Origin of the sequence: Rhodopseudomonas telluris (assembly GCF_042432815.1) — a bacterium.
In the GTDB taxonomy this organism is placed as follows: Bacteria; Pseudomonadota; Alphaproteobacteria; order Rhizobiales; family Xanthobacteraceae; genus Rhodopseudomonas; species Rhodopseudomonas telluris.
The window spans coordinates 509,675-565,580 of sequence record NZ_JBHLWM010000001.1 but is presented as its reverse complement, the minus strand read 5'-3'; the positions used below and the strand labels follow the sequence as shown (position 1 = coordinate 565,580).

Below are 55,906 nucleotides of genomic sequence, written 5' to 3'. Positions count from 1 at the left end.
CTGCTCGGCAACAGCGGCGCCAGGCTGCTGGTGTTCGAGTCCGAGCTCGCAGATCAGATTCCGTCGGCCGCGGAAGCCCCCGAGCTGGCGCATCGCTTCGTGGCGCACGGCACTGCGGCCGGTGCGCGGCCGTTCGAGGACTTGCTCGCGACCTCGCCCGCTGAGGCGCCGCTGGCCGCGATCCACGAAGACGACACCGCGGTGATCCTCTACACCTCGGGCACCACCGGAAAGCCCAAGGGCGCGGAGCTGACGCATCTCAGCATCCTGCACTCGGCCTACGCGTTCGCCCGCGCGCACGAGCTGACGGAGCACGACCGCGGCCTGGTCGCGGTGCCGCTGTCGCATGTCACCGGGCTGGTCGGCGTGTCCTACGCGACGCTGGCGGCCGGCGGCTGCGTGGTGCTGATGCGGCAGGCCTATAAGACGCCCGACTTCCTGGCGCTGGCGAGCCGCGAGAAGATCACCTATTCGATCCTGGTGCCGGCGATCTACACGCTGGTGGCGATGTCGCCGGAATTCGACAAGCATGATCTGTCGGCGTGGCGGATCGGCTGTTTCGGCGGCGCGCCGATGCCGGTGCCGACCATCGAGATGCTGAGCCAGCGGCTGCCCAATCTGCAACTCCGCAATGCCTATGGGGCGACCGAGACCACCTCGCCGACGACCATCATGCCGCAGGCTTTTTGGCGCGGTCACATGGACAGCGTCGGGCAGGTCATCCCCTATGCGCATGTCCGGGTGGTCGATACCGACGATCACGAGGTCGCGCCCGGCGAGCCCGGCGAATTGCTGATCGCCGGGCCGATGGTGGTGCCGCGCTATTGGCAGCGCCCGGACGCCAACGCCAAGGAATTCGTGAACGGCTACTGGCGCAGCGGTGATATCGGCTCGATTGATGCGGACGGCTTCGTGCGCGTGTTCGACCGCAAGAAGGACATGATCAACCGCGGCGGCTTCAAGATCTTCTCGGCCGAAGTCGAGAACGTGATCTGCGGCATCGACGGCGTGCTGGAAACCGCGATCATCGGCACGCCCGACCCGGTGCTCGGCGAACGCGTCAACGCCATCGTGGTGACGACGGATGGCGCGCAGCTCAGCGAACGCGACGTCGCGGCCTACTGCGCGGCGCGGATGTCGGACTACAAGGTCCCGGAGAGCATCATCATCCGCAGCGAGCCCCTGCCCCGCAACGCCAACGGCAAGATCCAGAAGACGGTGCTTCGCGAAACGATCGCGGAGCGGGCGGCGAGCTACGCGCGGGGATGAGGCCCAAGCCCCAGCCGCTAAGCGACCTCTCGCGCCTGCGGAGGAGCGCGCTGTGCTCTTCTCTCCTCCCCCTTGCGGGGAGGGGGCGGGGGTGGGGGTCCACGGGCACTGAGTAAGCGTCGCCCTCACATACGCACTGTGCCCGGGGCGCCCTCAGCCCAACCCTCTCCCGCGAGCGGGAGAGGGAGCGCGCTGCGGCTGGGGGCGGCTTTATGTTCTGTTAGTTACTCTGAATCTTCCCGACTAATCCTCACCTGCACGTCCCGCGGCTTCGCCATATACGGCGCGGAGGTGACGAGCACGTGGGCCCCGGCCTGCGCGTAAGCGGCCGCGTTGGCGGCGTTGACGCCGCCGGCGGCGGCGATGACGGGGCGTAGTGGAGTGGCGGCGAGTTGTGCGGTCAGTGCGGCGACGTCGGCGGGGGCGAATTTTTCCAGTTGCAGGACGTCGAAGCCGGCTTCGGCGGCCGCGAGCGCCGCCTCGACCGAGGCGACTTCGGTGATCAGTTTCTTCTCCGGCGCAGCAGCGCGCAGCCGTGCGACGGTGGCGGCGAGTGGTTCGTCGAGAAAGGCGCGGTGCTCGGCGAACACCAGGATGGTCTCCGACAGGCCGAGCCGGTGCATCACCGCGCCGCCGGCCTTCACGGACGCAACGGCAAAGCGCTTGGTGCCCGGCGTATTCTTGCGGGTGCAGGCGATCGAGATGCTGGGGGAGATCGCGCGCGCAGCCTCGACGATCTCACGCGTCGCGGTGGCAACGCCGGACCAGATCTCGATCAGCGTCTGCGCCACCTTCCAGCCGCGCAGCAGGCCCGAGGACGCGCCGCGCGCGATCAGGATCGGCGCGCCGGCGGCCAACCGCTGCCCCGACGCCGCAATCAGTTCGACCTCGCAGTCACAGAGGCGCAGCAGCGCGGCGGCATCTTCGGCCAGCGCCAGCACCATCGGATCGCGCGCGGTGAACTGCATCACTCCCGCCCGCCCGCCGATGCCGAGTGCGTCCGTGGTCAGGTCGCCATAGGGCACATCGTCGTCAAGCAGGCGCTCCAATTCGGCGGTGGTCACGGCGGGCATGCGGGCTCCTTGGGCAATGGCAATGGCGCGGCAGAAAGTCCGCGTTGGCGGCCGTTATGTCCAGGCCTATACAACGCTGTCGGGTTCACGACAGCCCGGACGATCGCAGGGGGCACGTGACAAGGCCTTCGCTGATCAGGCATTTTGCCGGCACCGACGAGTTGCGCCGCGTCGGCACGCGGCTTGCTGAGCAAGCATCGCCGATCCGCCGCAGAAGGAACAGGCCATGACCCAGACCGAACCAGAGGCGCCCCGCATCGCTGCCGTGATCTATCGCGGCGACGACGATGTCGACGGCCTGCTGGCCGAGTTCGCAGCGGACCGGCTGCGCGCTGGTGACAAACTTGGCGGGCTGGTCCAGCGCAACATCAAGGACGCCAGCGGGCGCCGGATCGACATGCAGGTGATCGACCTGATGACCGGCGCGGCGATCGGCATCTCGCAGACGCTGGGCGGCGGCGCCGGCTCATGCAAGCTCGACGCGGCCGGGCTGGCGGACTCCGCGCAGGCGGTGACGCGGGCGATCGCCGGCGAGGTCGCGCTGGTCGTGATCAACAAATTTTCCAAGCAGGAAGCGACCGGCCAGGGCCTGCGCGCCGAATTCGCCGAGACCATCGTGGCCGGTCTGCCGCTGCTCACCGCCGTGCCGGAGAAATGCGTCGACGCCTGGCGCGATTTCATCGGCGAGGCAGGCATCGAGCTGCCTTGCAACCGCGCCGCGCTCGACGCCTGGTGGCGCGACGCGGCGTCGTCCGCCGAGGCGCAATCGGATCAGGCAGCGGGCTGAGGAGACGCGACCATGGCGCACGTGATGTTCTACGAGAAGCCCGGCTGCGTCGGCAATGCGCGGCAGAAGGCGCTGCTGATCGCGTCCGGCCACGAACTGGATGTGCGCAACCTGCTGGCCGAGCCATGGACCGCGGCGGCGCTGCGGCCGTTCTTCGGCGACAAGCCGGTGCCCGAATGGTTCAACGCTTCGGCGCCGAAGATCAAGGCCGGCGCGTTCGATCTCGCCGCGCTGAGTGAAGACGCCGCGCTCGCGCTGATGATCGCCGAGCCGATCCTGATCCGCCGCCCGCTGATCCAGTCCGGCGACCGCCGTGAGGCCGGCTTCGATCAGGCCGCGATCGACGCCTGGCTCGGCCTGCGCCAAGGCGGCGCGCCGGTGTTCGACGGCTGTGCGATGGAGTGATCGCACCAACTTCTAGCGGCGAACTCCCGCGCTCTTGGCCGCCGCCGCACGGGGCCGCAACACTGCGATCTTGCCGGCCGGCTTGCAGAAGATGGCATGCAGCGCCAGGATGAGGCTACGGACCTCGTCGCTCGCCAGCGAATAGAACACCTGCTGGCCCTCGCGGCGCGTCTCGACCAGCCGCTCGCTCCGCAGCCGCGCTAATTGTTGCGACACCGTCGGCTGGCGCTCGTCGAGCAGCTCCGCAAGTTCGGACACCGACTTCTCACCCTCGGCCAGCTGGCACAGCATCAGCAGCCGCGACGCGTTCGATAACGTCTTCAGGAATTCGCTGGCGACCTGCACATTCTCCCGGAGTTCACTGGTATCGACGCGCGGGGTCGCGCCGCCGGACGGCTTCCGAACTCTCTTAGTCACAGGCATGGAAGAGCCCCTTGCAGACTTGTGCCGGCCGCTCCCGTTCGGGAGAGCCGAGCCTGCGATCAATTTGAATCAACAGTGCTGGCAGGACCATCGAAGATGCAATCTAGTGTTGCAACACATTTTCAACTGGGCAAGCCTGTTGTTGCGGCATCACCAGCGATATGACGCGCCAGCCCGCGTTACGCCTCATCATTTGATCGTCCAGCCCGAGACCTTATGCAAAATCCGGAAAGCCGATTCTATCGTTCGCATGGCCTACGCCTGCACTATCTCGACTGGGGCAACGACACCGCGCCACCACTACTCCTGGTTCACGGCGGTCTCGATCACGCGCGGAGCTGGGACCATTTGGCGCGGGCACTGCGCGCGGATTTCCACGTCATCGCACCGGATCTGCGCGGCCACGGCGATTCCGACTGGGCGCGCGGCGGCAGCTACAGCCTGCCCGAATACGTCTACGACCTCACCAGAATACCAGTGCTGCAAGGACGCGGCCCGATCACGGTGATCGGGCATTCGATGGGCGGCATGGTGAGCCTCATCTATACGGGCACCTTTCCCGAACAGGTCGGCAAGCTGATCGTGTTGGACGGTATTACAGTATTGCCAACAGCCACCAAGCCGCCTGTGCACGAGCGGACACTGAAATGGATCGGCCAGCTCGAGGCGCTGGAAGAGCGCGCGCCGCGACGCTATCGCGACCTCGCCGACGCGGCGGCCCAGATGCAGATCCGCAACCTGCGGCTGTCTCCGGAGCTGGCGCTGCACCTCGCCAGCCACGGCACCAGGCTCAACGCCGACGGCAGCTACGGCTGGAAGTTCGACCCGTATCAGCGGGTGATGGCGCCGCACCGGCTGTGGGCCGACGACCACGTCGAACTGTGGCGCCGGATCATCTGCCCGACCCTGCTGCTGTTCGCCGGCGACAGCTTCCTGCGCGACGCCGCCGCGGCGGGAATCACCGACTACTTCCCGCAGGCCCGCGCCGAAACGATCGCCGACGCCGGCCACTGGCTGCAGCACGACCGCCCGGACGAGGTGTTGCGGCTGATCAGGGAGTTTCTGCTGGGGTGAGCGTCGCCGTCTCTGCCAACCTCGGCGCCCTGATCCGGAGCGGAGTCGTCAGGATTCGCGGCCCATCCTTCGAGACGCCCGGCTGCGCTCTCCGAGCTTCGCCGGGCTCCTCAGGATGAGGTCGTGGGGGTGGCGGTAGTAGCAGAGGTAGCAGATACGAAGGAAACCACGGCCTCAGCTCCTCATGGTGAGGAGGCGCGCAGCGCCGTCTCGAACCATGAGGCGGCATGGCCGCTCGACATATTCACAACGACTCACGCCGCCGCCAGCGTCAGCGTGAAGACGGCGCCGCCGCCGGGCCTGTTACTTGCGGCCAGCGTGCCGCCGTGTTCGCGGGCGATGCCGTAGCTGATCCACAGGCCCAAACCCGTCCCCTCGCCGACCGGTTTGGTGGTGAAGAACGGCTCGAAGATCTTGTCGATCAGCCCGTCGGCGAAGCCCGCGCCGTTGTCGGCGACGGTGATCACCACGTCGCCGCCGTGCCGCTTCGCCGCAATCTCGATCCGCGGTTCGGTCTGGCCGCGCACGGCGTCGAGCGCGTTGTCGACGAGGTTGACGATGATCTGATGAAACTGGCCCTCGTTGCCGATCACCGCGACGTCCGGCGCGATGTCGAAATCGAGCGCGACATGGCCCGGCTTGGCGCGCGCCGCCCAGCGTGCGGCGGTGCGCACCACGCGGTCGACGTCGACCCGCAGCGTTTCGCCGCTCTTCGGGAAGCTGAGGCGCCGCAGATTCTTGACCACGTCGGAGACCCGCATCGCGCCCTCCAGCGTACCCTCGATCAACGACGCGTAGTCCGCCAGCAGCGCGTCGATCTTCAGCTCGCGGCGCAGCCGATCGACCTCGGCCGGATCGGCGCCGTGATGGATCGCGGTCAGATACGCTGACATCCGCTCACGATAGCGCTCCAGCGTGTGGATGTTGCCGTAGATGAAGCTGATCGGATTGTTGAGTTCGTGGGCGACGCCGGCGACCAGACGGCCGAGGCTCGCCATCTTCTCCTGCTCGACGAGCTGGCGCTGGGCGCGCTGCAACTCGCTGTGCGCGGTGTGCAGCGCCTCGTAGGCGCGGCGCAGTTCGCCGATCGGCCGGCCGGTGAGCACCGTGCCGACGCGGGCGCCGGCGGGATCGCTGCGGGTAGCGCCGTTGATGGCGTAAAGATCGGACAGGCCGGTCGCGGTGACGAAGCGAATTTCCAGCGCGACGGTCTCCGCCGCCGACGGCGCACGCAGCAACGCGTCGATATGCGCACGATCGGCGGGATCGACCAGTTCGCCGAGCGAGCGCGCCAGCAGCGCATCGGCCGGGCTGCCGAGCAGCCGCACCGCGGCGGGATTGACCTGGAGTACGACGCCGTTGCGGTCGCACACGATCAGGATGTCGGAGACGGATTCGATGACGCTGGAGATGAAGGCCTGCGCCTCTTCCAGCGCGGTGTTCTTCTCCTCGAGATCGGTCTCGTAGCGCAAGAGGTCGGCATAGACCTCGTCCATCTTGCGGATCACTTCGATCCACGCCGCCTCCTGATCGCCCTCGAACGGCGACGGCAGATGTGGGCCGACGCGGTCGATCAGGCCAGTCTTCGCAGCGGCGGTCGATCGTTCAGGCGCTGCCATCTCCCCACCACCCGTCATGGCCGGGCTTGTCCCGGCCATCCACGCCTTTGAACGTGGACGGCCTTGAAGGCGTGGATGCCCGCGACGAGCGCGGGCATGACGGCGGATAATGGATCAGACCTCATCGGCGAGGCCCTTGCGCAGATCGTAGCGGCCGAGCTTGTTGCGCAGGCCGACGCGCGACAGGCCGAGTTCGCCGGCGACGCGGCTGATATTGCCGCCGTGGCGATCCAGCGCCTCGACGATCATGTGCCGCTCCAGCGCCTCGATATTGGTCTTCAGCGTGTGGCCGAGTTGATGCGATGGTTTGAGCTGGATCGGCTCGCCGCCCTGGCGGATGCGCGCCGACAGATCGGCCTCCTGCAGCCAGCCGTCATTTGTCAGCACCACCATGCGCTGGATCTCGTTCTGCAACTCGCGGACGTTGCCGGGCCAGTCGTAGCACCGCATTCGCTCGAGCGCGCCCGGCGCGAAGCCCTGCACGGCGCGGCCGTAGGATCTGGTGACGTCGGCCAGCACCTTCGCGGCGATCAGCGGCACGTCCATCGGCCGCTCGCGCAGCGCCGGCATGTGCAGCGGGAAAGCAGCCAGCCGATAGAACAGATCGCGGCGGAAACGCCCGGCGCGCACCTCGGCTTCGAGATCGCGGTTGGTGGCGGCGACGACGCGGACGTCGACCTTGCGCACCCGCTGCGCGCCGAGCGGGCGGATCTCGCTCTCCTGCAGCACGCGCAGCAGCTTGACCTGGAACGCCGGCGAGGTCTCGCCGATCTCGTCGAGGAAGATCGTGCCGCCGTCGGCGACCTCGAACAGCCCGATGCGATCCTGATAGGCGCCGGTGAACGCGCCCTTCTTACAGCCGAACAATTCGCTTTCCAGAAGCTCGTCGGGCAGCGCGCCGCAATTCTCCACCACGAACGCCTTGCCGCTGCGCGCCGAGCCGTAATGGATCGCGCGGGCCAGCAGTTCCTTGCCGGTGCCGCTCTCGCCGGTGATCAGCACCGAGATGTCGAACTCGGCGGCGCGCTTGCCGAGCTCGATAACGTCGGCCAGCGGACTGTCGGACGCGTGGACGATGCGGTCGAAATCATACAGCTTGCGGGCGACGCCGCGCTTCTCGGTGACGACGCGCTGCACCCGCTCCGGCGTCAGCTTGACGTCGACGCCGACGGTCTCGGTTTCCTTCTGCAGCCGGAACAGCTCGACCGCGCCGCGCACGGTGTCGAGCAGCTTGTCCGGATGCCAGGGCTTGGCGATGTACTGATAGATCCCGGCCTCGTTGATGCCGGCGATGATGTCTTCGCTATCCGAATAGCCCGAGATGATCATCCGCACAGGATCGGGCCAGGTCTCGCGGACGTGCTTGAGGAAATCGACGCCGGTCTCGTATTGCATGCGCTGGTCACACAGGATGGCGTGGACGATCTCGCTTTCCAGTACGCGCCGCGCCTCGCCGGCATCGCGCGCGCAGATCACTTCGAACTCGTCGCTGAGCACGCGCTTCAGCGATTCCAGCGAGCGGATCTCGTCGTCGACCACCAGCACCGTCGCCTGTCCGCTCATCTCCGCCGTCCCATCACGCTCAACAAATCCGCGGCAATTGCTCGCCGGCCAGCCAGTCGACGATGCGGCCGCCGCCGAACGACGTCCTCATCTGCACGAAGTGATGATCGTCGTCGGTCACCTCGCCGATCAGCGCCGCGTCGCGGCCGAGCGGATGCGCCCGCATCGCGGCCAGCACCGTCTCGGCGGCGTCGGGCGCGACGATCGCCACCAGCTTGCCTTCATTGGCGACGTAGAGCGGATCGAGGCCGAGCAGTTCGCACGCCGCCGCCACCTCCGGCCGGACCGGCACGGAATCCTCGTCGAGCCGGAAACCGACCGACGATTGCTGCGCCAGTTCGTTCAGCGTCGCGGCGAGGCCGCCGCGGGTCGGATCGCGCATCACCCGCAAGCTTTGCGGCGCGGCCGCGACCATCGCGGCGACTAGGCCGTGCAACGCGGCGCTGTCGGACACGATCGAGGTTTCGAAGGCGAGGTTCTGCCGCTGCGACATCACCGCGACGCCGTGGTCGCCGATGAAGCCCGACAGCAGCACCTTGTCGCCGGGCCGCGCCAGTTCCGACGACAGCACCAGATCGCGCGGCGCGATGCCGACTCCGGTCGTCGTAATGAACACGCCGTCGGCCTTGCCGCGCTCGACCACCTTGGTATCACCGGTGACGATCGGCACGCCGGCGGCGCGCGACGCCGCCGCCATGCTGTCGGCGATGCGCTTGAGGTCGGCGAAGGCGAAGCCCTCCTCGATGATGAAGCCCGCCGAGAGATACAGCGGCTGCGCACCGGCCATCGCGACGTCGTTGATGGTGCCGTGCACCGCGAGCGAGCCGATGTCGCCGCCGGGGAAGAACAGCGGCGACACCACGTAGCCGTCGGTGGTCATCACCATCCGGCCGCCATCAACTAAGAACGCCGCCTGATCGTTGCCGGCGCGCAGCAGATCGTTGTCGAACGCGGCGTGAAAAATCTCGCCGATCAGATGCGCCATCGCACGACCGCCGGCGCCGTGCGAGAGATCGACGCGGCCGTTTTTCAGATCGAGTTTGCGCCGCCGGGTCCGGTCGCTCATGCCGCCGTCCTCCGCGCATGGTCGCGGAAGCGACCGTAGGTCCAATGCGCCGCGCAGGCGCCTTCCGACGACACCATGCAGGAGCCCATCGGCGTCTCCGGCGTGCACAGCGTGCCGAACAGCTTGCAGTCGGTCGGCCGCTTGATGCCGCGCAGGATGCTGCCGCACTCGCATGCCGGATTGTCGGCGGCGGAAATCTCCGCCATCGCGAAGCGGCGCTCGGCGTCGAACGCCGCGTAGCTTTCGCGCAACTTCAGGCCGCTCGCCGGCACCCGGCCGAAGCCGCGCCATTCGAACGCGTCGCGCAGCTCGAAGATCGCATCGACCTCGGCCTGCGCGATCACATTGCCGGCCGGTGTCACCGCGCGGATGTACTGGTTCTCGACCTCGGCGCGACCGTCATTGACCTGCCGCACCAGCATCAGGATCGATTGCATCACGTCGAGCGGCTCGAAGCCGGCGACCACCACCGGCTTGGCGAACTCCCGCGCGAACGGCGCGAACGCATCCGAACCGATCACCGCGCTGACATGCGCCGGGCCGACGAAACCATCGAGCCGCGGGCCGGGCTGACCGTCGAGATCGGGATGTTCGAGAATGCCGCGGATCGCCGGCGGCGTCAGCACGTGGTTGCAGAACACGCTGAAATTGGCGAGCCGCTTCGCCGCCGCCAGCTTGATCGCCAGCGCGGTCGGCGGCGTGGTGGTCTCGAAGCCGATCGCGAAAAACACGACTTCGCGATCCGGTTCGGCCTGCGCGATCGTGATCGCATCCAGCGTCGAATACACCATGCGAATGTCGGCACCGGCCGCCTTGGCGCGCAGCAGCGAGGCGCCGTGCGAGCCCGGCACGCGCATCAAGTCGCCGTAAGTACATAGCGTCACCTCGGGCCGCTGCGCCAGCGCGATCGCCATGTCGATGCGGCCGACCGGCAGCACGCAGACCGGGCAGCCCGGGCCGTGCACCATGCGGACGTTGACCGGGAGCAGGTCCTCGAGGCCGTAGCGCGAGATCGCGTGGGTATGGCCGCCGCAGAATTCCATGAAGTGATAGGTCCGCGCCGGATCGGCCGCGTGCGCGATCGCCGCGGCGATCTGCCGGGCGAGCTGGCCGTCGCGATATTCATCGACATATTTCATCGCGCGACCTCCGCGGGCTGGCCCATCTCGGCGAGCAGCGCCAGCGTCTGCCTCGCCTCCTCCGGATCGATCCGCGTCAGCGCGAAGCCGACATGGACGACGACGTAGTCGCCGACCGCGACGCCTTCCACCAGCGCCACCGAGATCACCTTGCTGACGCCGTCCAGCGACACCCGCGCCATCTGCTCGGGTAGCAGTTCGATCACTTCGGCCGGAATGGCGAGGCACATCAGCGCGGCTCCTGTTCGGCGATGAGTTGTCCGGCGATACAGGCCTGACCGAGGCTGAGACCGCCGTCGTTCGGTGGCAGCTGCCGCGCCAGCAGTGGCGTCAGCCCGCGTGCGCGCAGGCGCGTCGCCAGATCCTCGCTCAGCACGCGATTGAGGAAACAGCCGCCGCCGAGCGCGATGCTGGTGAGCCCGGTCTGCTCCGCCGCCCGCGCGGCCCAGTCGGCGAGCGCAGCGGCCAGCGTGCCGTGAAACAGTTCGGCGCCAGCGCGTGGATCGGAGAGATCGGCAAGATGGGCGAGCAGCGGCGAGAGATCGAGCGTGCCGGCGTCGATCTCCCAGCCGCCGCTCCGCACGCGCGGGCTGTGCACCAGCGCCTCGAGCTGCACGGCCGCCTGGCCTTCGTAACTTTGCTCCGCGCAGACCCCGAGCAGCCCGGCGGCGGCATCGAACAGCCGGCCGGCACTGGTGGTCGTGGCGCAGCCGTGATTGGCCAGCATCGCCGCCAGCGCCGCCGCACGCGGCTGATCGGCGAAGCGCGCAGCAATCTCCTTATCGCGTCCCAGTGCATGCAGCGCCGCCGCCGCCATCCGCCACGGCTCGCGTGCTGCCGCATCGCCGCCGGGGAGCGCCAGCGGCGCCAGATGCCCGAGCCGCGTGAACCGTGCGCCATCGACGCGCAGTAACTCACCGCCCCAGGCGCCGCCGTCGCTGCCCTGGCCGTGGCCGTCGAGCACGAGGCCGAGCAGCGGCGTGTCGATGCCATGTTCGGCAGCAATCGCGGCGACATGGGCGTGATGATGCTGCACGGCGATCAACGGCAGGCCCAGATTCTCGGCAAAACGCGTCGAGGCGAAGTCGGCGTGCAGATCGTGCGCCACCGCAACCGGCGCGGTGCCGACCAGGCGCATCAGGTGATCGACGGTCTGTTCGAAGTAGCGCACCGTGTCGGCGGTCGACAGATCGCCGATGTGCTGCGACACGAACGCCTCGCGGCCGCGCGTCAGCGTGATCGTATTCTTCAGATATCCGCCGACGGCGAGCACCGACGGCATTTCGCGCGGCAGCACGATCGGGCGCGGCGTGTAGCCGCGCGCCCGGCGGACAAAGGACAGCGCGCCGTCGATGATCGTGGTGACGCTGTCGTCGGCGCGGACCACGATGGCGCGGTCGTGGCTGACGATCAGGTCGGCGATGCCGGCGAGCCGGCGCTCCGCATCGTCGATCACGATCGGATCGCCGCCGAAATTGGCGCTGGTCGCGACCAGCACGAGGTCGACCGGCGATTGGTGCCAGTCGCGTCCCGCGGGCGCACCGGCCGCCGCATGAAAGATCAGATGATGCAGTGGCGTGTAGGGCAGCATCACGCCGAGCGCGGCGAGGTTCGGCGCGATCGACGGCGCCAGCGCGCCGCGATGCCGCAGCAGCACGATCGGCCGCTCGACCGAAGTCAGCAACGCGCGCTCGGCTTCGCCAGCGATGGCGATGCGATCCAGCGACGCCTCGGAGGCGACCATCACGGCGAACGGTTTGGCATCGCGGCCCTTGCGGCGGCGCAACTCGGCGACGGCGCGCTCGCTGGTCGCGTCGCACAGCAGGTGATAGCCGCCAAGGCTCTTCAGCGCGACGATGCCGCCGGCGCGCAGCCGCGCGACGATCTCCGCGACCGAATGGCTGAGCCGCGGCCCGCAGCGCGGACAGGCGATCGGCTCGGCATGGAAGCGGCGGCTCGACGGATCGCGATAGTCGCGGTCGCAATCCGCGCACAGCGCGAAGCCGGCCATCGAAGTGTTCGCACGATCATACGGCAGCCGATGCGTCAGCGTGTAGCGCGGGCCGCAATGGGTGCAGTTGACGAACGGGTAGAGGTGGAAACGGCTGGCCGGATCGAACAGATCATCGAGGCAGGCCTCGCAGGTCGCCGCATCGCCGCCGATCCGGGTGCTGATCGCACCGCCGCGGCTGGCGGCGATGTCAAAGCGGATCTCGCCGCGTGGGCGCAGCGCTTCGGTCTCGATCGAGTCCACCCGCGCCAGCGGCGGCGCCTCGTGACGCAGCGCGCCGACGAAATCGTCGAGCGCTGCGCCCTCCACTTCGATCAGCACGCCCTCGGCGTCATTGGCGACGAAGCCGCCGAGCGAATAGCGCTGCGCCAGCGCGTAGACGAACGGCCGGAAGCCGACGCCCTGTACCGCGCCGCGCACCCGCACGCGCAGCGCGCCCGGCGCGGGACCGGGGCTGGCAGCGAGCGGAACGCGGGCGAGCGCCATCCGGTTACTCCGCGGCCTGCGTCGCGGCGCGCGCGGCCGCGGCCCGCTTGGCGATCCAGGCGTAGAACGCCGGCATGCCCTCGCCGGTCTTCGCCGACACGGTGAGCACCTCGATCTTCGGATTGACGCGGCGGGCGTATTCGATGGTGGCGGCGAGATCGAAATCGAGATGCGGCAGCAGGTCGATCTTGTTCAGCAGCAACAGATCGGCCGCCGCGAACATATGCGGATATTTCAGCGGCTTGTCCTCGCCCTCGGTGATCGACAGCACCACTACCTTGTGGGCCTCGCCGAGATCGAAGCCGGCGGGACAGACCAGATTGCCGACATTCTCGATGAACAAAAACCCGCCGGTCTGCGCCGGCAAGCGGTCGAGCGCGTGGCCGACCATGTGGGCGTCGAGATGGCAGCCCTTGCCGGTGTTGACCTGGATCGCCGGCGCGCCGGTGGCGCGGATCCGCTCGGCGTCGTTGGCGGTTTGCTGATCGCCTTCGATCACGGCGATCGGATGCTGATCCTTCAGGTCCGTGATCGTCTTCACCAGCAGCGAGGTCTTGCCCGAGCCGGGGCTAGAGACGAGGTTGAGTACGAAACTGCCCGCGGCGGCGAAGCGCGCGCGGTTGTCGGCTGCGTGGCTGTCATTGGTGGCGAGAATGTCGCGCTCGATCTGCACGACGCGGGCCTGGCTCAGGCCGGGCACATGCACGCCGGCGAGCCCGCCGCCGAAATCGATGCTGCCCGTGGCCGGCGCGTGGGAATGATCGTGGGCGTGATCGTGGGAATGATCATGGTCGCCGTGATGATGGTGATGATGGCCGTCATGCGCGTGGGCATGCGCATGATCATGATCGTGCGGATGATCATGATCGTGGTGATGGTGGTGACCATGCGCATGGCCCTGGCCGGGATCCACGCTGCCGTCGCCGCATCCGCAAACCGTGCACATCAGTCGACCTCCAGCTCCTTGATCCGCAGGCAATCGCCCGCGGTGATCTGCAATTGATAGCCGCCGCATTCCGGGCAGGGATCGCCGCGCTGCGCCAGCGGCACCGTCTTGCCGCAATCCATGCACCACGCTTCGCCCGGCACGCCGATCACTTCGAACCGCGCGTCGGCGGCAATGCCGCCGTGCGACACGGCGGCAAAGCAGAACCGCATCGCCTCCGGCTCGACATGGCTCAGCGCGCCGATCTCGACCCACACCGCACGCACCCGGCTGAATGTCTGCGCCTTGGCTTCGCGCTCGATGATCTCGATCAAGCTTTCGCACAGCGCCATCTCATGCATCGGCGGCCTCGCGGAGTTGCACGTCGAAGCCGACGCAGGGATCGAACGCCGCGACCAGCCGAGCGACGCGGTGACGATCAGCTTCGCGGGCGCCGAGCGGCGCGCCGATCAGCGCCCGGGCGAGCGGCCCCTGCGGATGGAAATTCCATTCGGTGGGAGCGAGGATCTCGTAGCGGGCGATGCAGCCGGTGGAATCGAGCGCGATCAGGTGATGCAGCCGGCCGCGGGCGCATTCGACGGCTCCGAGGCCGACGCCGTCGCCGAGGCGCGTGGCTTGCAGGACGTCAGCGACGTCGGTCTCGCCGCGGCGGAGTGTGGCGAGCCGCTGCGGCGTTGCACGGGCTTCGATCAGCCGAGCGAGCAAACGGCCGGCAAGGCCGGTGCCGGCGGATCGGATCAACGGATGATCAGCGAGCCGCGCCAGCGATCCGGTTTCCGGCACGCGGCCGGACAGATCGGGACGCGCGGCGAAGGACGCACCATGCCGCAGCAGCGCGTGACCGATGGAGGCGTCATCGGCCGCGGTCAGGGGATCGATGGCGACTGCGCCGAAGTCCGAATCGGCCGGTGTACTACACGCTAGCGCCCGACCTTGCGAACAGGCCCCCTCACCCCGGCCCTCTCCCCGCGCCCGGGGAGAGGGAGCGCAGGCGCGGTGCAGCGTTGCCAGGGGGGAAGCGGAAGTGAGCCAGCTGCTGTAGCTGGGGGCATCGTCGAGGCTGTGTTCGGGGAGGCCGAGGACGTCGAGGCCGCGCGCGAGCATGTCGATGGCGTTGGCTTCGAGCAGACCTCGATCATCGCAGCGGCGAGCGGCATTGATCAGTTCGCGGAGCTGCGGCGCGAAGGTGGGGAATACCTCGCCGGCAAGTGAAGTGATCGTGCCGCGGAGCAGTTCGATCAGCCGCTCGGTGAACACGGCGCTGGCGTGCGCGGCCAGCACATCCGGCGGCAGAGTCTCGCCACGGGCTGCGGCGAGCGCCAGCGTGGCCGCGGCACCTTGCGCGGACGCGCACAGCGCGAACAGCCGCGGAACCAATGCGATGACGTCGTCGCCGGAGCGCCCCTGCGCCAGCCGGCCGATGCCGAGGGGACGGCGCGCGCTGATATCGACCCGGCCGACGCGGCCGTGCGCCAGCACGACGCCGACGGCGATCCGATCGTCGCGCGACACCGCGTTCATGGTCGCCGCTCCGCCAGCGCGCCGCGCAGGAAGCGGCGGCGGTCCAGCGACGGCGGCGCGGCCGTGTCTGGCGAAGTCGATCCGGTGGAGTCCGCAGTCTGCTGACCCGCCGCTGAACTCACTGTGTTCTCCGGCGGCGCGAGGACTACGGCGAGCGCCGCCAGCGCGGTGGCCTCCGCCTGCTGCTGATCGACGAAATCGTACATCGGCGACACCAGCGAGCAGCTCTCGATCGTACCAACACCGTCGAGCATCGCGACGGTGAAATCCAGCACGCCGACCGGCAGCGCGCGCGGCACCCCTGTGCCGGGCGGCAACGCCGCCTCGCCGGGCGGCGGGACGCGCACCAGGTTCATGAACCACGGCGTCACCACGATGCCGAGCACGACGCCATCCACCTCGCGGAAGCCGAGCGCGGCGACGCTGAGCGCGGAATTGTAGATCGGCAGGTCGCGCATCGCGGCGTCGGCCCGGCGATAGATCGCGGCGACCGCCTCGCCGAGCGCGCGGGCCTCGTCGTCGCGATCGCGGCCGGCGTCAGTGTGCATCATCCACCTTCATGAACTGGTGAGGTGCGGCGTCGCAAGTCGGGCAGCGCCAGTCCTCCGGCAGCGCGACGAACGGCGTGCCCGGCTCGGCGCGGCCGAGCGCGTCGCCCTCGGCCGGGTCGTACACGGTCCAGCACACGCCGCATTCCATCCGCGCCAGCGGATCGGCGTCGAGGCGACCGAAGTTCTCGAAGCCGCTCATGCGAAATACGCCTCGATGATCTCGCCGAGCCGTTCGGCCGAATCCTGAAAATCCTCGTCGGCGGCGCGCACCGCGGTGGGCGCGTCCCCGACCTCGATGGTGTCGAGGATCGGCGTGTCCATGGCGTTGAGATATTGCACCGACCAGACGTGACGCGCGCCGGTCGCCAGCACCCGGCAGCTGCCGTAGCCGCGCGAATACAGCTGGATCGGGCCGTTGCCGAGCGTCGCGGTGAGATGCGCCATGTCGGCGGGGTTCATCGGCAGCAGCGTGAAGTTGATGACGTGCGACGCGGCGCCGGCGCGGTGCGCGGCCATCCGCTCGCGGATCTCGGCCAGCACCGGCATCACGTTCATCGCGCCCTCGGGCGGCTCGCCGATAGTGATATCGGCCGCGGGAAAATCCTGCGCCGCGCGCGCGGCGATTTCCGGGATCGCGCCGATCTCCAGATAGTCCAGCGCCGGCGCGCCGCCCTCGCCTTCGATCCGCACCCGCCACAGCCCGGCGAACACCGATTCCTGGATCTGCGCGACGCGGCGGTCCGGCAGCGCGACGATGCCGGAGACTTCGCCCTCGCCGAGAATATCGGCGAGCAGGCCGCGCTCGTCGGCATCGAGCTGATCGAGCCGCACCCGCGTCGGCGGCTGCTCGGCGCGCTGCACGGCGAGCGCGGCGCGCAAGCCGGGCAGCAGCTCGGCCAGCCGCGGACAGCGCTGCGTCAGCTCGTCGCCGCTGCGGGTCGCGAGCGCCGCGATGGTGCCGGCGCCGGTGAGGCCGCGCCGACCCGCCTCGTCATGGCCAAACGGCAGCACGTGCATTTCGATGTCGTCGCTCCCGACGACGCTGGTGTAGCCCACTCTCATGCCGGCTGCTCCTGCTCGAGGACACGCGCGTCGGCGGCCAGCAGCACGTTGATGCGGGCGAGATAGACCGACCAGTCCTGGATCTTGGAAATGGCGCCGAGGCTGCGGCCCGGCCGCGCCAGTGCGATCGCCGGACAGACCTTGACGCCGAACCGAGGCATCAGCGCCGGCTCGACATCGGCGGCGATTTCGGCGCCGACCAGCCGGCCCGAAAATGCGGCGATGAGTTGCGGCAGCACCACGGCGATGTCGTCGCCATCGGGAAAGCGCACCGGATCGCCGCGAAACAGCAACACGCTGATCTGGTCAGGCGCGGCGGCGATGAAGTCGTCGACATTGGCCTCGTCGACGATCGGCAGCACGATAGGGCGCGCAGCGGCGCGCGTGAGCGGAGCGCTCATGTTTCCTCCCAGGCCCGGCGTTTGTTTGTTGTCGCAAGTGACTCGTAGTGAGCAAGCCACGTGCCAGTCGATTTTCACCTGGAAACAGCCGCAAACTTACCGTCAACCGGTCGGTTTGCGATCATTCGGGCGGCGACATTGGCCGGAATGGAAACATGTTTGCCAGGAGCCGGATAGTAGACTTCCAGATACCGTACTTTGATACCTGCAGGGTGGCGTGACGCCTGTTGCGCGACCCGGGATCAGTGCCGGGACGATCGCAGATGTTCGGGCAGCTCCGGCTCGCGATTGATCAGATCGGCGAACAGATGCTCGAACGGCCGCCCTTCCATCGCGGCGGCGAGGCCATCGAGCGCGTCGTCGATCTGCCGCGCCTCCTCGGGATCGAGCCGACGCACGGCGCTGTCGATGAACACCAGCACCCGGTCGCCGATCGCGACCTCGCCGATCAGCGCGGTCGAGACCCGCCGCTGCTCGGTACGGCGCTCGCACAGCGCGGTCGCGCCGTCGCTGCTGATCACGGTCATGGGCAGGCCGACGCACATCGGGCGACCCTCCCGTTACAAAGGCAGCGCCAGCGCGACGCCGGCTGCCGCGATCGCCGCGCCGCCCGCGAGCTTGAACGTCGGCGCATGGGTCAGCGTGGCGCCGAGCGCGAGGCCGGCGCCGTGCAGCAGCGCAGTGGCGGCGACGAAACCGAGGCCGTAGGCGAGCGGCGACGCCAGCGCCGGCATTTCGGCGCCATGGGCGGCGCCGTGAAACAGGCCGAACAGCGCGACCACCGCGGCGGCAGCGGCGGTCGGCACCCGCACCGCCAGCGCGATCAGCCCGCCGAGCGCGATCACCGACAGCGCGATCATCGGCTCGACCGCCGGCAGCGCGAGACCGGCGATGCCGAGGCCGGCGCCGAACGTCATCAGCGCGACGAAACTCGCCGGCACGACGAAGCGCGCGCGGCCGCCGAGCGACGCCGCCCACAGGCCGACCGCAACCATCGCCAGCAGATGATCAGCGCCGAGCAATGGATGCGCGAAGCCGGCCGCGGCGCCGTCGGCGCTGAGCAGATGCACGCCGGTGTGTGCCTGAGCGAGACCGGGCAGACCCGCGAGGCCGACAGCCAGGCTCGCGAGGGCACCAGTGCGGATCAATCGGGTCATGGATGTCCTCCTCGTGTGTTCGGTCAGGTCGCGGCAGCGACCACCGGGTCGGCGTGCCGTTCGTAATTGTCGTGATCGAGATCGTGGCCGAGCAGGCGCTCCGCCGGATCGAGCGCGGCCTCGCGCGGCGCCAGCACGACGCCCCACTCGGCGAGAATGCCGCGCGCCAACGCCAGCGCATCGGCGATCCGTGCGTTCACCGGCGGCGTCAGCGCGCCGCCCCAATCCTCGAGATCCTGAGGCTGGCAACCGATCAGCGCCAGCCGTTGCGGCGCCGCGCCGAGCAGGTCGGCAGCGCTGAGCACTTCCTGAAAGCCGGTCTGGTGCAGGCTCATCTTCTTGGCGCCGGTGAATTTCGGCACCTCGTCGCCGTCGACCCGCTTCAGCGTGCCGGGCGGCAGGCCGTAGTCGATGGCGTCGAACACCAGCAGATGATCGTGCTCCTGCAGCAGATTGACGAGATAAAGCCCCTGAGTGCCGCCATCCATCACGGTGACGTTGTCGTGCGCCTGATATGCGCGATGAAATGCTTCCACTGCGCGGACGCCGAAGCCTTCGTCGGCCCACAGGATATTGCCGATGCCGAGCACGAGGATCTTCGGCGCTTCGAAGTTCGGTGCAGTCGCGGACATGAGCAGAAGCTCCAGATGCGTCATTGCGAGGAGGCGAAGCCGACGAAGCAATCCAGAAGCTCCGTGCACGGCGCTGCTGGATTGCTTCGCTGCGCTCGCAATGACGGGGAGAGGCCAACTTCCATCATCCTCAATCCGGCAGATCGTCGCGGAACAGGCGTTCGCCGGAGACGATCGAGGAGATCATGCTCTGGCGGCTGAGGATGTCCTCGCGCACCGCGGCGTAGATGTGGACGATGACGAACACCACGATCGCCCACATCCCGAGATGGTGCAGCGTGTGCAGCGTCTGGCTGGTGAACAGCGAGAACATGAAGCCGAACAGCTTGTACTGCCAAGAGTCGATGCCGTGGCCCTCGGAATACAGCGCCATGCCGCTGAGCATCATCAGCACCATGAACACCATGAAGGAGAACATCGCCACATGCGCCAGCGGGTTGTGGCCGATGTACTTCTTCGGATCCTTGACCAGGAAGGCGTACCATTTGAATTCGTACAGCATGCCCCACCACCAGGTCTTGTTGGTGAGCGGCAGCCAAAAGATCTGGCGGGAATATTTGTTGCCGACGAACGCCCAGTACACCCGCAACAGGAAGAACACGACCAGGGTCTGCCCTGCCGCGAAATGCACGAAGCGGATGTAGCCCATGCTGAAGTTCGCGGACGCCTCGCCCTGCACCGAGGGCAGCGGCGAGCCGATGAAATAGCCGGTGACGCACAGCACCACGATCAGCGCCGCATTCACCCAGTGCCACAGCCGCACCGGCGCCTGATAGACGTAGACGGTCTGCAGCGACCGCGCCCGTTCGCCGGCCGAGTCGAGCGCGCCCTGAACCCGTGCGATCTCCGTGGTCATGATCGTCTCCCTGTGACGGCGCTCAGCGCACGGTGACCTTGGTCATTTCCTGGCCGTCCTCGCTCATCACATGGGTCGAGCAGGCGAGGCACGGGTCGAACGAATGCAGCGTGCGCAGGATCTCCAGCGGCTGGTTCGGATCGGCCATCGGCGTGTCGAGCAGCGACGCCTCGAAGGCGCCGATGCCGCCCTTGGGATCACGCGGGCTGCCGTTCCAGGTGGTCGGCACCACCGCCTGATAGTTGTCGATCTTGCCGTCCTTGATCTTGACCCAATGGCCGAGCGCGCCGCGCGGCGCTTCGGTGAAGCCGACGCCCTTGACGTCCTTCGGCCAGCTCTCCGGCTTCCATTTGTCGACATTGGCGGTGGCGCTGTCGCCGGCCTTCAGCGTCGCGATCAGCTTGTCCTGGAAGTAGCGCAGCTGACGCGCCGCCCACTGCGCCTCGAGCGCGCGCGCCGCAGTGCGGCCGAGCGTCGAGAACAGCGCCGGCAGCGGCAGACCGAGGTCCTTCAGCAGCTTGTCGGTCGGCTCCTTGAACTCCGGCTTGTTCTGAGCATAGCCGATGATGTAGCGCGCCAACGGCCCGACCTCGACGGCGTTGCCCTTCCAGCGCGGCGACTTGATCCAGGAGTACTTCGCCTCCTCGTCGAGCGCCTCGATCCGCGTCTTGGTGCCCTTGGCGTTGGGGCCGAGCTTGAAGTTCGGCTCGGTGACGCCGTCCCACGGATGCAGGCCCTTGGTCTCGTCGGGATATTTGTACCAGGAATGGGTGACGAACTCCTGCACCTGCGACGGGTCGGTGAGATCCACCGGATAGACCTCGGCGAGGTTGCCGTTGAGGATCACGCCGCGCGGCAGCTTCAGCGACGACGCCGAGTAGTCGTTGGCGTGCTCGGGGATGTCGCCGTAGCTCATCATCGATTTGCCCGACAGCCCGCCGCCATAGGTCCAGTCCTTGTAGAACGAGGCGATCGCCTGCAGGTCCGGCAGATAGACCTGATCGACGAAGGTCACCATCTGGTCGATGATCGACGACACCAGGTTGAGACGCTCCATGTTGACGGCACCGACCGCGCCGACGCCGTCGATATTGATCGCGCAGGGCACGCCGCCGACCAGCCAGTTCGGGTGCGGATTCTTGCCGCCATAGATGGCGTGGATCTTGACCATGTCCTTCTGAAAATCGAGCGCTTCCAGATAGTGCGCCACCGCCATCAGATTGGCTTCCGGCGGCAGCTTGTAGGCCGGGTGGCCCCAATAGCCGTTCTTGAACGGGCCGAGTTGCCCGCTCTCGACGAACTTCTTCAGCCGGGTCTGGATCTCCTTGAAGTAACCGGGGCTCGACAACGGCCAGGCCGAGATCGATTGCGCCAGCGTCGAGGTCGCCTTCGGATCGGCTTTCAGCGCCGACACCACATCGACCCAGTCGAGCGCGTGCAGATGATAGAAGTGCACCACGTGATCGTGCACCTGCAGCGTCAGCTGCATGATGTTGCGGATGGTGTTGGCGTTCTCGGGGATGTCGATCCTGAGCGCGTTCTCGACCGCGCGCACCGAGGTCAGCGCGTGGGTGCCGGTGCAGACGCCGCAAATGCGCTGGGTGAAGGCCCAGGCGTCGCGCGGATCGCGGCCCTTCAGGATGGTCTCGATGCCGCGCCACATCGTGCCGGTCGAGACCGCGTTGCGGATGACGTTGCCGGAATCCACATTGACCTCGACGCGCAGATGGCCCTCGATCCGGGTCACCGGATCGACCACGATGCGCCGGCCGGCGTTGTCGAGCTTGAAGCCGTTGGGTGTGGTGACGTTGGTCATGATGCTGCTTTCCCGGGCTTAAGCGGACGCGCCGTTCGAATTGCCGTTGGACTTGCCGTTCGCCGCGGCGTTGCCGTTCGGCACTTCCTTGCGCCGCGACAGGTTGCGCACGGTGGTGACCGCGGCGTGCGCGGCGATCGCCGCGCCGACCACGCCGGCCGCAGTGGCGCCGATCTTGTCGGCATTGGCCTCGATGCCGAACTGATTGATCGTGGTGAGCCGGTCGTAGAACGAGCCCTGATCCCAGAAATTGTCTTCCGAGCAGCCGATGCAGCCGTGGCCGGACTGGATCGGAAACGACACGCCGCCGTTCCAGCGCACGGTCGAGCAGGCGTTGTAGGTGGTCGGACCCTTGCAGCCCATCTTGTACAGGCAGAAGCCCTTGCGCGCCGCGTCGTCGTCCCATTCCTCGACGAACTGACCGGCATCGAAATGCGGCCGGCGATAGCATTTGTCGTGGATGCGCTGCGAGTAGAACATCTTCGGCCGCCCCTGGCGGTCGAGCTCGGGCAGCTTGCCGAAGGTGGTGACGTAAGTCACCACGCCGGTCATCACTTCGGCGATCGGCGGACAGCCCGGCACCTTGATGATCGGCTTGTTGCGGATCACCTTGTCGATCGGGGTGGCCTGGGTCGGGTTCGGCTTGGCTGCCTGGACGCAGCCCCACGACGCGCAGGCGCCCCAGGCGATCACCGCCATCGAATCCTCGGCCATCTCCTTCAGCTTCTCGACGAACGGCCGGCCGCCGTCGATACAGAACATGCCGTCCTCGTTCAGCGGCGGATTGCCTTCCACCGCGAGGATGTACTGGCCCTTGTACTTCTTGCGGGTCTCTTCGAGGATCGCATCGGCCTGATGGCCGGCGGCCGCCATGATGGTGTCGTCGTAATCGAGCGAGATCATCGACAGCACGGCATCCTTGGCCAGCGGATGCGCCGAGCGGATGAAGCTTTCGGAACAGCAGGTGCATTCCAGCCCGTGCATCCAGATCACCGGAATGCGCGGCTTGGTTTCGAGCGCGTGGGCGATCTGGCTGCTGCCGATCGGGCCGAGTCCGAGGCTGGTCGCCGTCAGGCTGCAGAACTTGATGAAGCTGCGGCGGGTGATGCCCTGCCGCCTGATCACCTCGTAGAAGGTTTCGGTCGCTGCGCCCATGATGGCTCCTCGGTGTCCTCGCCGCGTGCGAAGTCAATTTCAGCTTCGCGTTGGGGTGAGGATCGCAAGAACCATGCCAGTGGTGCGGAAAACCGCGCGCCGTGACCCAAGTGATTGAAAGCAACTGGTAAAGGTGCGAGGGCGGCGGATCGTGCTGCAGCGCCGCGCGGCCGCCGCAAGTGATAACTCCGTTGCTACGCTGCAAAGGCCGTGACCGCGGACCGATGATCCGCGATCAGGGTGCGTCCGCTCATCGCGTGGGGCGTGAGGTGAAGGCGCGCGGCTGCCTCACTTGCTCTTGGTCGCGAAGAACCGCCAATTTGCGACTGCCGCCAGCCGGTGCGGCTGGGCTGTCTCCTGATAGGCTTTGGATTCTACGATCCGCCTCAGATCGTCGATGCTGCGATAACGGACGATCGCGATATCATCCCAGTCCTCGTCGGGACCGGCCAGCAGGCCGCTGAGGCGATCGCCCGCATAGACGAGCTCCATCGCGATTCCGAGGTCCGTCGCGACGGCGCGGATCGCGCCCGCATACCCTTGGTAGTAAGCCTCGCGTGAACTCGTTTTGGCGCCCGCGAACCCGTCCGGATAGTGCGGGCGCTCGCGAAACCACAGCAGGTTGACCATGACGACAGCGCCGTCTCCGATCGTCTGGCGCGCGGCGTCCAGCGCTTGCGGTGTCAGTTCGTTCAAGATCATGGGGTCTCCGATTTCTGACGGAATGGCAGTTTTTGTCAGAATGACAAGTTGACGAATTTCGATATTTTGTCAATAAGGGCTTCATGGGTGAAAAGCGCAGCAAAGAGCTGATCGCAATCGAGAGCGCGACCGACGTGTTCTCGCGCTTCGGCTATGCCCGCACCACGATGGGCGACATCGCCGCGAAAGCCGGCATGTCGCGGCCGGCGCTGTATCTGTTGTTTCCCGACAAGCAGGCCGCATTCGATCGCGTCATCGCCGAGATGGACCGGCGCACGCTCAGCGAGATCGCCGCGGTGTTGCCGACGCTGAAAGGTCTGGAGGCCAAGCTGCTCCACGCCTGCGTGGTCTGGGGCGTTCACGGCGTCGAACTCGCGGCCGTCCATCCGGATTCCGCCGATCTGTTCGACCTGCGATTCCCGGCGGTGCAGCGCGTCTACGCCAACTTCCAGAAGGTGATCGCCGAGCTGATCGCCGACGCGGCGCGCCGTCCACGGGTGGGTCTCGACCCGGCCGAGATGGCGCGCGTGCTGGTCTACGGTCTGCGCGGCCTGCGCGAGGGCGCCTCGGGCGTCGAGGACATGCGCCGGATGATCGCCGTCCACGTCGCGACGTTTGCGCGGGCGCTGCAGGCGGACTGAGCCGCCGATTCAGTGCGCCGTGCACACCATGCAGGGATCGAACGAGCGGACGACATGCTGCACGGCGACGGACGTCGCGCCGTCGCCGCCGACCCGTGTGCCGGCGAGCGCCTGCTCCAGCGGCCCAGGGACGCCGGCCCGGTCGCGTGGCGAGAAATTCCAGGTGGTCGGCGCGATGATCTGATAGCGGCGGATCTTGTCGTCCGACAGTTCGATCCAATGGCCGAGGCTGCCGCGCGCGGCCTCGATCAGGCCGATGCCGGCGCCCTCGCCGCGCCGCGCGCCGCGCTCCAGAAACGGCGCGCGCAGATCGAGCCGCCGCGCCCAATCGTGCATCGCAAACGCGAGCTTGGCGGTCTCGCGCAGCCGCGCGATCACCCGCGTGGTGACGCAGGGGCCGATGCGGGCCAGCAGATCGCGGATCAACGGATCGCCGTCGACCGCCTGCCGCGCCAGCGCGCCGACTTCGGCGGGCTTGCCGTTGAGGCGCGGCGCCTTGCACCAGCTGTAGCCGGCCGGCTTGTCGGCGTCGGGATCGGTCTCGGCGTCCGCCGGGCGCAGCGCGGTGTCGCGCATCCAGGCGTGCGCGACGTCTTCGGAGATGGCGTCGGGATCGAGTGGCGCGAGGCTCGCCGTCGCCGGATCGAACACGCCGCGTGCAAACAGCGGTGCGTCGCCGCCGTGATACGCGCCGTAGCTCATCAGCGGCAGTGCCAGGCGGCCGAGTCGGTCGAAGCCGAGATCGTCGGCGACGCCGAGGAAACGCGCGAAGTCGCCACCGCGGCCGTCGCGCCATGTGTCCAAAGCCGCGGCGCTGTCCAGCGCCAGCACATTATCGAGCGTATCGGCGAACACGATGCGTTCGAGGAAGTCGCGCAGATCGCCGATGATCGAGATCAGTTGCACGCGCTCGCCGAGATCGATCGCCCGCGTCGTGCCGCCGGGCTGGAAGGCGAGCGAGTGCGGCCATTTGCCGGCGAGCAGGCCCATGATCTGCAACAGCCGCGCCCGCGCCGGCAGCATCGCCTGCGCGGCGCTGCCCTGCACTGCCTTGAACCGCGCTGCGATCTCACCATGCCAGGGTCGGTCGGCGTAAGCATCGCGGGCGAGGTCCGGCATGAAGAACAGATAGAAGTGCGTCAGATGATCGGCGGTGTTTTCCGCCGCATGGGCCAGGTTGGCGGCGAGCACGCCGTTCTCGGCCGCGCGCACGCCGCCGGCCGCGCGCAACGCCGCCACCGCCGCGAGCGATTGCGACACCGAGCAGATGCCGCAGATCCGCGGCGCCAGCGTCAGCGCATCGAGCGCGGGGCGGCCGCGCAAGATCTGCTCGAAGCCGCGATACAGCGGCGCGGTGACTTCGGCAGCGCTGACGACGCCGTCGTCGATGTCGAGCCGGACCTCGAGGTCACCCTCGACGCGGTTGAACGGCCCGACAGTGACGCGGCGGGTCATTTGCGGCGGCCGGGGTCGGTGCGCGGCGGCACGACGATGTGGTCGGCGGCGGCGTTGGCGCGGACGCGCTTCGGCGTCGCCGATTTCGATAGCGCCGCGAGCGCCACGAACCACGCCTTCGGCATGTCGAGCGGTAGGCCGACCGGAATGCCGCCGAGCTTGGCGGTCTCCAGGAAATTCTGCGAGGTCTCGAAGCCCGGCGAGGTGCAGGCAATGCACGCATAGCCGCCGCTGGTGCACGAGCCGCCGCCATTCCAGCCGCGCTGATTGCAATCGCCGACCGCCTGCGTCGCCTTGCAGCCGAGATGCTCCATCAGGCAGCCCTGCTGCGACATCTCCTCGGCGCTTGCCTTGAACTCGTAGTACTCGTTGCGGGCGCAGCCGTGATGCGCGAGGTGATCGGCGTAGAACCGCGGCCGGCCGAAACTGTCGAGCGCGTCGCTGTCGACGCCGCCGAGCGCCAGCGCCGCCAGCGTTTCGGAGATCCAGCCCGGATGCGGCGCGCAGCCGGCGATGTTGATCACCGGCAGGCCGGCGCGGGAGCGAAACGCGGCGCCGAGCACGCCGCCGGACTCGCTGCCGGCGAATTGCAGCCCGCTGGCATCGGTCGGGTTGGTGCCGGCCATCGGCACGCCGCCGAACGCCGCGCAGCTCCCGGCGGCGACGACGTAGTTGGCGCAGGGTGCCAGCGCGTTCACCCAATGCAGCATCGAGCGGCCGGTGCCGCCCAGCATGTTGAAACGGCCGCTGCCATTCGGCCCGCGCAACACTGCGCCTTCCAGCACCAGCGCGTCGAGCCGCTGGGTGCCGTGCGCGATCCGCTCGAAGATCGCCACCGCCTCGTCGGCGGTTTCCTCGCTCAGCGACGGATGCCAGATCAGATCGATGCCGAAGCGGGCGAGTTCGGCGAACCAGCCGGCATGGCCGTTATCGAGCGCCGCCATGGTGCACCCACCACAGCTGGCGCCCTGCAGCCACAGCACGTTGAAGCGCTCCATGCTGGCGGCCTCCCCCGCTGTTGTCTCGCTCGCTTGCGCGGGGACGGACTAAAGCGAGTTTCCCCCGGCGCCGCAAGCGACGCCTTGGGAGGAGTGAGGACGGCCTCTCATTCCGTCATGCCCGGCCTTGGCCGGCCATCCACGTCCTTGCAACGTTGCAACGCCCAAAGAAGTAGATGGCCGGGACGAGCCCGGCCATGACGAAGGTGAGTGCAGTGCGAAGCGACGGGGAGTCAATGATCGGCGAAGATGCGGTAGCGCTGGGGCTGCAGGCCGATGCGGTCGCCGACTTTCAGCGAGTGGTCGCGCGGGGCGTCGATCTCAATCAGCGTGTCACCCTGGTCGCCGTTCAGCACGATGTCGGCGCGCTGCATCGGGCCGAAGGCGCGGACCGCCTTGACGGCGCCTTCGAGCACGCCGGTGCCGCTTGGCCCGACCGCGACGTCGTGGCGGCGGACGAACAGTTTCGACGGGCCGGAGACGGCGTCGGTCGGCGCAAGGTCGAGCACGCGTTCGCCGAGCCGGACGCGACCATCCAGCACCTCGACCGGCAGCACGATCGACTCGCCGATGAAGCTGTGCACGAAGGCGGAAGCTGGCCGCTCATAGACGTCGCCCGGCGAGCCGATCTGTTCGATGCGACCCTTGTCCATCACCACCACGCGGTTGGCGACTTCGAGCGCCTCTTCCTGATCGTGGGTGACGAAGATCGAGGTGACGTGGATCTCCTCGTGCAGATTGCGCAGCCAGGCGCGCAGCTCCTTGCGGACCTTGGCGTCGAGCGCGCCGAACGGCTCGTCGAGCAGCAGAATGCGCGGCTCGATCGCCAACGCACGCGCGAGCGCGATACGCTGGCGCTGACCACCGGACAGCTGGTTCGGATAGCGATCGGCGAGCCAGCCGAGCTGGACGAGGTCGAGCAGATCGCCGACCCGCTTGCGGATTTCCGTCTCGGTCTTGCGGATCTTGCGCGGCTGAACCCGCAGCCCGAACGCGACGTTCTCGAACACGCTCATGTGCCGGAACAGCGCGTAGTGCTGGAAGACGAAGCCGACGTGACGCTCGGCGGCGCCCCGCGCCAGCGCGTCCTCGCCATCAAACGCGATCGAGCCGGAATCGGGCCATTCGAGGCCGGCGATGATCCGCAGCAGCGTGGTCTTGCCGGAGCCGGACGGGCCGAGCAGCGCCATCAGCTCGCCGGTCTCGACTCGCAGATCGACATTGTCGAGCGCGCGGAAGCTGCCGAATTCCTTGACGATGTTACGAACTTCAATGGTCATCGGGATGCAGCCCTTGTTCGATGCGGCTTTCCAGCACGGTCTTGACGATCAGTGTCACCAGCGCGAGCAGCGCCAGCAGCGAAGCGATCGCGAACGCAGCGACCATCTGGTACTCGTTGTAGAGAATTTCCACCAGCAGCGGCATGGTGTTGGTCTCGCCGCGGATATGGCCGGAGACCACCGACACCGCGCCGAATTCGCCCATCGCGCGGGCGTTGCACAGCAGCACGCCGTACAGCAGGCCCCATTTGATGTTCGGCAGCGTGACGCGCCAGAACGTGGTCCAGCCGCCGGCGCCGAGCGAGATCGCGGCTTCCTCTTCGAGCGAGCCCTGCTCCTGCATCAACGGAATCAGTTCGCGCGCGACGAACGGGAAGGTCACGAAGGTCGTCGCCAGCACGATCGCCGGCACGGCGAACAGGATCTGCACGCCGTGCGCCATCAGCCACGGCCCGAACCAGCCCTGCGCGCCGAACAGCAGCACGAACACCAGGCCGGAGATCACCGGCGACACCGAGAACGGCAGATCGATCAGCGTGATCAGCAGCGTCTTGCCGGGAAATTCGAACTTGGCGATCGCCCAGGCGGCGATCACGCCGAACACCAGATTGAGGCCGACCGAAATGCCCGCTGCGATCAGCGTCAGCCGGATCGCAGCCAGCGCTTCCTCGTCGGCGAGCGCCGACAGATAGAAGCCGACGCCCTTCGCCAGCGCTTCGGAGAACACCAGCACCAGCGGCAGCACCACGAACACGGTGAGGAAGGCGACCGCGAAGCCGATGACGAGCAGCCGGACCCACGCCGGCTCGGTGTGGGCCGGGCGCCGGGTTGCAGCCGCGGGGGCTGCGGCCGTGTCGGCCGATTTGCGCACCGGGCGCCTCACTTGGCTGGTTGCGACCATCGTCATGATATCACGCCGTGGCCAGCGACCGGGACTGCGCCCAGTGCTGGATCCGGTTGAGAATGAAGATGATCAGGAAGGAAAACACCAGCATGACGACCGCGATCGCGGTCGCGTCGGAATAGCGGAACTCCGACAACCGGATCACGATCAGCAAGGGCGCGATCTCCGAGACGTTGGGCAGATTGCCGGCGATGAAGATCACCGAACCGTATTCGCCGACGGCGCGGGCGAAAGCCAGCGCAAAGCCGGTGAGCAGCGCCGGCGTCAGCGACGGCAGGATGACGCGGCGGATGGTCTGCCAGCGTGAAGCCCCGAGGCACTCCGCCGCCTCCTCGAGTTCGTAATCGAGATCGATCAGCACCGGCTGCACGGTCCGCACCACGAACGGAATGCCGATGAAGATCATCGCCAGGAAGATTCCGAGCGGCGTGAAGGCGACCTTGATGCCGAGCTCGGCGAGCGGCGCGCCAAGCCAGCCCTTCTGGGCGAACAGCGTGGTCAGCGCGATGCCGGCCACCGCGGTCGGCAGAGCGAACGGAATGTCGACGATGGCATCGAAGATCCGCCGGCCGGGAAAGCGATAGCGCACCAGCGCCCAGACGATCACCAGCCCGGCGACGAGGTTGACGCAGGCCGCCGCGAAGGCGAGCCCGAACGAGATCTTCAGCGCATGCAACGTGCGCGGCGCCGTCACCGTCGCCCAGAATTCGGCGAGGCTGAGGTCCGCGGTCTTCACGAACAGCCCGGCCAGCGGGATCAGGATCATCAGCGACAGCCAGGTGATCGTGAGCCCCATGGTGAGCCCGAACCCCGGCAGCGAACGGCGACGCGCGAGGGTGCTCACGGGGTCACCTGTGCGGCGACTTCGCCCGAAGCTACATATGCCGCCACACCATCAGCGTCATTGCGAGGAGCGAAGCGGCGAAGCAATCCAGCTCCGTGCACGGCGCTCTGGAATGCTTCGCTTCGCTCGTAATGACGCGGGGAGAGGTCAGGGATTACACGCACAGGCTCGGCGGCATTACGACGCCCCCTTACCCCGGCCCTCTCCCCGCGTACGGGAAGAGGGAACGCGCTGTCGTTGCTGCTAAGCATACTGTCCCCAACTCTGCAGATCGCGGCCGCACGGCGCGGGTCGCAACCCGCGCGCCGCTCAGTTCTTGTAGATCTTGTCGAACACGCCGCCGTCGGCGAAGTGTTCGGTCTGCGCCTTGGTCCAGCCGCCGAACACGTCGTCGATGGTGAACAGCGCGACCTTGGCGAACGAACCTTCGTGCTTCTTCGCAATCTCCGAATCGCGCGGACGGTAGAAGTTCCGTGCGGCGATTTCCTGACCATCCTTGGAATAGAGATACTTCAGATAGGCCTCGGCGACGGCGCGGGTGCCCTTCTTGTCCACGACGGTATCGACCACCGCGACCGGCGGTTCGGCCAGGATCGACACAGACGGCGCCACGATCTCGAACTTGTCGGCACCGAATTCCTTCACCGCCAGATAGGCCTCGTTCTCCCAGGCCAGCAGAACGTCGCCGACGCCCCGCTCGACGAAGGTGACGGTCGAGCCGCGCGCGCCGGTATCGAGCACCGGGACCTGCTTGTACAACTTGCCGACGAAATCGCGCGCACCTTCTTCGGAGCCGGACTTCTTCAGCGCGTAGCCCCAGGCCGCCAGATAGTTCCAGCGCGCGCCGCCCGAGGTCTTCGGATTGGGCGTGATCACGCTGACGCCGGGCTTGAGCAGATCGTCCCAGTCCTTGATCGCCTTGGGATTGCCCTTGCGCACCAGGAACACGATCGTCGAGGTGTAGGGCGAGGAGTTCTGCGGCAGGCGCTTCTGCCAATCCTTGGCCAGCAACCCCTTGTTGGCGATCGCGTCGATGTCGTAGGCGAGCGCCAGCGTCACGACATCGGCCTGCAGGCCGTCGATCACCGAGCGCGCCTGCGCGCCGGAGCCGCCATGCGATTGCTTCAGCGTCACCTTGTCGCCGGTTTCTTTCTGATAAGCGGCAGCGAAGGATTTGTTAAAGTCGCTGTAGAGTTCGCGGGTCGGATCGTACGACACGTTGAGCAGCGTCACATCCGCCGCCTGTGCGGAGGTCGCGATCATCAGGCCGGCGAACAGCGGAATCAGTCGGCGAAGCATTTCAATTCTCCATGGTCCGGACGGCGTCTTTGTCGTCTGCGGCGGAGCTGCGAAACTCAAGAACAAAGCCGCTCAAGTCAACGAAACCGCATTTCATTGTTCGATCGGGCGCGACAGCAATCTGCTACGAAGTCTTCATCGTGTGAATGCCGCATTCCGTCTTGCTACGTCCCTGCCAGCGACCGGAGCGCGTATCTCCTTCCGACGAGGCGCGGCTGGTACACGGCATGCAGCCGACGGAAAGGAAGCCCGACTCCAAAAGAGGATGCGGCGGCAACTTGCCGAGCGTGTAGATCGCGGCGATGTCTTCGCGCGACACGTCGGCGAATGGATTGAATTTCAAACGTACCCCATCGGCTTCGACCACCGGGATCTCCGCGCGCGCGCCGCCTTGGAATCGCTTGCGGCCGTTGATCCAGCCATCGAACGGCGCCAGCGCCCGGCGCAGCGGCTCGACCTTGCGGATGAAACAGCATTTGTCCGGATCGGAAAACCACAGATCCTGTGCCGGATCGTCGCGGTCGAGGTCGGCCGGCAGCGGCTTGATCGAACGCACGTCGGTGAGACCGAGCTGATCGATCAGCGTGTCGCGGTACGCCAGCGTCTCGGCGAACAGCCAGCCGGTGTCGAGAAACACCACCGGGATGGCCGGATCGACATCCGCCATCACCTTCAGCAGCGCCGCCGACTCGCTGCCGAACGAGGACACCAGCGCGACGCGATCACGGCCGAGCTCGCGCACCGCGGTGGCGATGATCTCCGCAGGCGATGCGCCGCGCAGCGCGCTGTTCAGTGCAGCAGCGCGCAGGGCGACCGGATCGGGCGCTGCGGCCGACGGAAGAGAGTGCTGGGTGACGTCGCTCATTCCCGAATGACTTTCTGCGCGGTCGCTGTCGCCGTCCATTAACGCCTGGCCGGGCGAAGTGACCGAAGAAGGATTGACTAGAAATATTTTCTATCTATGTATCTTACAAGCCAGATCGATAGAAAATTATTCTTTCTGTTGAGGGCTTCCATTGTAGAAATTCCATCCCTCACCAGTGCGCCGCAGAGATGTTCGTTCTCCTGACGATGATGACGCCGTCTCGGCCGCGCGACAACGAGGGTCCGGACCGGTCCGGACCCGCCTTGCCGGGAGCCTGTGCATGACCCTCGCCGCACCCGAACTTCGCGCTCCGCAGCCGGTGTCGCTGCCCGATCTCCCGCCGCGCGACGCGCTGCCCCCGATGGACCACCTCGACGCGCTCGAGGCGCAGAGCATCTACATTTTGCGCGAAGGCTTCGCGCGGCTGAAGAAGCTCGCGCTGCTGTGGTCGCTCGGCAAAGACTCCAACGTGATGATCTGGCTAGCGCGCAAGGCGTTCTTCGGCAAGGTGCCGTTCCCGGCGCTGCATGTCGACACCGGCAAGAAGTTCCCCGAGATGTACGCCTTCCGCGAGCACTACGCGAAGGAGTGGGATCTCGATCTGCGCGTCGATCCCTGCCCGCCGATCGACAGCGTCGATCCGACCTTGCCGCCGGCGGCGCGCTCCGCGGCGCGCAAGACCGAGGGCCTGAAAATGGCGCTCGCCAAATACGGCTTCGACGGACTGATCGCCGGCATCCGCCGCGACGAGGAAGCCACCCGCGCCAAGGAGCGCGTGTTCTCGCCGCGCGGCCTTGAGGGCGGATGGGACGTGCGCGATCAGCCGCCGGAATTCTGGGATCAGTTCAACGCTTCGCCGCCGCCCGGCGCGCACTTGCGCATCCATCCGATCCTGCATTGGACCGAGGCCGACATCTGGGCCTACACCAAGCGCGAGAACATCCCGATCATCCCGCTGTATCTGGCCAAGGACGGCAAGCGCTATCGCTCGCTCGGCGATCAGGACATCACCTTCCCGGTGACGTCGAACGCGTCGTCGATCGACGAGATCCTGCACGAATTGCAGACCACCAAGGTGCCGGAGCGCGCCGGCCGCGCGCTCGACCACGAGACCGAAGACGCCTTCGAGCGTCTGCGCGTCGCCGGCTATCTGTAAGCAACGTCCGACCATGAGTGACGCCATGACCCTCGCGGTTTCGCCTGCCTCCCTCACCACGCCGAACGGCACCACGCGGCCGCTGGTCCGCATCGTCATCGTCGGCCATGTCGACCACGGCAAGTCGACGCTGGTCGGCCGGCTGCTGCACGAAACCGGCTCGCTGCCGGACGGCAAGCTGGAAATGCTCAAAGCCGTCAGCGCGCGGCGCGGCATGCCGTTCGAATGGTCGTTCCTGCTCGACGCGCTGCAGACCGAGCGCGACCAGGGCATCACCATCGACACCACGCAGATCAGCTTCCGCACCCGCTCGCGCGACGTCGTGCTGATCGACGCGCCCGGCCATGCCGAATTCCTCCGCAACATGATCACCGGCGCCTCCCAGGCCGACGGCGCGGTGCTGATCATCGACGCGCTCGAAGGCGTGCGCGACCAGACGCGGCGGCACGGCTATCTGTTGCACCTGCTCGGCATCAAGCAGGTCGCCGTCGTGGTCAACAAGATGGACCGCGTCGATTTCTCGGCCCAGCGTTTCCAGTCGATCAGCGACGAGATCACCGAACATCTCACGTCGCTCGGCGTGACGCCGACGGCCGTGATTCCGATCTCGGCGCGCGACGGCGACGGCGTCGCTGAGCGCACCGACAACATCCGCTGGTACCAAGGCCCGACCGTGGTCGAAGCGCTCGACGCGTTGACACCGTCGCAGCCGCTCGATCAGCTGGCGCTGCGGCTGCCGGTGCAGGCAATCTATAAGTTCGACGACCGCCGCATCGTCGCCGGCCGCATCGAATCCGGCCGGCTGCAGGCAGGCGACGACATCGTCATCATGCCGGCCGGCAAGATCGCCAAGATCAAAAGCGTCGAAAGCTGGCCGGTGACGCCGGTGGCCGGGCCGCAAGGCGCCGGCCGTTCGGTCGGCATCACGCTCGATCGCGAGTTGTTCGTCGAGCGCGGCGACGTCATCGCACATGCCGGCGCGGCGCCACGCGATACGCGGCGGCTGCGCGCGCGCATTTTCTGGCTGCACGACCAGCCGCTGGCCGAAGGCGCCTCGATCCTGGTGCGGCTCGGCACGCGCGAGACCCGCGCCACCGTGGTGGCGATCGAGAAGGCGGTCGATCCCGGCGATCTTGGCAGCGTCGCCGCCAAGGCGATCGCCCGCAATCATGTCGGCGAAATCGATTTGTCGCTGGCGCAACCGGTCGCGGCCGACCCGGCCGAAACCTTTCCGCGCACCGGACGCCTGGTGATCGAAGTCGCCGGCCGCATCGCCGGCGGCGGCTTGGTGCTCAGTGTCGAGAGCGGCCAGCGTGCCGCCACCGCCGATATCGTCCCGGTGGAGTCGGCTTTGAAGCCCGAGGAGCGCGCCGCGCGCTTCCGCCACACCGGCGCAGTGCTGTGGTTCACCGGCCTGCCGGGCTCCGGCAAATCGACGCTGGCCAAAGCCGTCGAGCGGCGGCTGTTCGACCGCGGCGGCTCGCCGATTCTGCTCGACGGCGACACGCTCCGTGCCGGCCTCAACAGCGACCTTGGCTTCTCTCCGGAAGATCGGAGCGAGAACATCCGCCGCCTCGCCGAGATCGCCGCTCATCTCGCCGCCAACGGCCATGTGGCGATCGTCGCCGCGGTGTCGCCGGCACGCGGCGATCGCGACGCTGCTCGGCGCATCGCCGGCGAGCATTTCCGCGAGATCTATGTGGCGACGCCCGCGGAGGTCTGCGAGCAGCGCGACCCGAAGGGGCACTACGCCAAGGCGCGGGCCGGCACGCTGCAGAACTTCACCGGCATCGGCAACGACTATCAGCCGCCGGTCGCCAGCAAACTGACGATCGACACCTCCGCGCACAGCGTCGCCGAAGCCGCCGACAAGGTCGAGACGATGCTGGCGAGCAGCGGCGTGCTGGTCGGCGAACTGATCGACCTCGCCGCACATATCTGAACCAGATCAGTCGCGGCGCCGCCGCGGCTGCCCAACTTCCCTCCACGACGTGCGACCGAAAATGACTTGATCAGCGGCGGCCTCGTATCGTCTTATGTTCCGCCCGCCTCATTCCTGCCAGGAGACCGCATGGCCTTGTCGCGCCTCGAGATCAATCGCCGCACCATTCTGCTGACGTCGGCCGCGATCGCCGCCAATGTGATCAATCCGATGCGCGCCTTCGCGCAGGAAACGCCGCGCAAGGGCGGCGTGTTCAACGTCCATTACGGCGCCGAGCAGCGCCAGCTCAACCCGAGCCTACAGGCCTCGACCGGCGTCTACATCATCGGCGGCAAGATCCAGGAGCCGCTGGTCGATCTCGACGCCGCGGGCAATCCGGTCGGCGTGCTGGCCGAGAGCTGGGAATCCACCCCGGACGGCAAGACCATCACCTTCAAGCTGCGCAAGGGCGTCGTCTGGCACGACGGCAAGCCGTTCACCTCCGAGGACGTCGCCTTCACGGCGATGAACATGTGGAAGAAGATCCTCAACTACGGATCGACGCTGCAGCTATTCCTCACCGCGGTCGATACCCCCGATCCGCAGACCGCGATCTTCCGCTACGAGCGGCCGATGCCGCTCAACCTGTTGCTGCGCGCGCTGCCGGACCTCGGCTACGTCTCGGCCAAGCACATCTACGAAACCGGCGACATCCGCCAGAACCCGGCCAATCTCGCGCCGATCGGCACCGGGCCGTTCCGGTTCAACAAATACGAGCGTGGCCAGTACATCTTCGCCGACCGCAACGACAATTACTGGCGGCCGAATGCGCCCTATCTCGACCGCATCGTCTGGAAGGTGATCACCGACCGCGCCGCCGCGGCCGCGCAGCTCGAGGCCGGCGGCCTCCAGCTCAGCCCGTTCTCGGGCTTGACGATCTCCGACATGGCCCGGCTCGGCAAGGACAAGCGCTTCATCGTCTCGACCAAGGGGAATGAAGGCAACGCCCGGACCAACACCATCGAGTTCAACTTCCGCCGCAAGGAGCTGTCGGACATCCGCGTCCGCCGCGCTATCGCCCACGCCATCAACGTGCCGTTCTTCATCGAGAACTTCCTCGGCGACTTCGCCAAGCTCGGCACCGGCCCGATCCCCTCGACCTCGACCGACTTCTATCCCGGCCCGAACACGCCGCAATATCCCTACGACAAGAAGAAGGCGATCGCGCTGCTCGACGAGGCAGGCCTCAAGCCTGGCGCCGGCGGCAACCGGCTGTCGCTGCGGTTGCTGCCGGCGCCGTGGGGCGAGGACATCTCGCTGTGGGCGACCTTCATCCAGCAGTCGCTCGGCGAGGTCGGTATTGGGGTCGAGGTGGTGCGCAACGACGGCGGCGGCTTCCTCAAGCAGGTTTATGACGATCACGCCTTCGACCTCGCCACCGGCTGGCATCAGTATCGCAACGACCCGGCCGTCTCGACCACGGTGTGGTACCGCTCCGGCCAGCCCAAGGGCGCACCCTGGACCAACCAGTGGGGCTGGGAAGACGCGACGATCGACAAGATCATCGACGACGCCGCCACCGAAGTCGATCCGGCCAAGCGCAAGGCGCTGTACGCGGACTTCGTCACCCGCGCCAACACCGAGCTGCCGATCTGGATGCCGATCGAGCAGTTGTTCGTCACGGTGATCACCGCAAAAGCACGCAATCATTCCAATACGCCGCGTTGGGCGTCATCGACCTGGCACGATCTTTGGCTGGCCGAATAACGCCAACTCCGCCAAGATGAGCGCATGCGTATCCTGAGCCTCGCGGGGCGGCGACTCGCCGCCTCGATCCCGACCCTGCTGCTGATCCTGATCGGCATCTTCCTGCTGCTGCAGTTCGCGCCCGGCGACACCGTCGATGCGATGATGGCGCAGATGGGCGGCGGCGATGCCGCGACCGCGCGCGAGCTGCGCAAGTTCTACGGCCTCGATCTGTCGATCCCGCTGCAACTCGGCCAGTATCTGTGGCGGCTGGTGCGGTTCGACCTCGGTTTCTCGTCGATCTATGGCAAGCCGGTCGCCACCGTGATCCTCGAGCGGCTGCCGCCGACGCTGCTGCTGATGACCGCGTCGCTGTCGTTCGCGTTCTTCGCCGGCCTCGTGCTCGGCGTGATCGCGGCCCGCGGAGTCAACAAATGGCCCGATACGCTGATCTCGACGCTCGGCCTGATCTTCTACGCGACGCCATCGTTCTGGTTCGGCCTGATGGCGATCGTGGTGTTCTCGGTCTATCTGCAATGGCTGCCGGCGGGCGGCTTCGAGGATATCGGCGCGGCGTCGACCGGAGTTGCGCGGACGCTGGACATCGCCGCACATCTGGTGCTGCCGACGCTGACGCTCGGGCTGATCTTCCTGGCGATCTATCTGCGCATCATGCGCGCTTCAATGCTGGAGGTGCTCAACCTCGATTTCGTCCGCACCGCCCGCGCCAAGGGGCTCGACGAGACCCGCATTGTCGTCCGCCACGTGCTGCGCAACGCGCTGCTGCCGATGGTGACGCTCATCGGCCTGCAGGCCGGCACCATGCTGGGCGGCTCGGTGGTGGTCGAAAGCGTGTTCTCGCTGCCGGGGCTCGGGCGCCTCGCCTATGAATCCGTGGTGCAGCGCGACCTCAACACCCTGCTCGGCATCGTGTTCGTGTCGGCGCTGCTGGTTATCGCCGTCAACTTCCTGGTCGACCTGCTCTACGCGCGGCTCGACCCGCGCATCACCGCCGGGACGTAGAGCGATGGATGCGATCAAGCGCTACTTCCGCAGCCCGGCCGCGATCGTCGGCCTGTTGCTGCTATTGGTGGTGATCGGCATGGCGATCAGCGCCGGCTGGATCTATCCGCGCGATCCGCTGGCGCTGGCCGGGCGCCCGCTGATCTGGCCGTTCAGCAATCCGCGCTTCCTGCTCGGCACCGACAATTCCGGTCGCGACATCGCCGCGCAGATTTTCTACGGCGCCCGTATCGCGCTGCTGATCGGCGGTGCCGCCACTGCGATCGCCATCGTCATTGGCGTGCTGATCGGCGCCTTCGCGGGCTATTTCGGTGGCTGGGTCGACACCGTGCTGATGCGGATCACCGAGGCGTTTCAGATCCTGCCGAACTTCGTGTTGCTCTTGGTGCTGGTCGCGGTGTTCGGCTCGACGCTGACCACCGTGACAATCGCGGTCGGCATCGTGTCGTGGCCGGCGCCGGCGCGGCTGACGCGCGCCGAATTCCTCAGCCTGCGTAATCGTGAATTCGTGCAGGCGGGCCGCACCCTCGGCATGAAAGACTTGCAACTGATCCTCGGTGAGATCCTGCCGAACGCTCTGCCGCCAGTGATCGTCTATGCCAGCGTGGTAATGTCGGTGGCGATCCTGCTCGAAAGCGCGCTGGCTTTCCTGCGGCTGTCCGACCCCAACGTCGCCTCGTGGGGCAATCTGATCGGACTCGGCCGCGACGTGCTGCGCGTGCAGTGGTACGTCGCAGCGATCCCCGGCATCGCCATCCTGATCACGGTGCTGGCGGTGTCGCTGGTCGGCCAGGGCCTCAATGACGCGCTCAATCCGAGGCTGAAGGGACGATGACCGCGCCCGCAGCTCTCACGCTCGACAAACTCAGCGTCCGGCTGCCCACGGGCGCGGATCGCTCGCATGCGGTGCGCGGCGCCTCGCTGTCGATCGCGCCCGGCGAGATCCTCTGCGTGGTCGGCGAGAGCGGCTCCGGCAAATCGATCATGGCCAACGCCGTGATGCAGCTGCTGCCCGGCGGCGTCGCGCTCGACGGCGGCCGCGTGCTGTTCGAGGGCCGCGACCTGGCGCAGGCCAGCGCCGCCGACATGCGCGAGGTGCGCGGCGCGGGCATCGCCATGGTGTTTCAGGAGCCGATGACGGCGCTCAATCCGCTGCGCAGCATCGGCGATCAGATCGGCGAGATGTTTCGCATCCACACCGATCTGTCGAAGAAGGACATCCGCGCCAAAGTCTTCGCGTTGCTGGAGGACGTGCGGATTCCCGATCCGGCGCGCGCCGCCGACGCCTATCCGCACGAACTGTCCGGCGGTCAGCGCCAGCGCGCGATGATCGCCATGGCGCTGGCGCTCGATCCGAAGCTGCTGATCGCCGACGAGCCGACCACCGCGCTCGACGTCACGACGCAGGCGCAGATCCTGACGCTGATCCGCGAATTGCAGCAGCGCAAGAACACCGCGGTGCTGTTCATCACCCATGATTTCGGCGTGGTCGCCGAGATCGCCGACCGCGTCGTGGTGATGCAGCACGGCGTCATCGTCGAGCAGGGCACCGCCGACGACGTGCTGCATCGGCCGCAGCATCCCTACACGCGGCAACTGATCGCCGCGGTGCCACCGCTGACCGCGCCGCCGCCGCGGCCGATCGCGGCCGAGACCATCCTCAGCATCGACAACGTCTCGAAGACCTTCCGCACCGGCGGCTTCCTCGGCCGCGGCGCGCGCGTCACCCATGCGGTGAAGTCGGTGTCGCTGAAACTGCCGCGTGGCGCCACGCTCGGCATTGTCGGCGAGAGCGGCTCCGGCAAATCGACGTTGGCGCGCTGCATCATCCGGCTGCTCGATCCCGACGGCGGCTCGATCCTGCTTGAGGGTCGCGACTGGGCAACGATGCCGCGCGAAGACGTGCGCCGCGCGACGCGCCACATGCAGATGGTGTTTCAGGACCCGTTCGCTTCGCTCAATCCGCGGCACAAGGCCGAGGAACTGGTTGCGCAAGGCCCGATCATCCACGATACGCCGCGCAAGCAGGCGATCGCCGAGGCGCGCGAGCTGTTCGCGCTGGTCGGTCTCGATCCCGCGGCCGGCGACCGGCTGCCGCACGAATTCTCCGGCGGCCAGCGCCAGCGCATCGGCCTCGCCCGCGCGCTGGCGCTGAAGCCCGACGTGCTGATCGCGGATGAAGCCGTGTCGGCGCTCGACGTCTCGGTGCAGGCGCAGGTGCTGAAGCTGCTGACGGATTTGCGCGAGCGGCTCGGCCTGTCGATCATCTTCATCACCCACGACCTCCGCGTCGCCGCGCAGATCTGCGATCTCGTCGCGGTGATGAAGGACGGCGAAGTCGTCGAGCACGGCCCAGCCGGCGAGGTGCTGAACGCGCCGACGCATCCCTACACGCAAGCGCTGCTGGCCTCGATCCCGGGTGGGGATTTCGCGCGGAGTCATCCGGTGGAAGCGGCGGTGTAGCCTTTGTCGACTGATAGAAGTCGACGCCTTTCTAAAAGCACTGAGTCCTCATCCTGAGGAGCCCGGCACAGCCGGGCGTCTCGAAGGATGGGGCAACGCACACCTTGCGGCGCATGGTTCGAGACGGCGCTACGCGCCTCCTCACCATGAGGTTGTGCGTGTTGCTAAGCTTTGAACGCAGTTCTCTCCAACCGTCATGGCCGGGCTTGTCCCGGCCATGACGGGGAGATGTGAACGCGTAGCCGCGAACTACGCGATCTCCTTGCTGTCCCGATGCCGGTACAGCACCATCATCAGCGGCGCGAAGGGGCGGAGCAGTTCGTTGGCCGGGATCGGGGTCGGCTCGGTGAAGGGCAGTGCCAACTCGTTATCAGGCGCGCCCTGTACCGCCTTCGACAGCTGATCACCCAGTGCGATCGACAGCGCGACGCCGCGGCCGTTGCAGCCGGTCCAGCCATAGGCGTTGGGGCCGAGGCGGTGGATATGCGGCAGGTAGTCGGTGGTCATGCCGATGAAGCCGTTCCAGACGTAGTCGAACCGCACCTCGCCGATCTGCGGCCACAGCGCCTGCAGCCGCTTGCCGACGCGAGCCTTGAGCGTCGCGATCTGGTTGAACGGCCGGATGATGGCGCCGCCGGTGACGAAGCGGTTGCGGGCGTCGAAGCGGCCGAAGATCAGCTCGCCATGGGTGTCCGACATTGCCTGCCGGCCCGGGATCATGCTCTTGCGGACGTTGTCGCTGAGCGGCTGCGTCGCCATCTGCCACGACCGCACCGGCATCACCTCGCGGGCGATCGCCGGCGCCAGCATTTTCGAGAACTCACCGGTGTAGGCGTTGCTGGCGACCACCAGCGCGCGGCCGCTGATCTCGCCCTGAGCGGTCTTGACGATCCAGCGATCGCCGCGCCGCTCGATGCTCACCGCCGGCGAGCGTGCGAAGATCTTGCCGCCTTGCGCCACCACCGTTCGCGCCAGCCCGCGCGCCAGCGCCAGCGGATTGATGTGGCCGCCGGTCCTATTCCAGAAGCCGCCGAACCAGGCGTCCGAGCCGAGCATGTCGCGCACCTGCTCGCGCGACAGCAGTTCGACCGGCGCGCCGACCTTGGACCATTGCCGAACACGGCGCTCGGCGATCTTGATGCGGCCCGGCGAATGCACCGGCTGCACCCAGCCGTTCTGCTCCTGCTCGGCGTCGATGCCGTGGCGCTTCACGACGTCGAACAGGATCGAGGCGCTGTCGCGAATGAGGCCGACCAGCCGCTCGCCGGCGGCGCCATGCTTGGCGACGATGTTGTCCGGGTCCGGCCGCGACAGCGTCGGAATCACTTGGCCGTTGTTGCGGCCTGATGCGCCCCAACCCGGCTCGGCGGCTTCGACCACCGCGACCTCGACGCCGGCTTCGCGCAGATGCAGCGCCGTCGACAGCCCGCTGAAGCCGCCACCGATCACCACCACGTCGGTAGTTTCCGAGCCGCGCAGCTCCGGCAAATCGGGCCCCGGCGGCGTCACCGCGGCCCACAGCGAATCCGGCCAGCGCACGTCCGCAGTCATTCTCGGTCCTTCCATCGATTCAATGGCGCCCGCCCCCGCCTCCGACCTGCGTCGGGTTGCGGCGGCGGAACGATCTGGCTAGCCTACTCTGCAAGAGGTTTGGGGAGCAAAGCCAGCGTGTCACTGCAATACGTCGTCGGAATCGATCACGCCGTGGTCATGGTCAAGGATCTGGATTCGGCCGCGGCCAATTGGCAGCGGCTCGGCTTCACGCTGTCGCCGCGCGGCACGCACAGCCCGGCACTCGGCTCCGGCAATTACACCATCATGTTCGGGCACGACTATATCGAGCTGCTCGGCATCCTGACCCCGACCGAGCACAACGCGCCGAGCCGCGCCTTCCTCGACGCCCGCGGCGACGGCATCGAGCGGATCGCCTTCACCACCACCGATGCGGCCAAGGGCGCCGAAGAACTGCGCGACCTCGGCCTCGACGCGGTCGGGCCGATCGATTTCGGCCGGCCAGTGCCACTGCCGGGCGGCGGCGAAGGCGAAGCGCGCTTCAGCATCTTCCAATGGCCGCTGACCGAGGCGCCCGCCGGGCTGCGCATCTTCGCCTGCCAGCACCACACCCGCGACACCGTGTGGATCCCCGAATTGCAGCGCCATGCCAACGGCGCCACCGGGCTGGTCCGCGTGCTGATCACCGCGCCGCGCCCGGAGAGCGACGCGCGGCACATGCTGCGGCTGATCGACGGCGAGCAGTATTCCGAGCCCGACGGCAGCGTCGTGGTGCCGTCCGGAGAAGGCCGCGCCGAATTCGCCTTCCTGTCGCGCGACACGCTGGCGCAGCAATATCCCGGCGTGTCGCTGGACGGCGTGCCGGAACGCGGCGGTGCCGGCCTGATCATCGCGGTGAGCGATCTGGCCGCCACCGCACAAGCCGTTGGCGCCGCCGGCGTGGCGCTCGGCAACAGCGTGGTGGTGGCGTCGAGCGCTGCCAACGGCGTGCTGCTGGTTTTCGTGCAACGCTAAGATTTTAAAGACAGGCCTCAGGAACGTTTTCCCGGTCAGCCGCGTTTCCGCGCCGTCGAGTCCACTGAAGCTGCTCGACGGTGTGATGTGCGCGGGCGCCCGCAAGGGTCGCCCGCATTCCGGGAGCGCTGGCTGTGCCAGCGAATGTTGATGTCCGACGCCTACGTTATCGAAGTGAGTTCACGCACCGCCGGCATCGTGGTTCGTGACGGACGCAACTTCTGCTTCCACGCGGCCCATCAGGACTTCCACAGCCTCGAACGCCGCACCTTCGCGTCGCTGGTCGCCGCCCAGAAGGCCGCAAAGTCCTGCGCAGAGCAGATCCGCAAGCTGGTCGGCTGACAACGTCTCTTCTTCGTCATTTAGAGCGAAGCGAAGCAATCCAGAGGCGCCATGCACCGCGCCTCTGGATTGCTTCGTCGGCTTCGTCTCCTCGCAATGACGAGTATCCAGGCTGTTCCTAAGCCTTGTCCGGCTCCACGCGCCGCGTCTCCGGCATCAGCAGCCAGACCAGCAGCAATCCCAACGCCGCGACGCTAGCGAGGCCGAGGAAGGCCGCGTGGCTGCCGAACTTGTCGGCGACCAGGCCGGCGACGACGTTGCTCATCGATGCGCCGATGCCGCCGGCGGTGCCGACCACGCCCTGAGCGAAGCTGAAATGACCGCTGCCGAACGCAACGTCGGCGATGATCAGCGGCACCAGCACGGCAAACACCGCGGCGGTGATGCCATCGAACAGCTGCACCGCGACCAGCAGATACGGGTCCGTGACCGTCGAGAACAGCACGCCACGGATCGCCAACGCGCCGAACCCGGCGAACAGCAGTGGCTTGCGGCCGATCGACTGCGCCCAGCGGCCCACCCTGGGAGAGAACAGCGCGACGATCGCCTGCGGCACGACGATGCAAAAGGCAATCAGCGCCGGCGCGGAGTCGCTGGAGCGCGAGGTCACGGCGCTGGCCATCAGCGGCAGCATCGCCGCGTTGGCGAGTTGCAGCATCAGCATCGCGCCGGCGAACACCAGCAGAGGCCGCTGGCGCAGCAGCTTGACGAGATCAGACACCCGAAACCGCGGCGCGGCGTCAGCCCGCGTGGCGCCGTGCGCCTGGGCGGAGTCGATCTCGTGGCCGCGGATCCGCGACAGCGCGATCAGCGTCGGGATCACCAGCAGGCAGGTGACGAAGAACACCGAGCGGCTCGACAGCAGATAGCCGGCCGTGCCCATCACCGCCGCGGCGACGCCATTGCCGAGCGAGGCGCACCTGGCATTGCGGCCAAGCCGCTCGCCGATCGCATAGCGCCCGACCAGCCCGAGGCTGATCGCGGCGATCGACGGGCCGAGCACGCAGCTCGCCACGGCGTGCAGTGTCGCCGCCGCCATCACGATCGGGAAAACTGGCAACGTCGCATAGGCCAGCGCCGCGAGGCCGATCGCCGCGACCGCAGCGCCGGCAACCTTGCGCTCGTCCTTCGCCGCATCGACGATCGCACCACCCGGCATCTGGCCGATCAGCCCGATGATGCCGCCGACCGAGAGCACCAGGCCGATCTCGACCTGGGTCCATTTCTGCGTGGTGAGATACACCGCGATGAACGGGCCGAAGCCGGTCTGGACGTCGGCGAGAAAGAAGATGAACCAGTCGAGTCCGCGCTGGCTCTGCTGCGACGGCGTCCGCGGCGGCTCGGGCGCGCGCACCGGCTCGTCGCCGGATGGCGCGGCCGGCGCGAAGGGGTCCGGTCCATAGCCGGCTCCACGGTCGGGGAGCGGCGCGCTCAGCCTACTTCTCCGGCCCGAACTCGAGCGGCGACAGCTTGCCGGAGGCGCCGAGCACCACGACCGACTGCTCGTCCTTGTATTCCGGCGCGGCGCGCACCTGATCGCGCGTCAGAGCGAGCGAGACCTTATCCTCCTTCTTAGCGATGGTGCTGAATTTCAGCGCGGTCCAGTCGACCGCAATCTTGCGACTGCCGACGCCGAGAAAGCCGCCGAAGTCGATGATCGCGGCGCGTGTCTTGCCCTCTTTGTCGACCACGATGTCGACGATGCGGCCCATGTCCTCGTCCGCCGCGCTGCGCACCTCGCGGCCGAGCACGCCGCGAGCATCCTCCGGACTGATCACCGTGACGGTCGGCGGGTCGCTCTTGGCGGTCGCGGACGACTTCGGAGGTTCGGCGGGTTTTGCGGCTTCGGCAGGCTTCGCGGGTTCGGCCTGTTTGGCCGGCTCGGGCGATTTTGCAGGATCGGCAGGATCGGCGCGCAGCCCGGCCGAGACGACGCTGGTGATCGCCACCAGGGCAAACGCAGTACTGAACCGGATATGCATCGAGCCTCTCCCACGACGACCGCCTCGCCGCGCTCCTACCGAGCCAATACGATCGAAACCTGGATGCGCCCGTCGGTGCGCAGCACTTCCATCGACACGCCTTCGCCGTGCCGACGCACGCGCAAATCGATGCTGGAGGCGCCGATCCGCACGTCGCGCAGCACGACCTCACTGAGAAACGGCGGCAGCCGCGGATTGACCAGGCGAATCTCGTGCCGATCGGCATCGAACTGAATGCCGAGCGCAGCTTCGAGCAATGTGAACGGCGTCGCACTAGCCCAGGCCTGCGGCGCACACGCAACCGGATACAGCGTCGGCCCGCGGCGACGCTCACGCGGGAAGCCGCAGAACAACTCGGGCAGCCGGCGCAGTTCCATGTAGGCAGCGGCGTCGAACAGGCCTTTGAACACGTTTTCGACGGCGGCCTTGAAGCCGTAGCACGCGAGGCCGAGCGTGATCAGCGCGTTGTCGTGCGGCCAGATCGAACCATCGTGATACGACATCGGGTTGTAGCGCGGCTCGCCGCAGGCAATCGTCCGAATGCCCCAGCCGGAGAAGAAATGCGGCCGCATCAGATCTGTCGCTACCAGCCGGGCGCGATCGTGACGGACGATGCCGGTGAACAACAACTGCCCGGCGTTCGAGCTGCGGACCTTGCATGGCCGCTTCGCCCCGTCGAGCGCGAGCGCGTAGGTGCCGAGCTCCTCGCACCAGAACCACCGCTCGAATTGCGACGCGAGCTTGTCGGCCTGCTCTTCGAGCTCGTCGGCGCGGTCGGCGTGGCCGAGCCGGCGGGCGCACATCGCAGCGAGTCGCTTGGCGGCGAACACGTAGCCCTGCACTTCGGCGAGCGCAATGTTTCCCTCTGCGAGTTTGCCGTCGGCATGAAAAATGGCGTCGTAAGAGTCCTTCCAGCCCTGGTTCTGCAGGCCCTGATCGGTTGCGCGCTGATACTCGACGAAGCCGTCGCGATCGGGGTCGCCCGGGCCGTCGATCCAGCCCAGCCCTTTTTCGATTGCTGGCCACAGCTCCTTCAGCGTGGCGTCGTCGCCGGTGCGTTGGACATAGACGCCGGCGAGCATGACGAACAACGGCGTCGAGTCGACGCTGCCGTAATATTGCGCGAACGGCACCTCCCGCAGCGCCGCCATCTCGCCTCCGCGCATCTCGTGCAGGATTTTGCCGGGCGCGGCATCGTTCAGCGGATCGACGCTGGTCGCCTGAAAGGCCGCCAGCCGGCGCAACACGCCACGGGCGACGCGCGGGTCGATCCACAGCATTTGCAGTGCCGTAATCAGTCCGTCGCGGCCAAACGTCGTCGAATACCACGGGATGCCGGCGTAAGGATAACGGCCCTGCGACGTTTCCGTCGTCAGAATGTTGAGGTCTGCCATCGAGCGGCAGAGGACTTCGTTGAAGATGTCGTTCGAGGTCTCGATCGTCGTGGCCCCGCGCGTCGACTCGCGCATCTCGCGACGATGCGCGAGCAGGCTGCGGAAGAACGGCATCGGCTTCTGCGACGCCGGCTTGTTGCAACTCACCGAGACAAACACCGAGGCGGTCTGCTGCGGCGCGAGCGTGATCTGATAAACCGCGCGCCCTGCCTTGAGCTGCTTCGGCGCGGGATCGAAATGCACGAGGGTGCTTCGCGTGACATCGTCGAGCCCCAGATAATCGAACCCGGCATCACAGGGCGACAACCGGCGACTGGAGACCGAACCGCGGCGCGGACGCGTGCTGCCGCGCACCTCGAACAGGTCCGCAAAATCGCTATCGAAGTCGAGCGTCAGTTGAAAGCTGGCCTCGGCGTCGCCGTGGTTCTGCAGGCCGATGCGCTGAAACGCCGTGCCGCGCCACAGGAAGATGGTGCGGACGATGTGCAGCAGATCCTTCGCGAGGACGAGACGGCCATTCTGATAGATATCAGGATTGGTGAGGTCGACGGTGAGCGCCGAGTTATCGTCCCGCAGATTGGAGCCGAGCAGCAGCGGCTGCACGTCCTCGAGCCGCAACTGAAGCCGGGTCAGATAACGCGTGTCGGCGTGAAACAAGCCGTCGCTCGCGCCGCCGGGCAAGCCCAGATCGCCATGGCTGTCCAGCACGATAAACGTGTCGTCATGCTTCAGCGCGGTGCGCGGCCGCGCCGGGCCGGTCATCGGGATGTAGAACGGCGACTCGGCGGTCGCCGACGCGTCTTTTGCCGAAGCTGGCTGGGTGATCACGTCAGAGAGCATCGATCATCCTATCTCTGCTGAACCATTTCGCGAGCGTTGCGTCAGGCAGCGTGGGCGGCCAGACGGCTGATCTCACGCGCGACCAGGTCGCGATACGGGCCCTGCCCCTGCATCAGCCGATCCGGCGGGCCGTCTTCGATGATACGACCATTCTGCAGCACGACCACGCGGTCGAAGTTGCGCAGCGTCGCAAGCCGGTGCGCGATGGCTATCACGGTGCGGCCGTGCATCAGCCGCGCCAGCGCTTCGCGAATCGCTTCTTCGGAATCCGAATCGAGCGCCGCCGTCGCCTCGTCGAGCAGCAGGATCGGAGCATCCTTCAGGAAAGCGCGCGCGATCGCCAGCCGCTGCCGCTGCCCCCCGGACAGCTTGAAGCCGCGGTCGCCGACCATCGTGTCGAGCCCTTCCGGCAGCGTATCGACGAAATCGCAGCGCGCCGCGATCGCCGCCCGCATCACGTCCTCATCGCTGGCGCCGGGCCGCCCGTAGCGGATGTTATCGCGGATCGAGCGCTGGAAAAGCGAAATATCCTGCGGCACCACCGAGATCGCCTCGCGCAGACTGTGCTGCGTCACGCGCGAGATATCCTGGCCATCGATCGTGATACTGCCGTCCTGCACGTCATAGAAGCGCTGCAGCAGCGTGAACAGAGTCGACTTGCCGCCACCGGAAGTGCCGACCAAGCCAACGCGCTCGCCGGCATTGAGCCGCAGCGTGAAACGGTCGAAGACTTTGGAACCGCCGGGATACTGGAACGACACGTTATTGAACGTAATCGCCGCGCCGGCCCGAACCAGCGGCTCTGCTTCGGGATGATCGCTCAGTTCGTGCGGTGTCAGCAACGTCGCGATCGCTTCAGCCAGACGGGCGACGTGCTGGGTGACGTCGACCAACGCCACCGCCAGATCGCGAGTCGCATGCAGGATCGACAGACCGAGCGTGCAGATCAGCACGACGTCGCCGGTCGACGCGCCGCCGCGCTGCCACAGCATGATGGCCCAGGCGAGCAGCGCGACGGTCAGGATGATCGTGATCACCGCATGCAACAGCCTCAGCCGCTCCAGATAGCGCAGGCTGCGGCCGCGGGCGTTGACCTCGAGATTGACCGTGTTCTCGAAACGAGCATGTTCGTAGCCGAGACCGCAGAATGCACGCACCAGCGGCATATTATTAATGACGTCGACCATCTCGCCATCGACGGTCGCGGCCTTGTCGGCGAATTCATCGTGCAGCGGCTTGCCGTCGGCGGCAAGTTTGAACACCAGCGCGAGCAACAGCGCCGCCGCTATGCCGAGCGTCAGCGCCATGACGCCGCTCACCGAGGCGATCAGGATAATCGCCAGGAAGGTCGCGATGCACGGGGGCAGCACGTTCCAGACGAACATGTTCTCGATCGTGAATACCGCGTTCGACGTCGCGGTAATTCGGCTGGACAGCATGCCAGGCAGCCGATCGGAGAAATAGCTCGGCGCGTGTCCGGTCAGATGCTTGAACATATCCCGCCGTAGATCGGCGGTGACGGCGGGAAAGGTGAAACTCCCCACCCAGCTGGCGACGCGCCACAACAGATTATCAGCGGCGATCAGCGAGACGAGAAACAGAAAGCCGAGCCAGACGACACCGGATTGCCCGCCACTCAATCCATCGACCAGATACTTGACGCCGTACTGAGTGCCGACAGAACAGGCAACTGCCAACAAAACACACCCGAGAATGATCGTATGTGTGCCCGGTCTTTGACGAACGTAGCGCAAAATGAAGGCAAACGGGCGACGCGAGTAGCCTGATAGAGAGTCCATAAAAATCCGCCTCCGCAACGCATCTTCGCCAAGGTCGCTAGCGATACAGCTTTACGCCGGGATCACTGCCCTGTTCCATTCTCGGAAACCGCAAGAAGGCATCGGGAAGTGGCATCAACAAGACAGCAACGTGGAAGAAGTGAGCGCGTGCAAGGAACCTCGCAGGTGCGAAAACGTTCCCGGAGCTGGCAGTGCCGGTGCCGATCGCTTCAAGCCCATGTTCACGTATGCACGTAACAACAGGAGATTAGTCGATGCGCATCGCGCAGGTTGCTCCCCTCACCGAGGCTATTCCCCCGAAGCTCTATGGCGGCACCGAACGCGTGGTGCATTGGTTGACGGAAGAACTCGTGGCACTCGGCCACGACGTGACGTTGTTTGCCAGCGGCGATTCGATCACATCGGCCAAGCTAGAAGCGCCTTGGCCGCGCGCGCTGCGGCTCGATGGCGCCGTCCGCGATCCGAACGCGCTGCACATGATGATGCTGGAACAAGTACGACGGCGATGTGACAACGAAGAGTTCGACCTCCTTCACTTTCATCTCGATTACTATCCGTGGTCGCTGTTTCATCGCCAGCCGACGCCATTTCTGACGACGTTGCACGGGCGTCTCGATCTTCCCGAACATCAGCCGGTGTTCTCGACCTTCTCCGAGATCCCGGTCGTGTCGATTTCGGATTCGCAGCGGCGGCCCGTGCCGAACGCCAACTGGGTCCGCACCATCCACCACGGGCTTCCCGCCGATCTGCTGTCGCCGATCGCAACCAAACCCGGCTATCTCGCCGTGCTCGGACGCATCGCGCCGGAGAAGGGCGTCGACCGCGCCATCCGGATCGCGATCCGGGCCGACATTCCGCTGAAGATCGCCGCCAAGGTCGACCGCGCCGATCAGGATTATTTCGACCAGGTCATCGAGCCCATGCTGCATCACCCGCTGATCGAGTTCATCGGCGAGATCGGCGATCAGCAGAAGTCGGAGTTTCTGTCCGGCGCGCTCGGCCTGCTGCTGCCGCTGGACTGGCCGGAGCCGTTCGGGCTGGTGATGATCGAGTCGATGGCCTGCGGCGCGCCGGTGATCGCCTACAATCGTGGCTCGGTGCCCGAGATCATCGAGTCGGGGCTGACCGGCTACATCGTCGAGGACGAGACCAGCGCGGTTGCGGCCGTGCATCAGCTCGAAGAGCTCGACCGCTCGGCGATCCGCGCCCGCTTCGAGGAGCGCTTCACGGCGCGACGGATGGCGCTCGATTATCTATCGGCCTATCGCAGCCTGGTCGCCAAAGCGACGCCGCCGCGGATCAAGCTGGTGTCGGCCGAGTAACCGCCGTCGCGGATTTCAAGTTCATCGGCGCGGGCCCCCCGCGCCGATTTTTTTACGGCGCGGCAGCCCGTCGACGCCGCAGCAGCTTTTCGAACAGCGGCAGCAGGCCCCGCGGCGTCACCATAATGACGGCGATCACCACCACGCCATAGATGAAGTAATGCAGCCCCGGCACAGCGCCGCCGAGCTGGCCGCGCAGCACCTCGCCGAGCGGCACCAGCAGCAACGCACCGAGCGCCGGGCCGAATGCACGGCCGAGGCCGCCGACGGTGGCGAACAGCACGATCTCGATGGTGATGGTCGGCGACGCCAGCTGATACGGATCGGCGAAGGTGAGATAGCGGACATAGCAGGTGCCGACGATCGAGGTCAGCACCGCCGAGATCGTCATCGCGACGATCTTGTGGCGCAGCACGTCGACGCCGATTGCCTGCGCGGCCTTCTCGTTGTCGCGGATGGTGCGCAGATAATAGCCGAGTGGCGCGTTGAGGATGGCGACGTTGATCAGCACGATCACCGCCGACAGCCCAAGCATCACCCAATACGCGCCCTGCACGCCGCCGAACTGGAATGCCAGCACATCGCCGGTGTCGCGCGGCAGCAGCAGGCCGGAGGCCCCGCCGAGAAACTCCCAGCCCTCGACCACGATCGCCGCCATCTCGGCAAAGGCCAGCGTGATCAGCACGAACGACAGATGGCCGAGCTGAAACCGGAAGTCGATCCAGGCGATCAGCGCGCCGAGCGCGCCAGCGACCGCGGCGGAGATCACCAGCCCGGCCCACATGTTGATGCCGAGCTTGACCTGCAGCGCCGCCGCCAGCATCGCGCCGGTGCCGATGAACAGGCTGTGCGCCAGCGAAATCTGCCCGGCCATGCCGCCGACGATATTCCAGGCCGACGCCAGCGCCACATAGACCAGCGCGATGGTGAGGATGTGCAGATAATAACTGTTGAGCGCCAGCGGCAGCGCCGCGGCGAGCAGCAGCATCACCCACAGCGCCGGCGACGCCAGAGTCTTATAGAAGCCGTCATTGATCATGACGTCCTCCAGGTCAGGCCCTGCGGACGGAACAGCATGATCAGCACGAAGATCGCATAGGGCACCAGCCGGCCCAGCGCGTCCGAGATGTAGACGGTGCCGAAGGCTTCGGCGAGGCCGATGACGAGGCCGCTGAGCATGATGCTGACGAAATTGGTCATGCCACCGAGCACGACGATCAGCAGCGTGATCACGGTGTATTGCAGCCCCTGCGTCGGCTGGATCGGCGTGCCGGGCAGCAGCAGCGCGGCCGCGACCGCCAGAATGGCGACGCCGATCGCGAAGGTGACGACCTGGACGCGGCCGACGTCGACACCCATCAGCGCGGCGGCGCGGGCGTTTTGATGCACGGCGCGGATCGAGCGGCCGAAATCGGTCGAGCGAAGCATCACATAGAGGCCGATCGCCATCGCGAAGGCGACCACGCAGGCGATCACGTTGGGCATCCGCAGCACCACGTCGCCCAGAATGATCAGCTTGGATTCGACCACCGACGGCACGCGGGCCGGCTGGCCGCCGAACACCATCAGGATGCCGTTCTGCAGCAGCAGGCTGAGGCCGAGCGTGAGCTGCACGATCATCAGGAACTGATGCCCGGCCATCGGCCGTAACAGGAAGCGATAGACCAGCGCGCCGATCGCCGCCATCACCGGGATGGTGATCGCCGCCGAGACGTAGGGGTCCATCGCGAAGGCTGAGAACAGCGCCAGCGACATGAACATCGCCAGCGAGATGAAGTCGCCATGGGCGAAATTGACGATGCCGCTGACGCCGTACACCAGCCCCATGCCGAGCGCGAGCAGCCCATAGGTGCTGCCGATCAGAACGCCTTGCGCCAAGGCCTGCCAGAACTCGCTCACTTCATTCTCCTCACAGCCCGAGATAGGCCTGCCGCGTCCGCGGGTCGTTCCTGACGATGTCGGCGTCGCCCTCGACCGCGATCTGCCCGCGCTCCAGCACGTAGCAGCGCTGGGCGTGGCGCAGCGTCAGATTGAGGTTCTGCTCGACCAGCAGCATGGTCAGGCCGTCCTTGTGCAGTCTGTCGATGATCTCGAAGATGTACTGCACGAACAGCGGCGACAGGCCGAGCGACGGCTCGTCCAGCATCAGGATGCGGGCTTCGGCCATCAGCCCGCGGCCGATCGCCAGCATCTGCTGCTCGCCGCCGGACAGCGTCCCGGCGGCCTGAGTGAGCCGCTCCTTCAGCCGCGGAAACAACTCGAGCACCTTCTCCATCTGCGCCGGCCGATGCGGCCGCGCGCGATCGCAGAAGCCGCCGAGCAGCAGGTTCTCGCGGATGCTCATCTCCGGAAACACCAGCCGGCCCTCGGGCACCTGAATGATGCCGAGTTCGACACGTTCGCGCGCGGTGGCGCGGGTGACGTCCTGGCCTTCGAACAGGATGCGGCCGGCCATCGGCGTGACCACGCCCGACAGGCAGTTGATCAGCGTGGTCTTGCCGGCATTGTTGGCGCCGAGCAGGCCGACGATCTCGCCGGCCGCGAGCCGCACCGAGACGTCGCGCAGCATCGGCGTGCCGCCATAACCGGCCACGAGCCCTTCGACCTCAAGCATCAAGGTGCTCCCCGAAATAGGCGTCGATCACCTTCTGATCCTTGATGATGGCGTCCGGGGTGCCTTCGCCGATCTTCTCGCCGAAATTGATCACCACCATCCGGGTCGCCATCCGCATGATCACCGGCATGACGTGCTCGACCATCACGATGGTGACGCCGGACTGGTTGAGCTCGCGGATGATCTGCATCGGCGCTTCGGTCTCGGCCATGGTGAGGCCCGCCATCACCTCGTCGAGCAGGATGCATTGCGGATCGGTCGCGACGCATTTGGCGACTTCGAGCAGCTTCTTGTCCTGCAACGACAGCGTCGCCGGCGTCTCACTGAGCTTGCCGCCGAGTCCGACGCGGGTCAGCACCGCGGCGGCGTAGTCGGTCGCCTCGCGGATCGGGCGACGCGTCAGCGCCGCCGTGGTGACGACCTCGAGCGTCGTCATGTCGGCGAAGGTCTGGACGATCTGGAAGCTGCGGACCAGGCCGCGCCGCGTCAGCCGGTCCGGCGAGATGCCGGTGATGCGCTGGCCGTCGAACCGCACCTCGCCGCTGGTCGGCGGCGCGAAGCCGGAGATGACGCTGAATAGCGTCGTCTTGCCGGCGCCGTTCGGGCCGATGATGCCGAGGATTTCCCCGCGCTCGACGGCGAAGCTGACGTCGTTGAGTGCCAGCAGACCGCCGAACCGCTTGCTGACGTTATCGACTTCGAGAAGCGCCACGGCTCAGCTCTTCGGGCGCGGAGCGGCCTGCGCGAACTCTTTCGGGAACACGACTTCCTGCGATTGATCGGGCATCCACTGCACCATCATGGCCGAGCCGTCCTTCAGCAGCCGGTCCTCGGCGAACTGCAGGCCCTTCGGCTTGGCGACGTAGAGATCGGGATCGCCGAACGGAATGTCGAAGGCCTTGAAGGATTCCAGCAGCGCCGCCGGCTCCAGCGACGACGCCTTCTCCAGCACGTGCTGCAGGACGCGCGCGCCCTGCGCGTACTGGATCGCGCCCTGGCCGATCCGGTCGATCTTGGCGACGTCGCGCAGCTCGGCAATGATCTTCTGCATCGAGTCGATCTTGGCGCCGGGGCTGAAGCCGGTCATCGCGAACAGATTGCGCGTCAGCACCGCCTTGCCGATCTCGGGGCCGAGATCCTTCCACAGCGACAGATCCGAATAGCCCCCGGTGCCGCCGACGAACAGGCTGTTGTGATAGTTGAGGTTGTAGCGCGCCTGATGCAGCAAGATGCCGTCGCGCGGCGTCACCAGCCCGGTGACGATATCGGGCTTCAGCGAACGGATGCGGATCATCGCCGAGGTCTGGTCCTGAGCCTTGGTGTCGAGCGGCGCTTCGCCGATCACCTCGAAGCCGCTCGCCTTCAACTTATCGACCAGGAACTTGTTGACCTGCTGGCCGGCCTCGTAGTTCGAGTAGCTCATCACTGCGGTCTTGATCGGGAACTTGCTGTCGTCGCGCAGCGACTTGATGAAGTCGTGCATCGACTGCGCGTAGCCGCGATCGTAGGGATAGCCGAGCGAAAACATGTAGCTGGAATGCGCGCCGCCGGCCCAGATCGACAGCGTCGGCACCTTGAGCTCGTCGAGCACCGGAGTCAGCGCCAGCATCTGCGCGCTGAGGATGGTGCCAGTCAGCAGTTGCACCTTCTCCTCGGTGATCAGGCGCCGCGCCTCGGTGGCGGTGCGCGCCGGCTGGCTGGTGTCGTCGGCCTGGATCAGCTGGATCTTGGCGCCGTCCTTGCTCTTGATGCCGCCGCCGTCGTTGATCTTCTTGACGATGTACTCGAACGCCGGCTGACCTTCCTGCGCGTAGGCGGCGAGACCGCCGCTCATCGAATTGATGACGCCGATCTTGATCGGCGGCGGCGCCGCATTGGCATTGCGAATCCATGGTGACGCCACCGTGCCGAGCATCAGACCAGTGGCGCCGATTCCGAATGAGCGACGGGAAATGGACAAGGGCGTTCCTCCTGGTTGTTGTTAGTCGCGGCAGGCGCCGCGGGCTTATAGCGATGTGCGGGCACCGGCCCAAGTGAATGTTGTCGAGATCGCGCGATCGTCACACGTCCGGGCGGCGGTGCCGCGTGACGCCCGCGCGCAACTTTCCTGCGGACGGAATTTCACCTCACGCCGCAGCGATCGTCGCCGCGCCGTTGTTGATCACCACGATGTCGCGCTCGGCCACCTTGGCGCGGAACGACACGGCCCCATCGCCGTCCTTCCAGACCTCGGTGACGATCGTTTCTCCGGGATAGACGGGCGAGGAGAAGCGCACCTGCATCTTCACCAGACGCTTGGGATCGTCGTCGCAGCACAGTTCGACCAGCGCGCGGCAGACGACGCCGAAGGTGCACAGCCCGTGCAGGATCGGCTTGTCAAAGCCCGCCTTGCGCGCAACTTCCGGATCGGCGTGCAACGGGTTGTAGTCGCCCGACAGCCGATAGATCAGCGCCGCATTGGGCGACGTTGCGATCCGCGATGACAGGTCGGGCGCCCGTTCGGGCATCGGATGCGGCGCCGGCAGCGGACCGGACGGGCCGCCGAAGCCGCCGTCGCCGCGCAACATCGTGGTCGAGGTCAGCCGGCACAGCAGTTCGCCGCTCGCCTTGTCGACGACGTCGCGCTCGGACAGCAGCACGGCGCCCTTGCCGGCGCCCTTGTCGAACAGGCCGGTGACGCGCGAGCGGCCGATCACCGAGCCCTTGGCCGGCAGCGGCTTGAAGATCTCGAAACCCTGCTCGCCGTGCAACACCTTGCGCCAATCGGCGCCGGTCTCT

54 protein-coding genes (2 of these 54 cut by a window edge) are annotated in these 55,906 nt (G+C 67.0%); 14 read left to right on the top strand and 40 right to left on the bottom strand.

What is annotated here, in order from left to right:
- Positions 1–1,269: the 3' portion of a class I adenylate-forming enzyme family protein gene (locus ACFFJ6_RS02590; RefSeq protein WP_378384039.1), read on the top strand. The gene continues 366 nt to the left of window position 1, outside the view; 1,269 of the gene's 1,635 nt are visible here — the last part of the coding sequence; the start codon falls outside the window, past its left edge; it ends in the stop codon at positions 1,267–1,269.
- A 224-nt stretch (positions 1,270–1,493) separates the two neighbouring features.
- Here ACFFJ6_RS02590 and modD read toward each other — a convergent pair whose 3' ends face one another.
- Positions 1,494–2,342, bottom strand: coding sequence for a ModD protein (gene modD, locus ACFFJ6_RS02585; RefSeq protein WP_378384037.1), 849 nt, complete (start codon positions 2,340–2,342; stop codon positions 1,494–1,496).
- A gap of 226 nt (positions 2,343–2,568) precedes the next feature.
- On the opposite strand from modD, the gene ACFFJ6_RS02580 reads away from it, so the two are divergent.
- Both ACFFJ6_RS02580 and ACFFJ6_RS02575 read left to right on the top strand, forming a co-directional pair.
- A complete protein-coding gene (locus ACFFJ6_RS02580; protein ID WP_378384035.1) occupies positions 2,569–3,129 on the top strand; it encodes a DUF2478 domain-containing protein in 561 nt (186 codons plus the stop codon).
- A 12-nt stretch (positions 3,130–3,141) separates the two neighbouring features.
- The gene (locus ACFFJ6_RS02575; RefSeq protein WP_378384033.1) at positions 3,142–3,534 is read left to right on the top strand and encodes an ArsC/Spx/MgsR family protein; all 393 of its coding nucleotides are present in this window, start codon (positions 3,142–3,144) and stop codon (positions 3,532–3,534) included.
- Between the two features lie 12 nt (positions 3,535–3,546).
- On the opposite strand, the gene ACFFJ6_RS02570 is transcribed toward ACFFJ6_RS02575, so the two are convergent.
- Complete coding sequence (locus ACFFJ6_RS02570) at positions 3,547–3,957, bottom strand: metalloregulator ArsR/SmtB family transcription factor (RefSeq protein ID WP_378384031.1); 411 nt, start codon at positions 3,955–3,957, stop codon at positions 3,547–3,549.
- Between the two features lie 216 nt (positions 3,958–4,173).
- Between ACFFJ6_RS02570 and ACFFJ6_RS02565 the strand changes: the two genes are divergently transcribed.
- A complete protein-coding gene (locus tag ACFFJ6_RS02565) occupies positions 4,174–5,031 on the top strand; it encodes an alpha/beta fold hydrolase (RefSeq protein ID WP_378384029.1) in 858 nt (285 codons plus the stop codon).
- Between the two features lie 254 nt (positions 5,032–5,285).
- On the opposite strand, the gene ACFFJ6_RS02560 is transcribed toward ACFFJ6_RS02565, so the two are convergent.
- The 20 genes from ACFFJ6_RS02560 to ACFFJ6_RS02465 form a co-directional block, all read right to left on the bottom strand.
- Entirely contained in the window at positions 5,286–6,650 is a 1,365-nt protein-coding gene (locus tag ACFFJ6_RS02560; protein WP_378384027.1) for a sensor histidine kinase, read from the bottom strand.
- A gap of 114 nt (positions 6,651–6,764) precedes the next feature.
- On the bottom strand, positions 6,765–8,213 hold the full coding sequence (locus ACFFJ6_RS02555; RefSeq protein WP_378384025.1) for a sigma-54-dependent transcriptional regulator: 1,449 nt from the start codon (positions 8,211–8,213) through the stop codon (positions 6,765–6,767).
- A 19-nt stretch (positions 8,214–8,232) separates the two neighbouring features.
- On the bottom strand, positions 8,233–9,279 hold the full coding sequence (gene hypE, locus ACFFJ6_RS02550; protein ID WP_378384023.1) for a hydrogenase expression/formation protein HypE: 1,047 nt from the start codon (positions 9,277–9,279) through the stop codon (positions 8,233–8,235).
- Positions 9,276–10,418: a hydrogenase formation protein HypD gene (gene hypD / locus ACFFJ6_RS02545; protein ID WP_378384021.1), complete on the bottom strand. Its 1,143-nt coding sequence runs from the start codon at positions 10,416–10,418 to the stop codon at positions 9,276–9,278. Before hypD ends, hypE begins: the two co-directional genes overlap by 4 nt.
- Positions 10,415–10,648 carry a HypC/HybG/HupF family hydrogenase formation chaperone gene (locus ACFFJ6_RS02540; protein WP_378384019.1) on the bottom strand — a complete coding sequence of 78 codons (234 nt, stop codon included), beginning with the start codon at positions 10,646–10,648 and terminating at the stop codon, positions 10,415–10,417. The genes hypD and ACFFJ6_RS02540 overlap by 4 nt, the downstream gene beginning before the upstream one ends.
- On the bottom strand, positions 10,648–12,915 hold the full coding sequence (hypF, locus tag ACFFJ6_RS02535; RefSeq protein WP_378384017.1) for a carbamoyltransferase HypF: 2,268 nt from the start codon (positions 12,913–12,915) through the stop codon (positions 10,648–10,650). The genes ACFFJ6_RS02540 and hypF overlap by 1 nt, the downstream gene beginning before the upstream one ends.
- Positions 12,916–12,919: 4 nt before the next feature.
- Complete coding sequence (gene hypB / locus ACFFJ6_RS02530) at positions 12,920–13,861, bottom strand: hydrogenase nickel incorporation protein HypB (RefSeq protein ID WP_378384015.1); 942 nt, start codon at positions 13,859–13,861, stop codon at positions 12,920–12,922.
- Entirely contained in the window at positions 13,861–14,202 is a 342-nt protein-coding gene (gene hypA / locus ACFFJ6_RS02525; RefSeq protein WP_378384013.1) for a hydrogenase maturation nickel metallochaperone HypA, read from the bottom strand. The genes hypB and hypA overlap by 1 nt, the downstream gene beginning before the upstream one ends.
- The gene (locus ACFFJ6_RS02520; RefSeq protein ID WP_378384011.1) at positions 14,195–15,340 is read right to left on the bottom strand and encodes a nickel-dependent hydrogenase large subunit; all 1,146 of its coding nucleotides are present in this window, start codon (positions 15,338–15,340) and stop codon (positions 14,195–14,197) included. Before ACFFJ6_RS02520 ends, hypA begins: the two co-directional genes overlap by 8 nt.
- Before the next feature lie 38 nt (positions 15,341–15,378).
- Positions 15,379–15,933: a [NiFe]-hydrogenase assembly chaperone HybE gene (gene hybE, locus ACFFJ6_RS02515; RefSeq protein WP_378384009.1), complete on the bottom strand. Its 555-nt coding sequence runs from the start codon at positions 15,931–15,933 to the stop codon at positions 15,379–15,381.
- Positions 15,920–16,132: a rubredoxin gene (locus ACFFJ6_RS02510; RefSeq protein ID WP_378384007.1), complete on the bottom strand. Its 213-nt coding sequence runs from the start codon at positions 16,130–16,132 to the stop codon at positions 15,920–15,922. Before ACFFJ6_RS02510 ends, hybE begins: the two co-directional genes overlap by 14 nt.
- The gene (locus ACFFJ6_RS02505; protein ID WP_378384005.1) at positions 16,129–16,995 is read right to left on the bottom strand and encodes a hydrogenase expression/formation protein; all 867 of its coding nucleotides are present in this window, start codon (positions 16,993–16,995) and stop codon (positions 16,129–16,131) included. Before ACFFJ6_RS02505 ends, ACFFJ6_RS02510 begins: the two co-directional genes overlap by 4 nt.
- Entirely contained in the window at positions 16,992–17,396 is a 405-nt protein-coding gene (locus ACFFJ6_RS02500) for a thioredoxin domain-containing protein (RefSeq protein WP_378384003.1), read from the bottom strand. Before ACFFJ6_RS02500 ends, ACFFJ6_RS02505 begins: the two co-directional genes overlap by 4 nt.
- A 242-nt stretch (positions 17,397–17,638) precedes the next feature.
- Positions 17,639–17,941 (bottom strand): HypC/HybG/HupF family hydrogenase formation chaperone, encoded by a 303-nt coding sequence (locus tag ACFFJ6_RS02495; protein WP_378384001.1) that lies wholly within the window; start codon positions 17,939–17,941, stop codon positions 17,639–17,641.
- Between the two features lie 15 nt (positions 17,942–17,956).
- On the bottom strand, positions 17,957–18,553 hold the full coding sequence (locus tag ACFFJ6_RS02490) for a HupE/UreJ family protein (protein ID WP_378383999.1): 597 nt from the start codon (positions 18,551–18,553) through the stop codon (positions 17,957–17,959).
- 23 nt (positions 18,554–18,576) lie between these two features.
- A complete protein-coding gene (locus tag ACFFJ6_RS02485; protein WP_378383997.1) occupies positions 18,577–19,185 on the bottom strand; it encodes a HyaD/HybD family hydrogenase maturation endopeptidase in 609 nt (202 codons plus the stop codon).
- 130 nt (positions 19,186–19,315) lie between these two features.
- Complete coding sequence (gene cybH, locus ACFFJ6_RS02480) at positions 19,316–20,041, bottom strand: Ni/Fe-hydrogenase, b-type cytochrome subunit (RefSeq protein ID WP_378383995.1); 726 nt, start codon at positions 20,039–20,041, stop codon at positions 19,316–19,318.
- Positions 20,042–20,063: 22 nt separating this feature from the next.
- A complete protein-coding gene (locus ACFFJ6_RS02475; RefSeq protein WP_378383993.1) occupies positions 20,064–21,857 on the bottom strand; it encodes a nickel-dependent hydrogenase large subunit in 1,794 nt (597 codons plus the stop codon).
- An 18-nt stretch (positions 21,858–21,875) separates the two neighbouring features.
- Entirely contained in the window at positions 21,876–23,012 is a 1,137-nt protein-coding gene (locus tag ACFFJ6_RS02470) for a hydrogenase small subunit (protein WP_378383991.1), read from the bottom strand.
- 288 nt (positions 23,013–23,300) lie between these two features.
- Positions 23,301–23,642 (bottom strand): hypothetical protein, encoded by a 342-nt coding sequence (locus ACFFJ6_RS02465; protein WP_378383989.1) that lies wholly within the window; start codon positions 23,640–23,642, stop codon positions 23,301–23,303.
- Positions 23,643–23,797: 155 nt separating this feature from the next.
- Between ACFFJ6_RS02465 and ACFFJ6_RS02460 the strand changes: the two genes are divergently transcribed.
- Complete coding sequence (locus ACFFJ6_RS02460) at positions 23,798–24,355, top strand: TetR/AcrR family transcriptional regulator (protein WP_378383987.1); 558 nt, start codon at positions 23,798–23,800, stop codon at positions 24,353–24,355.
- A 9-nt stretch (positions 24,356–24,364) separates the two neighbouring features.
- Here ACFFJ6_RS02460 and ACFFJ6_RS02455 read toward each other — a convergent pair whose 3' ends face one another.
- From ACFFJ6_RS02455 to ACFFJ6_RS02425, 7 genes are all read right to left on the bottom strand, one after another.
- Positions 24,365–25,810 (bottom strand): nickel-dependent hydrogenase large subunit, encoded by a 1,446-nt coding sequence (locus ACFFJ6_RS02455; RefSeq protein WP_378383985.1) that lies wholly within the window; start codon positions 25,808–25,810, stop codon positions 24,365–24,367.
- Entirely contained in the window at positions 25,807–26,808 is a 1,002-nt protein-coding gene (locus tag ACFFJ6_RS02450) for an NADH-quinone oxidoreductase subunit B family protein (RefSeq protein WP_378383983.1), read from the bottom strand. The genes ACFFJ6_RS02455 and ACFFJ6_RS02450 overlap by 4 nt, the downstream gene beginning before the upstream one ends.
- Positions 26,809–27,041: 233 nt before the next feature.
- Complete coding sequence (locus tag ACFFJ6_RS02445; protein ID WP_378383981.1) at positions 27,042–28,088, bottom strand: sulfate/molybdate ABC transporter ATP-binding protein; 1,047 nt, start codon at positions 28,086–28,088, stop codon at positions 27,042–27,044.
- A complete protein-coding gene (gene cysW, locus ACFFJ6_RS02440; RefSeq protein WP_378383979.1) occupies positions 28,078–28,995 on the bottom strand; it encodes a sulfate ABC transporter permease subunit CysW in 918 nt (305 codons plus the stop codon). Before cysW ends, ACFFJ6_RS02445 begins: the two co-directional genes overlap by 11 nt.
- Positions 28,996–28,999: 4 nt before the next feature.
- Positions 29,000–29,836 (bottom strand): sulfate ABC transporter permease subunit CysT, encoded by an 837-nt coding sequence (cysT, locus tag ACFFJ6_RS02435; RefSeq protein WP_378383977.1) that lies wholly within the window; start codon positions 29,834–29,836, stop codon positions 29,000–29,002.
- 309 nt (positions 29,837–30,145) lie between these two features.
- Entirely contained in the window at positions 30,146–31,135 is a 990-nt protein-coding gene (locus tag ACFFJ6_RS02430) for a sulfate ABC transporter substrate-binding protein (protein WP_378383975.1), read from the bottom strand.
- Positions 31,136–31,259: 124 nt separating this feature from the next.
- Positions 31,260–32,000 (bottom strand): phosphoadenylyl-sulfate reductase, encoded by a 741-nt coding sequence (locus ACFFJ6_RS02425; RefSeq protein WP_378383973.1) that lies wholly within the window; start codon positions 31,998–32,000, stop codon positions 31,260–31,262.
- A 361-nt stretch (positions 32,001–32,361) separates the two neighbouring features.
- On the opposite strand from ACFFJ6_RS02425, the gene cysD reads away from it, so the two are divergent.
- The 6 genes from cysD to ACFFJ6_RS02395 all read left to right on the top strand — a co-directional run bounded on the left by cysD (position 32,362) and on the right by ACFFJ6_RS02395 (position 40,309).
- Positions 32,362–33,156, top strand: coding sequence for a sulfate adenylyltransferase subunit CysD (gene cysD / locus ACFFJ6_RS02420; protein ID WP_378385706.1), 795 nt, complete (start codon positions 32,362–32,364; stop codon positions 33,154–33,156).
- Positions 33,157–33,181: 25 nt separating this feature from the next.
- Positions 33,182–35,098, top strand: a complete 1,917-nt coding sequence (gene cysC / locus ACFFJ6_RS02415) for an adenylyl-sulfate kinase (RefSeq protein ID WP_378383971.1) — start codon at positions 33,182–33,184, stop codon at positions 35,096–35,098.
- Between the two features lie 129 nt (positions 35,099–35,227).
- Positions 35,228–36,844: an ABC transporter substrate-binding protein gene (locus ACFFJ6_RS02410; protein WP_378383969.1), complete on the top strand. Its 1,617-nt coding sequence runs from the start codon at positions 35,228–35,230 to the stop codon at positions 36,842–36,844.
- 24 nt (positions 36,845–36,868) lie between these two features.
- A complete protein-coding gene (locus tag ACFFJ6_RS02405) occupies positions 36,869–37,846 on the top strand; it encodes an ABC transporter permease (protein ID WP_378383967.1) in 978 nt (325 codons plus the stop codon).
- Between the two features lie 4 nt (positions 37,847–37,850).
- The gene (locus tag ACFFJ6_RS02400; protein ID WP_378383965.1) at positions 37,851–38,681 is read left to right on the top strand and encodes an ABC transporter permease; all 831 of its coding nucleotides are present in this window, start codon (positions 37,851–37,853) and stop codon (positions 38,679–38,681) included.
- Positions 38,678–40,309, top strand: a complete 1,632-nt coding sequence (locus ACFFJ6_RS02395; protein ID WP_378383963.1) for an ABC transporter ATP-binding protein — start codon at positions 38,678–38,680, stop codon at positions 40,307–40,309. The genes ACFFJ6_RS02400 and ACFFJ6_RS02395 overlap by 4 nt, the downstream gene beginning before the upstream one ends.
- Before the next feature lie 249 nt (positions 40,310–40,558).
- On the opposite strand, the gene ACFFJ6_RS02390 is transcribed toward ACFFJ6_RS02395, so the two are convergent.
- Positions 40,559–41,860, bottom strand: a complete 1,302-nt coding sequence (locus ACFFJ6_RS02390; RefSeq protein WP_378383961.1) for an NAD(P)/FAD-dependent oxidoreductase — start codon at positions 41,858–41,860, stop codon at positions 40,559–40,561.
- Between the two features lie 117 nt (positions 41,861–41,977).
- On the opposite strand from ACFFJ6_RS02390, the gene ACFFJ6_RS02385 reads away from it, so the two are divergent.
- On the top strand, positions 41,978–42,835 hold the full coding sequence (locus ACFFJ6_RS02385; RefSeq protein WP_378383959.1) for a VOC family protein: 858 nt from the start codon (positions 41,978–41,980) through the stop codon (positions 42,833–42,835).
- A 150-nt stretch (positions 42,836–42,985) separates the two neighbouring features.
- Positions 42,986–43,177: a hypothetical protein gene (locus ACFFJ6_RS02380; protein ID WP_378383957.1), complete on the top strand. Its 192-nt coding sequence runs from the start codon at positions 42,986–42,988 to the stop codon at positions 43,175–43,177.
- Positions 43,178–43,295: 118 nt separating this feature from the next.
- On the opposite strand, the gene ACFFJ6_RS02375 is transcribed toward ACFFJ6_RS02380, so the two are convergent.
- The 4 genes from ACFFJ6_RS02375 to ACFFJ6_RS02360 form a co-directional block, all read right to left on the bottom strand.
- Positions 43,296–44,531, bottom strand: coding sequence for an MFS transporter (locus tag ACFFJ6_RS02375; protein ID WP_378383955.1), 1,236 nt, complete (start codon positions 44,529–44,531; stop codon positions 43,296–43,298).
- An 82-nt stretch (positions 44,532–44,613) separates the two neighbouring features.
- Positions 44,614–45,159 (bottom strand): PRC-barrel domain-containing protein, encoded by a 546-nt coding sequence (locus tag ACFFJ6_RS02370; protein ID WP_378383953.1) that lies wholly within the window; start codon positions 45,157–45,159, stop codon positions 44,614–44,616.
- A gap of 35 nt (positions 45,160–45,194) precedes the next feature.
- The gene (locus ACFFJ6_RS02365) at positions 45,195–47,393 is read right to left on the bottom strand and encodes an amylo-alpha-1,6-glucosidase (RefSeq protein WP_378383951.1); all 2,199 of its coding nucleotides are present in this window, start codon (positions 47,391–47,393) and stop codon (positions 45,195–45,197) included.
- Between the two features lie 41 nt (positions 47,394–47,434).
- Positions 47,435–49,192 (bottom strand): ABC transporter ATP-binding protein, encoded by a 1,758-nt coding sequence (locus ACFFJ6_RS02360; protein WP_378383949.1) that lies wholly within the window; start codon positions 49,190–49,192, stop codon positions 47,435–47,437.
- 254 nt (positions 49,193–49,446) lie between these two features.
- Between ACFFJ6_RS02360 and ACFFJ6_RS02355 the strand changes: the two genes are divergently transcribed.
- On the top strand, positions 49,447–50,514 hold the full coding sequence (locus ACFFJ6_RS02355) for a glycosyltransferase family 4 protein (RefSeq protein WP_378383947.1): 1,068 nt from the start codon (positions 49,447–49,449) through the stop codon (positions 50,512–50,514).
- Positions 50,515–50,566: 52 nt separating this feature from the next.
- Here the strand turns inward: ACFFJ6_RS02355 and ACFFJ6_RS02350 are convergent, their stop codons facing one another.
- The 6 genes from ACFFJ6_RS02350 to ACFFJ6_RS02325 all read right to left on the bottom strand — a co-directional run.
- Positions 50,567–51,553 carry a branched-chain amino acid ABC transporter permease gene (locus ACFFJ6_RS02350; RefSeq protein WP_378383945.1) on the bottom strand — a complete coding sequence of 329 codons (987 nt, stop codon included), beginning with the start codon at positions 51,551–51,553 and terminating at the stop codon, positions 50,567–50,569.
- Entirely contained in the window at positions 51,550–52,413 is an 864-nt protein-coding gene (locus tag ACFFJ6_RS02345; RefSeq protein ID WP_378383943.1) for a branched-chain amino acid ABC transporter permease, read from the bottom strand. The genes ACFFJ6_RS02350 and ACFFJ6_RS02345 overlap by 4 nt, the downstream gene beginning before the upstream one ends.
- A gap of 10 nt (positions 52,414–52,423) precedes the next feature.
- Positions 52,424–53,128, bottom strand: coding sequence for an ABC transporter ATP-binding protein (locus ACFFJ6_RS02340; RefSeq protein ID WP_378383941.1), 705 nt, complete (start codon positions 53,126–53,128; stop codon positions 52,424–52,426).
- Positions 53,121–53,840 (bottom strand): ABC transporter ATP-binding protein, encoded by a 720-nt coding sequence (locus ACFFJ6_RS02335; RefSeq protein ID WP_378383939.1) that lies wholly within the window; start codon positions 53,838–53,840, stop codon positions 53,121–53,123. Before ACFFJ6_RS02335 ends, ACFFJ6_RS02340 begins: the two co-directional genes overlap by 8 nt.
- A 3-nt stretch (positions 53,841–53,843) precedes the next feature.
- Positions 53,844–55,088 (bottom strand): ABC transporter substrate-binding protein, encoded by a 1,245-nt coding sequence (locus ACFFJ6_RS02330; RefSeq protein ID WP_378383937.1) that lies wholly within the window; start codon positions 55,086–55,088, stop codon positions 53,844–53,846.
- Between the two features lie 166 nt (positions 55,089–55,254).
- Positions 55,255–55,906, bottom strand: the 3' portion of a protein-coding gene (locus ACFFJ6_RS02325; protein WP_378383935.1) for a MaoC/PaaZ C-terminal domain-containing protein. It continues 215 nt past the right edge of the window; 652 of the gene's 867 nt are visible here — the last part of the coding sequence; the start codon falls outside the window, past its right edge; the stop codon is at positions 55,255–55,257.

Excerpts from the sequence above, each read along its gene's own strand:
- ACFFJ6_RS02455 (WP_378383985.1), bottom strand. The coding sequence starts at position 25,810 with ATGACCCGCCGCGTCACTGTCGGGCCGTTCAACCGCGTCGAGGGTGAC.
- ACFFJ6_RS02560 (WP_378384027.1), bottom strand. The coding sequence starts at position 6,650 with ATGGCAGCGCCTGAACGATCGACCGCCGCTGCGAAGACTGGCCTGATC.
- ACFFJ6_RS02400 (WP_378383965.1), top strand. The coding sequence starts at position 37,851 with ATGGATGCGATCAAGCGCTACTTCCGCAGCCCGGCCGCGATCGTCGGC.
- ACFFJ6_RS02575 (WP_378384033.1), top strand. The coding sequence starts at position 3,142 with ATGGCGCACGTGATGTTCTACGAGAAGCCCGGCTGCGTCGGCAATGCG.
- ACFFJ6_RS02390 (WP_378383961.1), bottom strand. The coding sequence starts at position 41,860 with ATGACTGCGGACGTGCGCTGGCCGGATTCGCTGTGGGCCGCGGTGACG.
- ACFFJ6_RS02405 (WP_378383967.1), top strand. The coding sequence starts at position 36,869 with ATGCGTATCCTGAGCCTCGCGGGGCGGCGACTCGCCGCCTCGATCCCG.
- ACFFJ6_RS02470 (WP_378383991.1), bottom strand. The coding sequence starts at position 23,012 with ATGGGCGCAGCGACCGAAACCTTCTACGAGGTGATCAGGCGGCAGGGC.
- cysD (WP_378385706.1), top strand. The coding sequence starts at position 32,362 with ATGGACCACCTCGACGCGCTCGAGGCGCAGAGCATCTACATTTTGCGC.
- cysW (WP_378383979.1), bottom strand. The coding sequence starts at position 28,995 with ATGACGATGGTCGCAACCAGCCAAGTGAGGCGCCCGGTGCGCAAATCG.
- ACFFJ6_RS02360 (WP_378383949.1), bottom strand. The coding sequence starts at position 49,192 with ATGGACTCTCTATCAGGCTACTCGCGTCGCCCGTTTGCCTTCATTTTG.
- ACFFJ6_RS02430 (WP_378383975.1), bottom strand. The coding sequence starts at position 31,135 with ATGCTTCGCCGACTGATTCCGCTGTTCGCCGGCCTGATGATCGCGACC.
- ACFFJ6_RS02445 (WP_378383981.1), bottom strand. The coding sequence starts at position 28,088 with ATGACCATTGAAGTTCGTAACATCGTCAAGGAATTCGGCAGCTTCCGC.
- ACFFJ6_RS02485 (WP_378383997.1), bottom strand. The coding sequence starts at position 19,185 with ATGTCCGCGACTGCACCGAACTTCGAAGCGCCGAAGATCCTCGTGCTC.
- ACFFJ6_RS02380 (WP_378383957.1), top strand. The coding sequence starts at position 42,986 with ATGTCCGACGCCTACGTTATCGAAGTGAGTTCACGCACCGCCGGCATC.
- ACFFJ6_RS02580 (WP_378384035.1), top strand. The coding sequence starts at position 2,569 with ATGACCCAGACCGAACCAGAGGCGCCCCGCATCGCTGCCGTGATCTAT.
- hypB (WP_378384015.1), bottom strand. The coding sequence starts at position 13,861 with ATGTGCACGGTTTGCGGATGCGGCGACGGCAGCGTGGATCCCGGCCAG.
- ACFFJ6_RS02495 (WP_378384001.1), bottom strand. The coding sequence starts at position 17,941 with ATGTGCGTCGGCCTGCCCATGACCGTGATCAGCAGCGACGGCGCGACC.
- hypA (WP_378384013.1), bottom strand. The coding sequence starts at position 14,202 with ATGCATGAGATGGCGCTGTGCGAAAGCTTGATCGAGATCATCGAGCGC.
- ACFFJ6_RS02355 (WP_378383947.1), top strand. The coding sequence starts at position 49,447 with ATGCGCATCGCGCAGGTTGCTCCCCTCACCGAGGCTATTCCCCCGAAG.
- ACFFJ6_RS02510 (WP_378384007.1), bottom strand. The coding sequence starts at position 16,132 with ATGAGCGGCTTCGAGAACTTCGGTCGCCTCGACGCCGATCCGCTGGCG.
- hypD (WP_378384021.1), bottom strand. The coding sequence starts at position 10,418 with ATGAAATATGTCGATGAATATCGCGACGGCCAGCTCGCCCGGCAGATC.
- ACFFJ6_RS02570 (WP_378384031.1), bottom strand. The coding sequence starts at position 3,957 with ATGCCTGTGACTAAGAGAGTTCGGAAGCCGTCCGGCGGCGCGACCCCG.
- cybH (WP_378383995.1), bottom strand. The coding sequence starts at position 20,041 with ATGACCACGGAGATCGCACGGGTTCAGGGCGCGCTCGACTCGGCCGGC.
- ACFFJ6_RS02450 (WP_378383983.1), bottom strand. The coding sequence starts at position 26,808 with ATGGAGCGCTTCAACGTGCTGTGGCTGCAGGGCGCCAGCTGTGGTGGG.
- cysC (WP_378383971.1), top strand. The coding sequence starts at position 33,182 with ATGACCCTCGCGGTTTCGCCTGCCTCCCTCACCACGCCGAACGGCACC.
- hypF (WP_378384017.1), bottom strand. The coding sequence starts at position 12,915 with ATGGCGCTCGCCCGCGTTCCGCTCGCTGCCAGCCCCGGTCCCGCGCCG.
- ACFFJ6_RS02490 (WP_378383999.1), bottom strand. The coding sequence starts at position 18,553 with ATGACCCGATTGATCCGCACTGGTGCCCTCGCGAGCCTGGCTGTCGGC.
- ACFFJ6_RS02425 (WP_378383973.1), bottom strand. The coding sequence starts at position 32,000 with ATGAGCGACGTCACCCAGCACTCTCTTCCGTCGGCCGCAGCGCCCGAT.
- ACFFJ6_RS02565 (WP_378384029.1), top strand. The coding sequence starts at position 4,174 with ATGCAAAATCCGGAAAGCCGATTCTATCGTTCGCATGGCCTACGCCTG.
- ACFFJ6_RS02465 (WP_378383989.1), bottom strand. The coding sequence starts at position 23,642 with ATGGTCAACCTGCTGTGGTTTCGCGAGCGCCCGCACTATCCGGACGGG.
- hypE (WP_378384023.1), bottom strand. The coding sequence starts at position 9,279 with ATGAGCGACCGGACCCGGCGGCGCAAACTCGATCTGAAAAACGGCCGC.
- ACFFJ6_RS02370 (WP_378383953.1), bottom strand. The coding sequence starts at position 45,159 with ATGCATATCCGGTTCAGTACTGCGTTTGCCCTGGTGGCGATCACCAGC.
- ACFFJ6_RS02365 (WP_378383951.1), bottom strand. The coding sequence starts at position 47,393 with ATGCTCTCTGACGTGATCACCCAGCCAGCTTCGGCAAAAGACGCGTCG.
- ACFFJ6_RS02475 (WP_378383993.1), bottom strand. The coding sequence starts at position 21,857 with ATGACCAACGTCACCACACCCAACGGCTTCAAGCTCGACAACGCCGGC.
- ACFFJ6_RS02410 (WP_378383969.1), top strand. The coding sequence starts at position 35,228 with ATGGCCTTGTCGCGCCTCGAGATCAATCGCCGCACCATTCTGCTGACG.
- ACFFJ6_RS02555 (WP_378384025.1), bottom strand. The coding sequence starts at position 8,213 with ATGAGCGGACAGGCGACGGTGCTGGTGGTCGACGACGAGATCCGCTCG.
- ACFFJ6_RS02350 (WP_378383945.1), bottom strand. The coding sequence starts at position 51,553 with ATGATCAATGACGGCTTCTATAAGACTCTGGCGTCGCCGGCGCTGTGG.
- ACFFJ6_RS02395 (WP_378383963.1), top strand. The coding sequence starts at position 38,678 with ATGACCGCGCCCGCAGCTCTCACGCTCGACAAACTCAGCGTCCGGCTG.
- ACFFJ6_RS02340 (WP_378383941.1), bottom strand. The coding sequence starts at position 53,128 with ATGCTTGAGGTCGAAGGGCTCGTGGCCGGTTATGGCGGCACGCCGATG.
- hybE (WP_378384009.1), bottom strand. The coding sequence starts at position 15,933 with ATGATGCACACTGACGCCGGCCGCGATCGCGACGACGAGGCCCGCGCG.
- ACFFJ6_RS02540 (WP_378384019.1), bottom strand. The coding sequence starts at position 10,648 with ATGTGCCTCGCCATTCCGGCCGAAGTGATCGAACTGCTACCCGAGCAG.
- ACFFJ6_RS02460 (WP_378383987.1), top strand. The coding sequence starts at position 23,798 with ATGGGTGAAAAGCGCAGCAAAGAGCTGATCGCAATCGAGAGCGCGACC.
- ACFFJ6_RS02500 (WP_378384003.1), bottom strand. The coding sequence starts at position 17,396 with ATGAGCGCTCCGCTCACGCGCGCCGCTGCGCGCCCTATCGTGCTGCCG.
- modD (WP_378384037.1), bottom strand. The coding sequence starts at position 2,342 with ATGCCCGCCGTGACCACCGCCGAATTGGAGCGCCTGCTTGACGACGAT.
- ACFFJ6_RS02505 (WP_378384005.1), bottom strand. The coding sequence starts at position 16,995 with ATGAGAGTGGGCTACACCAGCGTCGTCGGGAGCGACGACATCGAAATG.